Annotated in this window: 31 protein-coding genes and 5 pseudogenes (2 of these 36 cut by a window edge); 14 read left to right on the top strand and 22 right to left on the bottom strand. The window is 69.2% G+C overall.

Going from position 1 to position 57,671, the window contains the following annotated elements; all coding sequences use genetic code 11:
• Both ACFYXV_RS32300 and ACFYXV_RS32295 read left to right on the top strand, forming a co-directional pair.
• Positions 1–81, top strand: partial view of an RNA polymerase sigma-70 factor gene (locus tag ACFYXV_RS32300; RefSeq protein WP_389384840.1) — the final stretch only. Its footprint begins 864 nt before the window's first position; only the last 81 of its 945 coding nucleotides appear in the window; the start codon falls outside the window, past its left edge; the stop codon is at positions 79–81.
• Positions 82–172: 91 nt separating this feature from the next.
• On the top strand, positions 173–1,336 hold the full coding sequence (locus ACFYXV_RS32295; RefSeq protein WP_389384833.1) for an NAD(P)/FAD-dependent oxidoreductase: 1,164 nt from the start codon (positions 173–175) through the stop codon (positions 1,334–1,336).
• 141 nt (positions 1,337–1,477) lie between these two features.
• On the opposite strand, the gene ACFYXV_RS32290 is transcribed toward ACFYXV_RS32295, so the two are convergent.
• The 9 genes and pseudogenes from ACFYXV_RS32290 to ACFYXV_RS32250 form a co-directional block, all read right to left on the bottom strand.
• On the bottom strand, positions 1,478–2,152 hold the full coding sequence (locus ACFYXV_RS32290; protein ID WP_389384832.1) for a hypothetical protein: 675 nt from the start codon (positions 2,150–2,152) through the stop codon (positions 1,478–1,480).
• Positions 2,153–2,317: 165 nt separating this feature from the next.
• A complete protein-coding gene (locus tag ACFYXV_RS32285) occupies positions 2,318–3,763 on the bottom strand; it encodes an FAD-dependent monooxygenase (protein WP_389384831.1) in 1,446 nt (481 codons plus the stop codon).
• Positions 3,760–4,962, bottom strand: coding sequence for an MAB_1171c family putative transporter (locus tag ACFYXV_RS32280; RefSeq protein ID WP_389384830.1), 1,203 nt, complete (start codon positions 4,960–4,962; stop codon positions 3,760–3,762). Before ACFYXV_RS32280 ends, ACFYXV_RS32285 begins: the two co-directional genes overlap by 4 nt.
• Positions 4,963–4,993: 31 nt before the next feature.
• Entirely contained in the window at positions 4,994–6,235 is a 1,242-nt protein-coding gene (locus ACFYXV_RS32275; RefSeq protein WP_389384829.1) for an MAB_1171c family putative transporter, read from the bottom strand.
• Positions 6,235–6,777 carry a toxin-antitoxin system, toxin component gene (locus ACFYXV_RS32270; protein ID WP_389384828.1) on the bottom strand — a complete coding sequence of 181 codons (543 nt, stop codon included), beginning with the start codon at positions 6,775–6,777 and terminating at the stop codon, positions 6,235–6,237. Before ACFYXV_RS32270 ends, ACFYXV_RS32275 begins: the two co-directional genes overlap by 1 nt.
• 137 nt (positions 6,778–6,914) lie before the next feature.
• A complete protein-coding gene (locus ACFYXV_RS32265) occupies positions 6,915–7,565 on the bottom strand; it encodes a helix-turn-helix transcriptional regulator (RefSeq protein WP_389384827.1) in 651 nt (216 codons plus the stop codon).
• A gap of 698 nt (positions 7,566–8,263) precedes the next feature.
• Positions 8,264–8,740 (bottom strand): hypothetical protein, encoded by a 477-nt coding sequence (locus tag ACFYXV_RS32260; protein ID WP_389384826.1) that lies wholly within the window; start codon positions 8,738–8,740, stop codon positions 8,264–8,266.
• A 354-nt stretch (positions 8,741–9,094) separates the two neighbouring features.
• Positions 9,095–10,195: pseudogene (locus tag ACFYXV_RS32255) on the bottom strand (RHS repeat domain-containing protein); the annotation flags it as partial.
• Between the two features lie 215 nt (positions 10,196–10,410).
• Entirely contained in the window at positions 10,411–14,715 is a 4,305-nt protein-coding gene (locus tag ACFYXV_RS32250) for a ricin-type beta-trefoil lectin domain protein (RefSeq protein WP_389384825.1), read from the bottom strand.
• Between the two features lie 701 nt (positions 14,716–15,416).
• On the opposite strand from ACFYXV_RS32250, the gene ACFYXV_RS32245 reads away from it, so the two are divergent.
• Positions 15,417–22,325 carry a polymorphic toxin-type HINT domain-containing protein gene (locus ACFYXV_RS32245; RefSeq protein WP_389384824.1) on the top strand — a complete coding sequence of 2,303 codons (6,909 nt, stop codon included), beginning with the start codon at positions 15,417–15,419 and terminating at the stop codon, positions 22,323–22,325.
• Position 22,326: 1 nt separating this feature from the next.
• Positions 22,327–22,722 (top strand): hypothetical protein, encoded by a 396-nt coding sequence (locus ACFYXV_RS32240; protein ID WP_389384823.1) that lies wholly within the window; start codon positions 22,327–22,329, stop codon positions 22,720–22,722.
• Between the two features lie 615 nt (positions 22,723–23,337).
• Here the strand turns inward: ACFYXV_RS32240 and ACFYXV_RS32235 are convergent.
• The 4 genes from ACFYXV_RS32235 to ACFYXV_RS32220 are packed head-to-tail and all read right to left on the bottom strand — an operon-like array spanning position 23,338 to position 29,262.
• Entirely contained in the window at positions 23,338–23,607 is a 270-nt protein-coding gene (locus ACFYXV_RS32235) for a hypothetical protein (RefSeq protein WP_389384822.1), read from the bottom strand.
• Positions 23,604–28,262 carry a putative T7SS-secreted protein gene (locus tag ACFYXV_RS32230; RefSeq protein ID WP_389384821.1) on the bottom strand — a complete coding sequence of 1,553 codons (4,659 nt, stop codon included), beginning with the start codon at positions 28,260–28,262 and terminating at the stop codon, positions 23,604–23,606. Before ACFYXV_RS32230 ends, ACFYXV_RS32235 begins: the two co-directional genes overlap by 4 nt.
• A 5-nt stretch (positions 28,263–28,267) precedes the next feature.
• Positions 28,268–28,837, bottom strand: coding sequence for a hypothetical protein (locus ACFYXV_RS32225; protein ID WP_389384820.1), 570 nt, complete (start codon positions 28,835–28,837; stop codon positions 28,268–28,270).
• A complete protein-coding gene (locus tag ACFYXV_RS32220) occupies positions 28,837–29,262 on the bottom strand; it encodes a hypothetical protein (protein ID WP_389384819.1) in 426 nt (141 codons plus the stop codon). The genes ACFYXV_RS32225 and ACFYXV_RS32220 overlap by 1 nt, the downstream gene beginning before the upstream one ends.
• A 453-nt stretch (positions 29,263–29,715) precedes the next feature.
• Between ACFYXV_RS32220 and ACFYXV_RS32215 the strand changes: the two genes are divergently transcribed.
• From ACFYXV_RS32215 to ACFYXV_RS32205, 3 genes are all read left to right on the top strand, one after another.
• A complete protein-coding gene (locus ACFYXV_RS32215) occupies positions 29,716–30,153 on the top strand; it encodes a hypothetical protein (RefSeq protein ID WP_389384818.1) in 438 nt (145 codons plus the stop codon).
• Between the two features lie 445 nt (positions 30,154–30,598).
• Positions 30,599–33,229 (top strand): LuxR C-terminal-related transcriptional regulator, encoded by a 2,631-nt coding sequence (locus tag ACFYXV_RS32210; protein ID WP_389384817.1) that lies wholly within the window; start codon positions 30,599–30,601, stop codon positions 33,227–33,229.
• A gap of 671 nt (positions 33,230–33,900) precedes the next feature.
• Positions 33,901–34,239, top strand: a complete 339-nt coding sequence (locus tag ACFYXV_RS32205; RefSeq protein WP_389384816.1) for a beta/gamma crystallin domain-containing protein — start codon at positions 33,901–33,903, stop codon at positions 34,237–34,239.
• A gap of 201 nt (positions 34,240–34,440) precedes the next feature.
• Here ACFYXV_RS32205 and ACFYXV_RS32200 read toward each other — a convergent pair.
• A pseudogene (locus ACFYXV_RS32200) lies at positions 34,441–34,599 on the bottom strand (IS3 family transposase); the annotation flags it as partial.
• Between the two features lie 244 nt (positions 34,600–34,843).
• On the opposite strand from ACFYXV_RS32200, the gene ACFYXV_RS32195 reads away from it, so the two are divergent.
• The 3 genes from ACFYXV_RS32195 (at position 34,844) to ACFYXV_RS32185 (ending at position 39,277) form a co-directional block, all read left to right on the top strand.
• Positions 34,844–36,361, top strand: a complete 1,518-nt coding sequence (locus ACFYXV_RS32195) for an ABC transporter substrate-binding protein (protein WP_385466183.1) — start codon at positions 34,844–34,846, stop codon at positions 36,359–36,361.
• Positions 36,362–36,481: 120 nt separating this feature from the next.
• Positions 36,482–36,616 carry a hypothetical protein gene (locus tag ACFYXV_RS32190; RefSeq protein ID WP_389384815.1) on the top strand — a complete coding sequence of 45 codons (135 nt, stop codon included), beginning with the start codon at positions 36,482–36,484 and terminating at the stop codon, positions 36,614–36,616.
• Positions 36,617–38,680: 2,064 nt separating this feature from the next.
• Positions 38,681–39,277 carry a sigma-70 family RNA polymerase sigma factor gene (locus ACFYXV_RS32185; RefSeq protein ID WP_385466105.1) on the top strand — a complete coding sequence of 199 codons (597 nt, stop codon included), beginning with the start codon at positions 38,681–38,683 and terminating at the stop codon, positions 39,275–39,277.
• A gap of 105 nt (positions 39,278–39,382) precedes the next feature.
• Here ACFYXV_RS32185 and ACFYXV_RS32180 read toward each other — a convergent pair.
• Positions 39,383–39,658: pseudogene (locus ACFYXV_RS32180) on the bottom strand (transposase family protein); the annotation flags it as partial.
• 322 nt (positions 39,659–39,980) lie between these two features.
• Between ACFYXV_RS32180 and ACFYXV_RS32175 the strand changes: the two are divergent.
• The 3 genes from ACFYXV_RS32175 (at position 39,981) to ACFYXV_RS32165 (ending at position 43,136) form a co-directional block, all read left to right on the top strand.
• Positions 39,981–41,105, top strand: coding sequence for a hypothetical protein (locus tag ACFYXV_RS32175; RefSeq protein WP_389384814.1), 1,125 nt, complete (start codon positions 39,981–39,983; stop codon positions 41,103–41,105).
• Positions 41,106–41,487: 382 nt separating this feature from the next.
• Entirely contained in the window at positions 41,488–42,399 is a 912-nt protein-coding gene (locus ACFYXV_RS32170) for a D-alanyl-D-alanine carboxypeptidase family protein (protein ID WP_389384839.1), read from the top strand.
• A gap of 98 nt (positions 42,400–42,497) precedes the next feature.
• Positions 42,498–43,136, top strand: a complete 639-nt coding sequence (locus tag ACFYXV_RS32165; RefSeq protein ID WP_389384813.1) for a DUF6461 domain-containing protein — start codon at positions 42,498–42,500, stop codon at positions 43,134–43,136.
• An 81-nt stretch (positions 43,137–43,217) separates the two neighbouring features.
• Here the strand turns inward: ACFYXV_RS32165 and ACFYXV_RS32160 are convergent, their stop codons facing one another.
• The 4 genes from ACFYXV_RS32160 to ACFYXV_RS32145 all read right to left on the bottom strand — a co-directional run bounded on the left by ACFYXV_RS32160 (position 43,218) and on the right by ACFYXV_RS32145 (position 47,267).
• A complete protein-coding gene (locus ACFYXV_RS32160) occupies positions 43,218–44,066 on the bottom strand; it encodes a carbohydrate ABC transporter permease (protein ID WP_385466114.1) in 849 nt (282 codons plus the stop codon).
• On the bottom strand, positions 44,057–45,097 hold the full coding sequence (locus tag ACFYXV_RS32155) for a carbohydrate ABC transporter permease (RefSeq protein ID WP_389384812.1): 1,041 nt from the start codon (positions 45,095–45,097) through the stop codon (positions 44,057–44,059). Before ACFYXV_RS32155 ends, ACFYXV_RS32160 begins: the two co-directional genes overlap by 10 nt.
• The gene (locus ACFYXV_RS32150; protein WP_389384811.1) at positions 45,094–46,422 is read right to left on the bottom strand and encodes an ABC transporter substrate-binding protein; all 1,329 of its coding nucleotides are present in this window, start codon (positions 46,420–46,422) and stop codon (positions 45,094–45,096) included. The genes ACFYXV_RS32155 and ACFYXV_RS32150 overlap by 4 nt, the downstream gene beginning before the upstream one ends.
• Before the next feature lie 509 nt (positions 46,423–46,931).
• Positions 46,932–47,267 (bottom strand): beta/gamma crystallin domain-containing protein, encoded by a 336-nt coding sequence (locus ACFYXV_RS32145; RefSeq protein WP_385466123.1) that lies wholly within the window; start codon positions 47,265–47,267, stop codon positions 46,932–46,934.
• An 870-nt stretch (positions 47,268–48,137) separates the two neighbouring features.
• On the opposite strand from ACFYXV_RS32145, the gene ACFYXV_RS32140 reads away from it, so the two are divergent.
• Complete coding sequence (locus tag ACFYXV_RS32140; RefSeq protein WP_389384810.1) at positions 48,138–51,005, top strand: AAA family ATPase; 2,868 nt, start codon at positions 48,138–48,140, stop codon at positions 51,003–51,005.
• A 1-nt stretch (position 51,006) separates the two neighbouring features.
• Here ACFYXV_RS32140 and ACFYXV_RS32135 read toward each other — a convergent pair.
• The 3 genes and pseudogenes from ACFYXV_RS32135 to ACFYXV_RS32125 form a co-directional block, all read right to left on the bottom strand.
• Positions 51,007–51,162 (bottom strand): annotated as a pseudogene (locus ACFYXV_RS32135) (family 1 glycosylhydrolase); the annotation flags it as partial.
• Positions 51,150–51,338: pseudogene (locus ACFYXV_RS32130) on the bottom strand (beta-glucosidase); the annotation flags it as partial. The pseudogenes ACFYXV_RS32130 and ACFYXV_RS32135, both read right to left, overlap by 13 nt.
• A 22-nt stretch (positions 51,339–51,360) precedes the next feature.
• Positions 51,361–57,671, bottom strand: partial view of a lonely Cys domain-containing protein gene (locus ACFYXV_RS32125; RefSeq protein WP_389384809.1) — the 3' portion only. The gene runs 31,735 nt beyond the window's last position; the window shows 6,311 of its 38,046 coding nt (coding positions 31,736–38,046); its start codon lies beyond the right edge, outside the window — the gene reads right to left on this strand; it ends in the stop codon at positions 51,361–51,363.

Raw genomic sequence — 57,671 nt, 5'->3', positions numbered from 1 at the left:
GTCAACCCCGACAAACTCGAACGCATCACGCGCCAGTGGGCGGCCGCCGGCCCCCATCAGCCCCTCACGGAGATCTGGTGACCCGAATGTGATCCACGTCACGGCCGATCCCTGTCAGGGATCGTGCGGCTGTCCGGTTCAGGAGGTGAACCCAACCGGACAGGAGCCCGTCATGAAGCACCGAATCGTCGTCCTGGGAGCCGGATACGCCGGAGCCGTCACCGCCGGCCGCCTCGCCAGGCGGCTGCACCGCGACGATGTCGAGATCACCCTGGTCAACGGCGACCCCGACTTCGTCGAACGCATACGGCTGCACCAGCTCGCCAGCGGCCAGGACCTGCCGCGCCGCCCGCTGCGCGAGGTGTACGAGGGCACCGGCGTGCAGGTCCGGCCCGCATGGGTCACCGAAGTCGACGCCGACCGCAAGACCGTCGGCCTCAGCGGCGAGAACGGCGTCGAGAGCCTCGCCTACGACACGCTCGTCTACGCCCTGGGAAGCACCAACGCCGACCACGGCGTCCCCGGCGTCGCCGAGCACGCCCACGACGTCGCCGGCAAGCAGGGCGCACTGCGGCTGCGCGCACGCCTGAACGAACTGGAGCCGGGCGAGGCCGTCCTGGTCGTCGGCGGCGGCCTGACCGGCATCGAAGCGGCCACCGAGATCGCCGAGGCACACCCCCACCTCAAGGTCGCCATCGCCGCCCGCGAGGGCGTGGGCGGCTGGCTCAGTGACAAGGCACAGCGCCACCTGGGCACCGTCCTCGACCGGCTCGGCATCACGGTTCACGACGGGGCGGACATCGAGCGCGTCGAAGCGAACCGGGTCCTGACCGATGCGGCCGGGGAGATCCCGGCGCAGGTCACCGTGTGGACCGCCGGGTTCACCGTGCACCCCATCGCGGCCGCCACCACCCTCAAGGTGTCGGACACCGGCCGGATCATCGTCGACGGCACCATGCGCTCGGTCTCGCACCCCGACGTGTACGCCGTCGGCGACGCCGCGCTCGCCGACGGCGCGGGCGGCAAGGCGCTGCGGATGTCCTGCGCCACCGCCACCCCGATGGCATGGCAGGCGGCCGACGCCCTCGCCGCGCGCCTGACCGGCCGAAAGGTCCCCGAGAAGCCGATCGGGTACGCCGCCCAGTGCATCAGCCTCGGACGCCGCGACGGAATCCTCCAGCGGGTCACCCACGAGGACGAGATGACGCCCACGGTCATCACGGGCCGGGCCGGCGCCCGCATCAAGGAGTTCATCTGCGCGTCCACGGCATGGGGCCTGGCCCACCCGACGATGCTCCTCCCCACCCGCCGCCACCGCATCGCCCCGGCGACGTGACGCTCCTCATTCCGGAACGGCTGGGTGAGTGGCCGACAACGCGCCTGCCCGGACGTTCGCCGCCAGCTGCGCGAGGCCGGGCTGTCGGTTCCGTTCCGACTCTTCGTCCCGCTCACCTCGGCGTCCGCCCGCCACTCCCGCTCACCGTCGTACGGGCGTGACCGCCTGCCCGTCCGAAGCCGCAGGGACCGCGTCGCCTCGCCCGGCGCCCGCCGGATCCTTGACCAGCAGCGCGATGTACGTGACGTCGAGGGCGAAGCAGAGCACGCCGAGCCCGAGGACGAGCGGGGAGTACTCCACCACCCCGAAGAGGACGGCTCCGGCGAGCGTGCCGACGCACTTGGCGACCGCGATGACCAGGGACTGCCCGCGCGGGCCGCGCCGGCTCGCGTAGAGGGCGATGAACAGCCCGGACATCAGCAGGTTCTGCAGGAACGCCGAGTAGTGGCCCCCGTCCTGCGGGCCGAATTCCGCGACGAAGAGCCACTGGACGACGAAAGCGCTCGCGAAGAGGAGCACGCTCCACACGGCGAACAGCCGCGGGGTGACGAATCCGGGCAGCTCGGCCCGGCCGTGGCGCAGGTACGTGTACACGATGACGACGTCGGCGACGGTCCACACCGCGTTGATGACGGCCTGGGCCGTGTCCGCCGATCCGCTGAACCCCTGGACGGAGTACGTCGCTTCCCACGCGAAGTTCAGCGCCAGGGCCCCGGCGGGTATCGCGTACGTCCGATCCCGCAGCCCCACCCGTATCGCCTCGACGTACACGACTGTCCACGCCAGCCCGCCGACCAGAGCCAACAACTGTTCCATGCCATCCCCCACATTCCGCACGATCAGAGCCTCCGCACCCTAAACGATCACCTCCGAGCCCGGCTGCGCGCAGTAGGGCCGTTGCCGCCCGGATGCGGTGCGGGACCCCCAGCCGCACTGCCGCAGAAACGGCTCCGGCGGGGACCGACGCACGGTGCGGCGCCGTCACGTGGCGGGCTCGGCCGGGGTTGGTTGCGGGGAGCGCAGCGGGGGTCGGGCCAGGACCTCGCGTTCGCGCGGGGTCAGTTCCGGGCCGTCGAGCAGCGGTTTGCGGGGGCCGAGGGCGGCGGCCAGGAGGACGGCGGGATGGCCCAGGACGTGTGCGGGTCTGCGCATGGCCATGACGTCGGTGAGCTTCCTGACGATCAGGGCATTGCCGATGGCGGCGCGGTTGAGGCGGTGTACGTAGCGGGCCGTCAGCCGGTCCGCCGGCGTGGGCTTCCTGCCGATGGCACCCGGGTAGAACCGGTCCTGGCCGACCGCGAGCATCCAGGCGGCCCCAGCGGGACGGGCGATGGCGCGCTGCGCCTTCGACGCGAATCCCGGCGAGAGGACGGACGTACGCCGGGCCTGGTCCCGCAGGGCGAGGGCGCCCAGGGCCGCGGCGGACATGCCGTGTCCGTAAACGGGGTTGAGGCTGGTGGCCGCGTCGCCCACGGCGATGAACCCGTCCGGCAGCGGGGCCTGCTCGAAGTGGCGGCGCCTGTTGGCGGTACGGGTGAAGACCGCCACCTCGCCGGCCGGCTCGGCCCGGGCGAGGAATTCGGCCACGAGGGGGTGGCGGGCCCGGCGGGCGAATTCCTCGAAGAGGTCCTCTTCGGATGAGGGCTCGCCGCCGCGGGTCCCCGAGAGGCTGACGTGCCACTGGCCGTTCTCGATGGAGATGATCGTGGCGACGATTCCGGGGCGGCCCTGGCGCGTGTCGGCGGGTATGTGGATGACCGGCCAGTCGGTCCCGGCCCCTTCGGGTGCCCAGTACTTGCGGCTGGCGTAGCGGACGCCCGCGTCGACGACGGTTTCGCGCACCTGCGGGCCGCCGATGTCGCGGAGCCACTGGGCGCTCTTCGAGTTGCGGCCCGTCGCGTCGACGACGAGGTCCGCGGCGATGAGGCGCCGCTCGCCCTCGGCGTCGCGCACGGCGACGCCGAGCACGTGGGCCGCGTCGCCTTCCAGGCCGCAGACCCTGGTCCCGGTCTGCACCCTGACGTTGGGCAGCCGCAGGACCCGTTCGCGTACGGCCCAGTCGATCAGGTTGCGGCTGGCGCCGATCAGGTAGTGGGTGTCGGCCCAGGAGCGGCGGAACCAGCCGGCCGCGGAGAAGGACACCATGCCGTTGGGGATCGGGACGCGGTGGGCGCCGGCGGCCAGCCAGTCACCGGTGACACCCGGCAGCAGCTCCTCCATCGCATCCGCCCCTCCCGCCCAGAGCATGTGGGCGTGGGCCGCCTGGGGGAGCCGGGCCCGGGGTGCGGGCGCATCGGGCAGTGCCGCGTCGTGCTCCAGGATCAGGACCTCGTGCGCGAAGGGGGCGAGGGCGGCGGCGGCGAGGGTGCCGGCCAGGCCGCCTCCCAGGACGACCGCACGGGCGCGGGACGGGGGGAGCTCTGTCATAGGGCGCTGCTTTCTAGGATGGCGGACTGCCGGAAGGAGCGGACGGTGCCCGATTTGGCCAGCGCGAGTGACATCCGTACGAGCCCCTGTGGGCTGTTCGGCGATGTCAGGACCATGTCCACGGTGCGCGGGACTGAGCGAGGCGCTGCGTTCTGGGCCTTTTCCCAGGCCACGACGGCGCTCGCCAGGGCGGCGGCGTCTGCCACGGCCTCGGCCTCGTCAGGTGCCCGGCCGGCATCCAGTTCCGTACGCAGCGCCTGTTCGCGCACACCGGCGTGGAGGTACGGATTGACCGCGAGGATCCCGTCGTGGATGTCGGACTCGCGCTGGGTCAGCCGGATCTCGATGGGCGTCCACGATCCGGCCGACAGGTCGATGCTGTGCCGGGTCGCCGTCCGGAGTTCCTGGTGGAGCGGGCGGAGCAGGCGGTAGCGGCGCCACATCCGCCACCGGCTGGTGACGTGCTGCGAGATGAGGGGCAGGACGAAGCCGGTCGCGATCAGCAGCGCGGAGACCGAGGCGAGGGTGGGGGCGAGCTGCACGCTGAGGACGCTCCAGTCGCGGCCGGCCCAGCGGGCTCCGATCGCCGTCAGTTTGGCGACGTCGTAGAGCAGGTTGAGTACGTAGCCGGCAGCGATGAGCGCGAGCCCCGCGCGCAGACCGCCGTGCACCTCGCGGGCCCATCTGCGGCACAGGACCGTCATGGTGACGGCAGCTGTGGTGTGGGCCGCGATGTAGAGGAGGATCATCTCCCTGATGTACGGCGTGGTCGCGTAGTAGGTGTCCAGGTCGCGCAGGCGTTCTTCGGGGGCGTCGCCCAGGACGAAGAGGGTGTTGATGGCCGCGATCACGGCGAGCGTGGCCAGGGTGCACAGACGGGAGCGCCGACGCGCCCTCGCGGCCTCCTCGGGTGTGCTGCTCCAGTGCAGGATGAGGACGATGTTGGCCCCGGAGAAGGCCGTGAGCAGGGAGAAGACGAGCGGTGCGGCGGCGTTGGGGACGCCGGTGATCCGGTTGACGGCGATGAGGGTCGGGATGGCGGTGCACCCGAAGACCGCGGTGGCCAGTGCCAGGAGGACGCACACGGACCGCAGGAGCTCGTCGCGCGGGTTGCGGCACAGTGCGGGCAGCTTCAGGACGGTGGCCAGCAGCAGCACGGCCCCGGGCAGGTAGAACCCCAGCCCGTTGGAGTCGTTCACCGCGGGCCCCGCTGGGCGGCCGGGGGCTGGGTCATGGGTGGGTCTTCCTCAGGAGCGGTTCAGGGGTGGTGGGCGGGGCGGCCGACGGCTGGTGGGTCCGGACGCGGGCTGGTTCGCGGTTCGTCCGGCGGGAGAGCGCGGTGTAGTGCGCGGCGACCCGGGCCATGCCTTCGGCTCCGGTGGCGATGACCGGGCCGAGGGCTTCGAGCCCGGCGGCCTGGGCCGACTCGTCGAGGAGGTCAGGTCGGTCGGGGCGGTCCCGGCTCGCCTCGATGGCGTCGGCGATCATCGTGGCCGCCGCGAGCGCGGACGCGGCCTCCGGGTCCTCGCCCGCCTGCCGGGCCTCCGCTCGGGCCGCGGCCAGGACGTACGGGTCGCAGTACGGGGCCAGCGCGAACAGCCGGTCGTACACATCGCATTCGCGGTTGCTCAGGCGCGCGCCGAGGGCGAGCAAGGGCAGCCGCGGTGAGCCCGCATCGGGCGCCAGCGGGCCCAGATCACGGTGGAGCGGTCCGAGCTGCCGGTAGAGCCGCCATGTCTGCCAGTGCGCTGCCAGCCGTTCGCCCTGGGGGAGCAGGAACCCCAGGGTGGTGAGCAGGGCGCCGACGCTCGCCGCCGGCGGTGCGATGTACGAGCTGAGGGGGTCGAGGTCACCGCCGGCCCACCGGGCCACGACGGCCGTCCCCTTGGTCAGGCCGAACACCACGTTGAGCACGAACCCGGCCACGAGGGTGCGCAGGCCCGCCTTCACCCAGCCGCCGACCTCCCGCGACCACCGCCAGCACAGGAAGGGGAGGACGGCGCCCACCAGGATGTGCCACCCGAGGTAGACGATGATCATCTCGCGGATGAACGGGGTGTTCGCGTAGTGGGTGTCGAAGTCGCGCAGCCGCTCCACCGGGGCGTCGCCGAGGGCGAAGAGGAGGGGAATGAGGCACGTGACCACGGCGCACGCGGCCAGCCAGCGCCGTGCCCGCCTGCGCGCGGTCCGGCCCGTGCCCTCACGCCAGTAGACGAGGAGGGCGATGCAGGAGGCGTTGAAGGCGCTGAGGATGACGTACACCAGTGGCGCGGAGACGTTGGCGACGCCCGTGCCGTGGTTGAGCGCCCTGATCGTGGGCGGGGCGGCGAAGACATAGCCGGCGCAGGCCGTGAAGATCAGTCCTGCCATGGCCGTCACCATGGGATTCCGCCGCCGCAGGAGAGCAGGCGCCTTCGACAGCAGGGCGAGGAAGAGGGCCCCTGCCGGTATGTAGTAGTCCAGATCCCGCATCAGTCGTCCGCGGCGCCGAGCGAGGCCTGGATCCTCGCGGGAGTGCCTTCCAGGACACGCTGCTCGGGATCGTGCTCCACGTGGCGCCGCAGCCGCCGTCCCATGAGCCTGCCGAACCTCTCGGCCTCGGCCTCCTCGTCCGACACCGCGTGGCTGCGCGCGGCGACGTGCCGTACGGCGGCCTCCAGCTCGGCGTCGGCCATGTCGCCGCTGACGAACCGCGTGGCGACGCGGGCGACCCGGTCGTCCAGGGCGTGTTCGCCGCAGTGTCCTTGCAGCATGTGCCAGATCTCGTGGCCGAGGATGACGAGGGAGTGGAAGTCGCTCGTGCTCTTCACGACGGCGATCACGTCGTCGTTCTGCCGGTCCGCCCACAGGCCCGAGACGGGCCCGACGCCGGCCGGGAAGTTGCGCCGCACGATCCGTACGGGGCGGCCGCGGCGCTGGGTGAGGTACGCGGCCGGCCTGCGGAACAGCCGGTCCACATCGGAGGGGACGGGATCACCGAGGCCGGCTTCCAACTCCGCGTACAGCTCTGCCATCTGCTGATCCAGCCGCTGTCGGCGCCGCCTGCCCGCCATGGTCCTCCCGCCTCTCCACTCGCCGGGGGCCACGCCCCCGGCACCACCCGCCATCCCCGGTCGCCATCGGCCCTCGCTCGCGCCGTCCGCCCTCCGCGTCAGTCCACCTGCCGGTCGCCCTGCCGGTCGCCCTGCCGGTCGCCCTGCCGGTCGCCCTGCCGGTCGCCCTGCCGGTCACCCTGTTGGTCGTCGAGGATGACCTCAAGCAGCGCCTGCATCTTGGCCAAGGTCTCGGGAGCCCCGCGGAAAGCCACCTTCCGGAGCTCGTACCGCTCCTTCAGCGCCTTGAGCCCGGCGAGCTGCTGGGCCTGCACCGTCTCCAGCTTCTCCCTGAAGGCCCGGTCCAGGGCCTGTGACGGGGTCGCGGTCAGGAATCCGCGCGGTACCCGGAAGAAGTCCTCGATGCGCGCCGCATGCTCCAGCTTCGGCACGGCGCGGCCCTTGAGCAGCTCGCCCACCCACTGGGGCGTCACGCCCGCGCCTTCGGCGATCTCCGTCTGCGTGTAGGGCGCTCCGTCGCGGCGCAGCCGGGTCCGGCGCAGGAACTTCAGCCGCTCGACCACCTGTTCAAGGAAGTCGATCTCGGCCATCGGCCTGCGGCTGAGCCCGGCCCGGACGATGCCGACCGGCAGGCCGGTGTCCCACGAGATGGCCTCCGCGTCCAGGACCCTGTCCCAGTCGAGTTCCGCTTCCTCGATCAGCCCCTCCAGCAGCGACAGGCTGTGGAGGTGGGGAGTGGGGACGGTCACGGATGCTCCCGGCGGCTTGGCGGCATGTTCCCGTGCGGTGGTGCACGGCAGCAGGGCGCTGTGCGCGTGCCCCGCTACTAGAGCAGACCAAGGATTGCTTGCACAAGTGAAAGGATCATTGAGACCGGGCAGGAGCGGGGGAGCCCGCGGTGCGGCCAGATGGCCTGTTCAGCCGTACGGCACAGTGGTTTTGGCCACCTGGCGAAAGGAACCAGCCGCAGGCGAGTGAAACTATCCTTTCGTGACGTGAAACCATCGTTGACATCCGTGCGGTGCGAGCATCAGGATTCTCGACGTCAGGAAGATCAACACTCCGGGCGGCGGGCCGGTCGGCCGGAGCCGGATGCCTGACACCTGCGGCCTGCCGGCCATCTCGGGCTGTGCGGAGGCGGCTTGCGGCCGCAGAGGTCGGACAGGGGGCCCGGGCCGGGGGGCGGGCCCCCTCCCACCTGACGCGCCATCCGCCACGACGCGCACTCGGAGGTACCCACGATGCTCGCTCCGGTGCCGTGAGGGCGCTGACCGGGGCAGCTGACACCGAGGGGAACGCTGACCGCAGGCCGGAGACGGAGCAGGAGCGCGAGCCCTGCCAACCGCCGGACCCCGACCCCGTCGGAAACCCCGTCGAAAACCCCGTCGTAGTGCTGACTGAGATCCGTGCTCATGACGACATCAGTCCAATTGACCCCGCCGCGTGGCTACCACTTCGCGAAGGGCGTACGGAGCGCGACCTCGGGAGCGGCCCGCCGCAGGGCTTCCCCGAAGTCACGGGCCAGATCGGTGAGGAGTTCCAGTGCTCCCGCACGTGACAGGACCTCCCGGTCGGGATCCGGACGCCATGCCGTGCCCGAGGTGCATCGGATCTCCGTCGCGTCCCCCGCGGGCGCGAAGGTCAAGCGGCGCTCGATCCCCTGCCCGTACAGGTCGATCTCGGCGGGGCGGCCCGAGCGCAGAGCGTCGATCGCCGCGGGGAGCTGCTCGATCACCGAGGAAAGGTCGTACGAGATGTTGACCGGCCACTCCTCCTGGCCGAACCCGGAGACGACGAACCGTGCATCGGTGTCGGAAAGCAGCTGGCACGCGTCCATGGCCAGCGACTCGTAGTCGTCGGAGAGTTCGACGTCCAGCAGATCGGCCGGCAGTTCCGCCGAAGGGGGCGTGAGAGACATCCGCATGCGTTATCCACCGTCATTTCATTTCACTATGGGGAATGCTGTTTTGTACGTTCCGTCGGGTTTCGGGACCATGCGGACGTGCGTCGGTTCCACGATCGACCCGTCAGGTTTGATGACCTGACCCATTCCCGGCGGAATCGGTACTTCGCGCACGCCCCCGTTGGGGTCGTGGTGCTGCTTCAAGAATTCCACGGCCTTGGAATTGTCCAGCCACTGTCCCTGGTCGTTCCCGGTGGAGCGGGCGCGGTCCGTGAGGCTCTGCGTGTTCTTCGTTCCCTCTCCGTGCTCGCTGAAGGTGTGACCGAACGTCGGGCGGCTCTTCTCGTTCCAGTTCAGGTCCTCGGTCTTCTTCTTGCACGGCTTGAGTCCGAGCGGATCGGACCAGGTGTGCGGATTGGAGACGTAGGACCGGGGAGTGGGCGCGGGCGCCAGACCCAGGGGATCCGGTGTCAGGTACTGGGCGACCTCCGGGTCGTAGTGCCGGAAGTAGTTGTAGTGCAGCCCGGTTTCCGGATCGAAGTACTGCCCCGGGAACCTGAGGGGGGTGTAGGCGGTACTGGTGGCCGCCCAGGTCGTGGTGCCCCACAACGTGCTGCGCATGCGCCATGCGAGGTTGCCCGCATCGTCGATCAACTCGCTCGGTGTCCCGATCAGGTCGGTGACGATGGAGAAGAACCGCTCGGCGACGAGTTCCCGTGGCGCGTCCGGTCCGAGGATGCGCTCCGTCTGGGTGAGCGGATGCAGTCCGTCGTGGTCCCAGGTGAGCGCGACCGGATGGGGCAGGGCCTCGCCGGTGGACGTCTGTTCGCACAGCAGCGTGTCGTCCCAGACGAAGGACACCTGCTCGACGGGGGTGGGCTCGCCGGCAGCCAGGCGCTCCTTGGACACGCGCCGGCCGAGCGCGTCGTACCGGTAGCGCCAGACGGAACCGTCGGGAGTCGTGACGGAGGTCAGACGGTCTTCGGCATCCCACCGGTAGTGCCAGGTGTCCGGCTTCCGGGACAGCCGGGACTTCTGCCGCAGGACGATCCGGCCCTGTGCATCGCGTTCGTAGCGGACGTTCCCCGCGCGGGTGATCCGGGTGCCGTCGTAGGACCGGGAACCCGCTGCCTCCTGTTCCGCGTGGGTGGCCGGCCATGACGCTTCGGTCTGGTTGCCCACCGCGTCGTAGGAGTAGCGCTCGGCCCAGTCTTCGGCACGAACCGCCGTGACGCGGCCGGCCGCGTCGAGGTCGAAGCTGCGGCGTCCGGCGAGTGCGTCGTCCACGCCGAGCAGATTGCCGTCCGCCCTGTAGGCGTAGGCGCGACGCTGGAGCGAGCGTCCACGGCTGATGACGCGCTGCTCGGTCATGCGACCCATCGCGTCGTATCCGTGATGCAGCGTGAACGATTCCCCGATACGGCGCGTCACCTCATGGCCGGCGGCGTCCCGTTCGAAGGACATCGTGCGGCCCGAGGGCCCGCCGCGGACTCGGCATCGGTGCTTGCGCTTTCGAGGTGTACCACCTACGCCTTATGTCGTGGTGATGGGCCTGCTTGCCGACGAGTCGACTGAACTGCACCCGATGACCACCTGACGAGCAGACACGGCCTTGCCTGCGCGGCATGGCGGCAGCGGCCGCCCTCCCGGCTTCGGGAGGGCGGCCGCTGTATCAGTTCCGGTGGTCCTCTCTACGCAGCGGGGGCGGGGAGTGGCGCAGTGCCGAGGGTGGGGATGGTCCAGCGCTGGGCGGGGCTGCTGTTGCAGTCGAACAGCCAGAGGGGGGTTCCGGGACGGGTGTCGAGGTTGCCGAGGTCGAGGCAGCGGCCGGAGACCGGGTTGTAGATGCCGTTGTCGGCTCGGGGAAGGAACCTCTGGCCCGGGGCGCTGCTGTCGCAGACCTGGAGTTCGATGAGCGTCGTATTCGCCGTGCCTGCGTTCACCGCCCCGAGGCACATGCCGTTGGTGCGGATGGTTCCGTCGCCCCGGATCTGGAACTTCTGTGCGTCGCTGCCATTGCAGGCGGCGATCTGAATCTTGTTCCCGGGGTTGGCGCGGTTGAAGTCGTTGTCGACGCAGTTGGTGGCCGAAGCGGACAGCGCGATGGGGCCGGCGGCGCCAGGGGCGGTGGGGGCGACGGCATAGGGGTGGACGGCGAAGTCGCTGATACCGCCGTCGAGGAGGTCCCGACTGATTCCGTCGGCCTTGAACCGGCCGAGGACGAGGGGCCCGCTGGGTGCAGGGCTCGTAGAGGCCCGGTGTGTTCCGGTGGCGGCGAGTACGCCGTTGACGTAGAGGCTCATGAGGCCGGTGTCCGCGTTGTAGACGGCGGTCAGGCGGGTCCACGTACTCGGGGTGAACCGGGCTGTTTCATTGGCGGTGTTGGTGTAGTCGAAGGGCCATCCGTCCGTGTCGGCGTTGGCCAGGGCGAAGCGCCAGTTCGAGGAGTCGTCGGCGTACAGGATGAAGGAGCTGGTCCGATTGCCGTCCTGGCCGGCGACGACCTTCCCCTGTGTGCCCGCGCTGACCCAGGTGCTGATGGTGAAGCTCTTCCTGGTGTCGACGGCCGGTCGGGCGGTGGTGATGGTCGACGCCGATTCCGAGCCGTGGAACCTCGCGTACGTGGTGGTGCGTCCGCCGATCGTGTCGGAGAGGTAGCTGACGCCGACCGTCGTGGCGTCGTTCTTGCCGACGGTATCGGGGGTGGTGGTGCCGGTCGGCTGGGATGGCCCGGTCAGCGGCCACTGGCCCGTGGGGATGTTGAGGTTGCCCAGCGCTACGGCGGCTGTGCTGATTCCACTGGCCATCGGGTAGGAGGCGCCCGTGCCCCCGGTCATGGTGCCGGCGCCGTTGAAGGCAACGAGCTGCTGATTGGTGTCGACGGCCCACAGGTCGGGGATGCCGTCCCCGTTCAGGTCACCGTCGGAGCCGACACGGGGGTAGGTCTTGGGTTCCACCTTGCCGGAGATCAGGCCGGCGGCCGGGTCGGTGAAGCCGGTGAGGTCGGGTGCCTGCGCCGTGCCCTTGACGGAGAAGGCGTGCAGCGACCCGTCGGTCTTGGAACGGGCCCACAAGGTGGGGAAGTCGGTGCCCTGGGCTCGGCCGGGGGTGATCAGGTCGTATCCGTCCCACCGGGTGTCGTTGGCAGAGAGGAGGATGGCCGGGGACTCGAGCTCATCAGGTCCGACGGCGAGGGTCAGCCACAGCCGTCCGTTCTCCACGAAGAGCAGGGAGGTCTGCGGCAGGGCGTTCGGCTTGGTGCTGGTGTCACCGGTGACGGAGCCGAACGCGGCTATCTGCGTGACGTTGGACCAGTCTTGACCGTAGCCGACAGCCGCGCAGTCGAGAGCGGCGCGCGTCGGTGTGGCACAGTCGCTCGGCTTGACCATGGGAACGGCCGCCTGGGCGTCGAACCGGCCGGGGTTCCTGTCGTCGTTGCGGTACAGGTGGAGCGACGGAGAAGAAGGCGCGTGCGCGAACAGGTCGTCCACTGTCTGGGAGCCGGTGCTGCCGCGGTGGCTGATCTGGATGGTGTTCCAGCCGTTGTTGCCGGGGGCCGAATTGATGCTCGCCTTGGGGGCCGCGGCCGGGTCCGCGCCGCCGCCGATCACCCGCAACACGCCCGTGCTGTCGGACAGGAGGACGTCTGCCTTCCGGTCGCCGGTGACGTCACCGAAGATCGGCTTCGGGCTGTTCGGGTTGGCCGGAACGTAGTAGCTGTAGACGACGGGCTGGGACAGGTTGCCCGCGTTGTCCTGGGTCTGCACGTACAGGTGGTTGGTGCCCCAGCTCTGGGGAGTGACCTTGATCTCGGCCTTGCCCTCGGTGAACTTGGCCGTGTCCGTGTCGGTGCACTTCCAGTTTCCGGCCAGGGCCCTGACGGGGTCGGTGGTCCAGCGCGCGCAGGCCAGGCCCGAGGAGCGGCGGCCGCCCGCCGGTGCGGGGTCGGTGCCGGTCACGGTGAAGGTGCCTTCGTCGCCCGTCTGCTTGGGGTGGGCACCGATGGTGCCGGAGGCGGGGAAGTCCGTGGAACTGACCGCGGCGGTGGGCGGCGTGCGGTCCACGCGCAGGAAGCACCACTCGGTGGCCGCGCTCGTCAGCGTGCCGTCCGTGGTGCGCGCCGCCCAGCCGTACTGGTGCCCGTCGATCAAGCCGCCGATGCCCACCGTCGCGTCACCGTAGTCGCCGTTCCAGCCGGTCTGCGCGTACTCGGTCTTGCCGGTGTCGTCGTCCCAGTACTGGAAGGTCGTCTGGAGCTGGCGCTTGGTGGCCGAGTAGGTGGAGGTGGTGAGGGTGACGTTGCTGTTGGCGCCGACCCAGCCCGGGTTGTCCCACGCGTTCGCCGTGCCGGGCGTGCGGCAGTCGGCGTACGAAGCCGAGCTCGCGAACCCGGGGGTCGGACGGGTGCGCGGCCACCAGACGGTCGGCGTGATGTCGTACTCGACGACGATGTGCGGGGTGTTCTCGTACCGCTGCCGGTAGTACTTGTTGTACTCGTCGTCGGGGGCGAGTCCGAGGGTGATGGTGGGCCACTGGTACCGGACGGCGTTCTTCACCAGGTCCGTGACGGTGAAGTCGATCTGGCCGGTGCCCGACATGGTGGTGTGCCCGACCTGGCCGCAGCCCTGCATCGTGGAGCCGGTGGCGCACGGCTGCCGGTTCCAGCTGGTCGGGTTGCCGATGGCGTTGGTGGAGTACAGGCCCATCGGGGTGGGGGTGCTCGGGCTGGACGAGGAGATCACGGTCGCGGAGAACGTCGCGTTGATGATTTCGGCGTTGTATAGCCGCGAGTCGACACCGATCTGGAAGTAGGCGCGGGTGCGGCCGATTCCGGTGCACGGCGGGTTGCCGATGTTGTAGCCGCAGTAGCCGGTGGCCGGCTTGTCCTGGCCGTACTCGGTGCCGTTGAACTCGTTGGTGTCCGGATAGGCCTCCTGGACCTGGGCCCAGGCCTGGTTGGTGTTGTCCAGGACCGGGTTGACGCCCGGGTCGATGTACCAGGGGCCGGTGCCCTTGCCCAGCAGCTCGGCATCGGGGACTAGCTCGATCCCCTTCGCGTCGGCCGTCGTCCGGACCGGCTTCACGGCGGCGCCCGTGCCCGGGCCGTCCGCGCTGGAGGCTGTGGCGGCGCCGGGGGCGGAGGGCGGTTCATCCGGGGACGGGGCGGACTGCGGGGCGGCGGCCTTGGCCGACTTGCTCTGCTGCTGGGCGCCCGCGGGCGCGCTCGCGGCGGCCGAGTCCCACATGAAGGAGGTCGGGCCGGTGAAGCGGCTCCGGCCGTCGGCGTCCTTGATGTCGAGGTTGCCGGCGGCGTCACCGGCGACGGTCAGCCCCTCGGCTTCGATGTCCAGCCGCAGCTTCCTGACCGCCGGGTTCGCGGCGGCCTGCGCGGTGCGCACGATCAGGACCTGGCTCCAGCCGCCCTGCCGGTCGGCGCTCAGGCGCAGGTCCACGTCCGCAAGGACGTTGCGGTAGAGGGCGCTGTCCCCGTCGAGCGCGGGCTTGGGAAGGGGGAACGGTGCCTTGAAGGCCAGCTTCCGGCCGTCGGCCGTGGCCATGGAGACCATGGGGCCGGCGCCGCCGCCGGAGAAGCTGAGCTTCGAGGAGACCGCGGCCGGTACGACCGCGCCGTCGGCGGCGGTGTGGAGCGTGGCATCGAGCGGACGCCACTGCCCGTCCGCTCCCTTGAGGCGCTCCGGTACGGCGCTGGCGTCGGTGGTCAGCGTGCCGCCCGGATTGGCGAACGTCTGCGAGCCCGCGGTGGTCAGGTCGGTGATGGCCACCCGCTTGCCACTGCTCTTGGCTTCGGCGAGGGCCTTGGTGATGGCCGATTCCTGGGCGCTCGGCGCCGGTTTGGCCGTAGGAGCGGGCCAGGCGTTCTGCCCTGGCCCGTGGCCGCGGTCGCTGTCGGCTGCGGCTGCGGGCGGAGCAGCGATCAGGCCGGCCCCGAGCGAGAGCACGGCCACCCCGGCGACGGGCAGCATCGAGACGTGCAAGGCCCGCCGCCTGCGGCCCCCCGGCCTTGGTCTCCGCAACGCTGAAAATGACGATCTCACGTGATGGCCCCCCTGAGCTGTGAGATGGACAGAAGTCAGCGGCACCATGTCTTCACGTCTGCAATCCTGTCAACAAGTTTCTGAACTCCAGGTGCCCGATTTGAGTCGGGAACGCCCAAGGTGCGCCGTGCGTGACATGAGTCACTCGTGGGGAATGTGATACTCCGCTGATAAATCGAACGCGCCTTTCGTAAGGTGCGCTTGTTCTGGACCCTGCCGGTCCAGAGTTCGTGCTTTCCGTGTCCTGTGGGGGGATTTGGTTGTCTCGTAGAAATGGTTCCGCCGCGCGCTCGCGCACCAGACGATCGCGCGTCGCGGTCGTTGCCGCGCTCTCGGTCCTCTTCTCCGGCCTGGGCCTTCCGGTCGTGGAGGCCGCGGACAAACCGCCAAAGGTGTGGGCGCCGCCCAATACGCCGCTGCCGGATGCCAAACCCGTCAAGGGGGCAAACGCGAAGGCTCCGGCCAAACAGGCGCCGGCTGGCCGGAAATGGGCCCCGGATTCGAACGCCAAGGTTCCATCGGGCTCGGCTAGCGTCACCTTAGGGATCAAGGAAACGGCCCGCGGCGCCACCGGCCCCGGAGCCGTTCAGGCCGGTAAGCTCCCTGTCTGGATTGCGCCTGTAAATGGCGTGAATCGGTCGGTGAATTTGTCATCTCTCGCCGTCGTGGGCTCGGACGCCAATTCCAGCCCCGACAGCGCACTGCGCGTCGAGGTGAAGGACGCCGCCAAGACCCGTGCCGCCGGAGTCAACGGCGCGCTCGTCGCCCTCAGCGGCGCCCCAGGGGCGAGCCCCTCGGGGAAGGTGGAAGTCGGCCTCGACGTCTCTGCATGGGCGAAGGTCGCCGGAGCCAACTGGGGTGACCGCGCCCGACTGGTGCAGCTGCCCACCTGTGCCCTGATCACCCCCGGCGCCCCCGGCTGCACGACCCGTACGCCCCTCGCCTCGCACCGTGATGCCGCAGGGCGGCTGGTCGCGGAGGTCGACGCGCCCAAGAGCCCCGCGGCCCTCGCCCTCGCCCCCGCGCCGAAGACGCGGCCCGGCCCGGCGGCCAAGCCGGCAGCGCCGCAAGCCCCGCAGATGCTCGCCGCTCAGGACGTCGCGATCGCGCTGGAGCCCGGACCGAAGGGTGCCAGCGGCGACTACAGCGCCACCCCGCTGCTGCCTTCGGCCTCCTGGCAGGCCGGGGCGAACGCCGCGAACTTCACCTACGGCTACACCGTCGAGGTCCCCAACGGCATCGCCGGCGCCGGCCCGGGCATCTCGCTCGGTTACGACTCCTCCTCCGTCGACGGCCGCACCGCCTCGACGAACGCCCAGGCGGGTCTGTTCGGCGAGGGCTGGGAGTGGAGCCCGGGATCGATCTCGCGCTCGTACAAGGGGTGCAAGGACGCGGGCATCACGGACTCGGGCGACGAGTGCTGGGCCGGCGACATCCTGTCCCTGAACCTGGCGGGCCACTCCGGCCAGATCGTCCGCGACGACACCAGCTGCGTGTACCGCCTCCAGGGCGACGACGGCACGAAGGTCGAGCGTCTGACCGGCCAGCGGAACTCCGCCTGGAAGGGCGAGGGCTTCAAGGTCACCACGACCGACGGCACCCAGTACTACTTCGGCTCCAACCGCCTGCCCGGCGGCGACGGCACCGACCCGGAGGCCAAGTCCGTCTCCACGGTCCCCGTCTACTTCAACAGCGGAGCGGACAAGTGCCTCGGGTCCGAGACCCCGGCCAACGGGACGTGGCAGCAGCTGGGCTGGCAGTGGAACCTCGACTACGTCGTGGACCCGCACCAGAACCTGGTCTCCTACCGCTACGAGCAGGAGGACAACTACTACGGGCGCGGCGGCGGCCAGAACAACGGCACCGGCACCTCCACCAAGTACCAGCGGAGCAGCTACCCGACCTGGATCGGCTACGGCCAGCGCCTGCCCGAACAGATCACGGCCAAGGGCACGGCCAAGCCCGCCGCCCAGGTGTGGCTGCGGGGCGCCGAGCGCTGCTTCCCCGGCGGCGCCATCACCTGTGACCCGGCGCAGCGAACCAAGGACAACGCGAAGTCCTGGCCCGACACCCCCGTCGATCAGGAGTGCGCGGCCACCGGACAGTGCCTGAACCTGTCGCCCACCTACTTCTCCACCAAGCGGATCAAGCAGATCGACACCGAGGTCCTGGCCGGCACGGAATACCGCCCTGTCGACTCCTACCTCCTGAACCAGTCGTTCCCGCCCCCGGGCGACGGCACCTCGCCGACGCTCTGGCTCGATTCGATCGTGCGCAAGGCGTCCAACGGGCAGGCCGAGAAGGAATTGCCCGCGGTGTCCTTCGAGTGGCTGCAGATGATCCCCAACCGCGTCGACGGCGTCGTACGACGCCCGGACGGTACGGACGCCTCGGCCCCGCGCTACTACCGCCCCCGCATCCAGAAGATCACCACCGAGACCGGTGGGCTGATCAACGTGGCCTACAAGGCCCCGGAGTGTTCCCGGGTCAAGGGCACCATGCCGTCCTCCGAGGACGGCAACACGATGGCTTGCATGCCGGTCAAGTGGTACCTGCCCAAGCAGTCGTACCCGGACCCGGTCAACGACTGGTTCAACAAGATCGTCGTCCAGTCCGTCACCCAGCAGGACATGGTCGCCGGCCAGGTCACCACCGTGACCGACTACGAGTACGGCGGCGGCATCGCCTGGCACCGCAACGACTCCGAGTTCACCGACCCCAAGACCCGCACCTGGGACCAGTTCCGCGGCTACGCCACGGTCACCACGCGCACGGGCAACGGCAACGCGGCCGAGGCCCCACGCACCAAGAGCGTGGCCACCTACCTGCGCGGCATGGACGGCGACGTCCTCGCCAACGGCACCAAGCGCAGCGTCAGCGTCCCGGACACCCAGGGCGGCACGATCAAGGACGAGGAGGTCCTGTCCGGGCGGGTCCGCCAGACGCAGACGTACGACCGTGACGGCGACGGCGGAGCCGTCGTGGCCGACGAGGTCACCACCCCCTGGCTCGGCAAGAAGGTCACCGCGACCCGCGCCCAGTCCGGCGGCCTGCCCGCCATCACCGCCCAGGCGCAGAACACGGCCAAGGTCACCGGCCGCGCCAAACTGTCGGACGGAACCTGGCGCGTCAGCGAGCGCACCTCCGAGTACGACGACACCCTTCTCTCCCGCCCGACCAAGGTCGACGACAAGAGCGACCTGGCCCGCCCCGAACAGCGCCTGTGCACCACATTCGACTACGCCACCGGCCCCGGCGGCGCCCTCACCCAGCTGGCCTCCCGCACCCTGGTCCTCTCGGGCGACTGCGGGCAGCCCCCCACGGCCGCGAACACCGTCGGCGACACCCTCGCCTCCTTCGACGGGCTGCCCGCCGGGCAGAGCGCCACCACGGGGGACCAGACCGGCACCTCGGTCCTGGAGAAGTACGACGCGGCCGGCAAGCCGGTGTACCGCCTCAACTCCACCTCGACGTACGACGCGTACGGGCGCGCCACCAGCAACACCAACAAGACCCGCAAGGACGCCGCCCACCCCGACGGCGCCGTGACCACCACGGAGTACAAGCCGGCCACCGGCTCCGTACCGACCGAGGTCACCCACACCAGCCCGCTCGGCTGGAAGACGGTCACCACCCTCGACGCCGGCCGCTCGCTGCCGCTGAAGACCACGGACGAGAACCAGCACGTCGCCGAACGCGAGTACGACGCTTTCGGCCGCGTCACCTCCATCTGGCAACCCGGCCAGGAACGGGCGAAGGGCGCCCTGCCCGTGCGCAAGTTCTCGTACGCGATGAACGGCACGAACGCGCCGTCCACCGTCCTGAGCCAGGCGCTCATGGGCGTCGGGCAGAACTACTCAGCCAGCTACACGATCTACGACGGTCTCGGCCGCGTGCGTCAGACGCAGGCGAGCACCGTCTCCGGCGCTGACGGCCGCCTCATCACCGACTCCTTGTTCGACTCGCACGGTCGCCAGGTCAAGACCAGCAGTCAGTACTACAACGACGAGGCCGGCCCATCGGGCGCGCTGTTCCTGCCCAACGGAGGCGTCAACCCCGACAGCAAGATCCCTGCCCAGACCATCTCCGTCTTCGACGGTCTGGGCCGTCCCACGGCCTCCGTCTTCCAGTCGTACGGCGTGGAACAGTGGCGCTCCAAGACCGAGTACCCCGGTGTTGACGAGACCCGCACCATCCCACCCAACGGCGGCTACGCCACCGCGACCATCACCAACGGCACCACCTCGCTCCTGCGCCAGTACAAGGCCAACACCCCCACGGGCGCGTACGACGAGACGACCTACGAGACCAACGCGCAGGGCAAGGAACTCCGGCGCAAGGACCCCGCGAACAACGAGTGGACCTTCGCCTACGACCTGCTCGGCCGAACGGTGAAGACCACCGACCCGGACGCCGGGACCAGCACCACCGTCTACGACGACGACAAGAACCTCACCACCGTCACCGACGGCAGGAACAAGAGCGCCACCACCGTCACCGACCTCCTCGGCCGCACCATCGCGACCTACGAGGGCAAGGCCGTCGACCCCGCCAAACAGGTCGGCGCCTTCACATACGACACCAAGGCCTTGGGCAAGCCCTCCACGAGCACCCGCTACATCGGCGGAGCCGGCGGCACGGCGTACGTCTCCGAGGTCACGGGGTACGACGGCGGCTATCGCCCCCTCGGCACCAAGACCACGATCCCGGCGGCCGAGAAGGGCCTGGCCGGCGTCTACGAGGCCAAGAACACCTACAACGCCTACGGGCAGCTCACCAAGACGGCTTTGCCCGGCATCCCCAACGCAGGGCTCGCCTCCGAGACCCTGACCGTGGGCTCGGACGCCTCCGGCAACTTCTCCTCGCTCGGCAGCAACATCGACGGGCTTCGCACCACTTACGTCCCGCGCATGTTCTTCGACCCCTACGGGCAGGCGGTGCGGACCACGGTCGGCGAGGCGGGCACGCAGCTCGTCTCCACCGTCGACTACGACGTCGCGACCGGACGGCAGATCCGCTCCACGCTCGACAAGCAGACCGCGGCCACCGCCAGCGTCGACGTCGTCGACTACACCTACAACCAGGTCGGGCAGGTGACCTCGATCGGCAGCACGCAGGACGGGGCCACCCGTGACCTGCAGTGCTTCACCCACGACTACCTGGGTCGGCTGACGCAGGCCTGGACCGACACCGGTACGCAGACCACGGCCCCGCAGCCGAACGTCCGCGGCCTCGGAGGCTGCACCAACACCAACGGTCCGGCCGTCGACGGCGCCGGCAAGCCCAGCGTGGGCGGCCCGGCCCCGTACTGGCAGCAGTACGAGTACGACCTCCTCGGCAACCGTACGAAGCTGGTCAGGAAGGACGCCGGCGGCAACGCGGCCAAGGACACCACGGTCACCCAGACCTTCGGCGGCCGCCAGAACACCCCCTCCTCCGACCCGAAGACGGGCGGCGGCACGGGCGGCCCACACGCTGTGGTGACCACCACCGAAACCGGCCCGTCCGGCACGAAGGTCACGTCGTACACGTACGACGCGGGTGGCAACACCGCCTCGATCACCAGCACCCCCGGCACCAAGAAGCTGACCTGGAACGACCAGGGCAAGCTCGACAAGATCACCGGTACCGGTGAGAGCGCAGGCACCAGCTACCTCTACGACACGGGCGGCAACCAGCTCATCCGCCGCGACCCGGGCACCACCACGCTCAACCTCGGCACCGACCAGATCACCCTGGACACCGCCACCGGCAAGGTCTCCAACGTCCGCACGTACGCGGCCCCGGGCGGCCTGTCCATCACCCGCACCACCACCGCCGGAGCCTCCAAGCTCACCTACCAGAGCTCCGACCACCACGGTACGGGCGGCGTGCAGTTCAACGCCACGGACCTGGCCCAGGTCCGCCGCTCCTCGGACCCGTTCGGCAACGACCGAGGCACACAGCCTGCCCCGGGCAGCTGGGCCGGCGACAAGGGCTTCATCGGCGGCACCAAGGAAAAGTCGACAGGCTTCACCCTCCTCGGCGCCCGCGAATACGACCCGACGACGGGCCGCTTCCTCAGTCCCGACCCGCTTATCGACGCCACCAACCCACAGCAGTGGAACGCCTACGCGTACTCCAACAACAGCCCCGTCAACGCATCGGATCCCAGTGGACTGATGCCGATCACGTGCTCCGACGACTGCTCGCCCGAGATGAAGTGGGCAGATGAACACATGTCTCCCATCTCGTGGGGTGACGACGGGCCCGACAGCAGCGACCTGGACGCGGCCAACGCCAAGGTCACCCAGACCAAGAAGAAGCGCGACCAGCTCATCGGCCAGGTCGTCGACCTCATCGGCGACCTGATCGGCTACAACGACGCCCGGGACTGCTTCACCAAGGGCGACGTGATGGCCTGCATCAACACCGCCCTCAACTTCGTCCCCTGGGGCAAGATCGCCAAGGCGATCAAGGTGGGCATCAAGGCCTTCAAGATTTACAAGGAGGTCAACAAGGCCTACGACGCCGTCCACGCGGCCGAACGCGGCGCGGCCCAAGCCGCCGAGTCCTTCAGCAAGGCCAAGAAGGCCTTCAAGGAAGCCAAGGACGCCGAGGCCAAGGCAGCCCAGTCGGCATCGGAGAAAGCCGGCAAGGAAACCGCCACCGACAGCGCAGGCACGGAGAGCAAAGCCGCCAAGGAAGGCTCCGACGCAGAAGCGAGCGCGAGCTCAAGCGAGTCCCGCAGCAGCAGCGGCCCGGAGTCGGGCGGCTCGTGCAAGACGAACAGCTTCCCGACCGGCACCAGCGTCCAGATGGCCGACGGTACGACGAAGGAGATCCAGGACGTCCGGGTCGGCGACTCGGTCCTCGCCACCGACCCGCAGACCGGTGAGACCCGTCCCCAGCAGGTGACGGCCACCATCACCACCCCGGACGACAAGGACTTCACCGACCTCACCCTCACCGACGACTCCAACCCCCGCGCCCCGCCCGTCCAGCTCACCTCCACTCTCCACCACCCGCACTGGAACGAGACCCGCCACCAGTGGGTCGACGCGGGCGAATTCATCCAGGGCGACCAACTCCGCCGCCCCGACGGCACCACGCTCACAGTCGAGTCCAAGCGCAACTACCGGTACGCCTTCACCACGCACAACCTCACGGTCAACGACTTCCACACGTACTATGTGCTGGCTGGAGCCACGCCGGTCCTCGTTCACAATTGCGGTCCCGGTGGCCCGGAGTTTGGCCAACCGTGTACCTGCAGTTCCGATCAGAGCTTTGCGAGGCTCGGAACCAGCAAGGAAAGCACCGGGCGGCTTTCCACCCAAGCGCAAAAGGCGGAAGAGAACCCGAAGTCATTCGGGCACGGACTGTCGGTGCGTGCAGTTGGCGGTCCGATTGAAGGTGCATCCGTAGCAACCAAGGAACAAATAGAGGCGGCAGGTTTCTCACTCATCTTCACCCCCACTCGGAATCTCCCTATGCATCACACACTGATAATTCCGAAACCGGTAGACTCGACAGTTCAAAGAGGATTCAATGCCGTGTTTGGGCGGAGGTAAGGTGAGCGAGAGCTCGGTAGAGAAGCTTGACCACCTGCAGGTTCTGGTCATCTTCGACTGGCGAGATGGGCCAATCGAAGGGATCGCGAGACCCAGGGATGGAAACACCTGCTGGCACTTCAAGCTGTTCGCGGAGCGGCTGGAAACTGAGACTCTCGACGACCGACTATTCGCTCTCTGGGCGATTCCGGATCCAGATAGCGCAATCCTGCGTGAAGAGTTCGGGCGGGACGATCAAGGCGGCTATGTTTGGCCGGTATCTGGCGGACTCGGCTCAATCAAGGCGCAAAATGTCGTCGATAATCTCCTGTCTTCCAGGCCGGAATCGCCGAATCTGATCATTCGAACTCCGGATCTTGTTGATGTATTCGGCGTGTGGAATGTGACGCTGGATTGAGCAATAGCTGCGAAACGTGAGAGGCTCCACCGGGTGCGTTCCCGGTGGAGCCTCTCGTGTGTGTTGGGGCGGCTGACGGCAGTAGTTGACGGCAACGTCAGCGGATGTGGGCTGCACGAAGTGGTGACTCGTCGCGGTCATCGTGCTGGCCGGTGGTCTCGTTGGAGACCTGGAGGGCGTGGCTGAGGAGGTCAAGGCGTTGCGCTGGGGGCGGAGTCTGACGTGGGCGTAGACCGTGGCGGTGAGGTCGATGTGGGCGTGGCCGAGGATTTCCTACCCGTGATCACTCGTTCAGCTCAACGAGACGCTCGGCGTGGAGAAACGACGACTACAACGGTCACGCAGCGCTACATGTCCGTCGGCCGTAGCTATACGAGAACAGGGCCGTCATCGCCGCCCACCTGTTCCTGACCGAACAGCGGAGGACCCCAAAAGCCCCTGCCAGGGCATGACCCTCTACCAGGCCCTGGGCCTCCTTCAACGCCTCATCGCCACCTGGACCGGCACCTGCCCCACCTGCCAGCAAACCGTCCCCCGGCAGCCCCACGACACCAGCTAGCAAAGCACTACTGGTGGTTCCAGAGCCCCGAAGCGGACCTTCCGCGGCTGCTTCGGTTAGGCTTCGCCGCGCAGCCGTCGGGCGATGTCGATGTCGTCCTGCAATGCGCTGAACCTGGGGTACGGCTCGCGGGTGGCGTCCAGGACGCACACGTGGAGCTTTTCGCCGGTGCCTGGTTGAGCCACGTCGGCATTCCACCAGGACGGATGCTTCACCTGGTCGATGAATCCGTATACCCCCTCATGTCCGTCCACCTCGACTTTCGAGCCCACAGGTGCCACTGCGACGACCGTCACGTCGAGTTCCTGATGATTGCGGAATGTCACTCCGACCCTCCAAAGATTTTGACCCAGCTGCGGTCCAGGACCAGCTCGTTGAACCGGTCGAGCTTCTCTACGGGTATCGCGAACTCCAGCCGTACGGCGCCCTTCGGTCCGTTCCTGTCGTGGACCTTCACATGGTCGCCGAACTCTTCGAGAAAACTCGGATGCATCTCATATTTGACCATTCCCTTGGCGAAGTTTACTCCGGTCGGGCCGGCGTATTCGGCCGCCACCGCCCGTTCGCCGAAGTAGATCTTGCCGTCCGAAATGATGCCACCGCCGATGTCCACTCCCGGCTGGTGGTTGGCGGGATTCGGACCGTGGTCCAGTTCGTACTGAGCGTGGGCTCCCTTCGGTGTGCGGTAAATCGGTATGTAGTCCGGGGCGAGACCCAGGTAGTCCGTCCACGCATGCGGGTTTGCCACGTACGTGAAGGGGTTCGGTGCAGGGGCGAGGCCGAGCGGGTCGGAGGTGAGGTAGCGGGCGGTCTCGGGGTCGTAGTGACGGAAGTAGTTGTAGTGCAGGCCCGTCTCCGGGTCGGCGTACTGGCCTGGGAAGCGGAGTGGGGTGTACGCGGTACTGTCCGCCGCCCACGTGGTGAGCCCCCACAGCGTCGAGCGGGTGTGCCATGCGACGTTGCCGGACTCGTCGACCAGCTCGGTGGGAGCTCCGACCAAATCGGTGACGACGGCGAAGAATCGGGAATCCACCTCTTCCCGCGATGCGCCGAGGATGCGTTCCGTCTGGGCGATGGGACGGATGTCCTCGTGGTCCCAGGTGATGGCCACGACGTGTGGCTGCTCGGTCGAGCTACTGGTCTGCTCGCACAGTGTGTTCCCGTCCCAGGTGAAATCGATCCGTTCGGCGACGTTCTCGCCGTCCTGCGCCAGACGGAGCTTGGCCGTGCGGCGCCCGAGAGGGTCGTAGAGGTAGCGCCACAGGGTGCCATCGGGGGTGGTCGTGGAGACGAGGCGGTCTTCGGCATCCCAGGCGTAACGCCATACCTCCGGTTTCCGGGAGGGCCTGGTCTTGCGGCGGACGGTGACGCGGCCGAGCGGGTCGTGCTCGTAGCGCACGGCGCCGGCGCGGATGAGGCGGTTCCGGTCGTAGGCCCGCTCTCCGGTCGCCTCGCTTCCGGGATGATCGGCGGGCCATGCGGCGAAGGTCTGGTTCCCTGCCTGGTCGTAGGCGTAGGTCTCGGTCCAGCCGGCTGCACGGACCGAGGTGACGCGCCCTGTGGCGTCGAGCTGGTACTCGTGTCGTCCGTCGGAAGCGTCGTCGACGGTGGTGAGGTGGCCGTCCGCACGATAGCCGTAGTCGCGGTGACGTACGCCGACGCCTGCCGGGCCCGTGACGGTCTGGGCCGTGAGACGCCCGGCAGGATCGAAGACGTGGCTCAGGACGAGGGAACCGCCGATACGGCGCGTCATCTCACGACCTGCTGCGTCATACGCGAAATCGAACGAGCGACCGGAAGCCGTCATCGCCGTGCGGCGGCCGACAGCGTCGCAACTCCAGGTCGCCGTCGCGCCGGTCGGGGTGGTGCGGCCGGTTCGGCGTCCCAGGTCGTCATAGGTGTACGCCAGCGTCCGCCCGTCGACCGTTTCCGAGAGGAGCCTGCCCTCGCGGTCGCGCAGCATGGTGACCGTCATGCCGTCGGATCCCCGGGCCTCGGCCAGCTGGTCCGTGAGGTCGTAGGCGTACGTCGTGACGCTGCCGGCGGCGTCCTTGCGGACGATCTGGTCCAGTGCGTTGCGTTCGAAGGTGGTGGTCTGACCGAGTGCGTTCGTGCGCGAGGCGAGAGTGCCCGTGGGCTCGTACGTGTACCTGATGGAGCGGTCGTCGAAATCCGTCTCGGACGTGAGGCGTCCCGCGGGGTCGTAGTTGTAGCTCCAGGTCAGACCTTCCGGGTTGATGACCTCCGTAAGACGCAGATCGGCGTCGTGCCGGAAGGTGTGACGGACGCCGTCAGGGCCGGTGCGAGCCGTGAGGACATCGAACTCGGTGTATTCGAAATGGGTGATCCCGCCGAGCCGGTTGGTGTGGCTGGTGCAGTTTCCCTCGCCGTCCCAGGTCCAGCTCTCGGCTGCGCCATCCGCGTGGACGCGGCGGGCGAGCCGGCCCTCGACCGTCCACTCCAGGTGAGTGGTGGCTTCCGTCGGGTCAGTGATGGCGGTGGGGCGGCCGAAGGCGTCCCGCGCGAAATGCGTTGTGGCGCCGAGGGCGTCCGTGACCTCGATGGGGAGGCCGGCGCGGTCGCAGCGGATGGTGGTCGTATGGCCCAGGGGATCGGTCACGTAAGCGGGGCCGCCCGCCTCGTCGTAGCCGAAGCGGATGGTCCTGCCCATCGAGTCGGTGGTCGAGATGCGGTTGCCTCGCTCGTCATAGGCGTACCGCACTATTTGGCCGTCGGCCCTTTTGACCTGGACGGGGAGGCCGAGTTCGTTGTGGCGGGCAGTGGTTCCCAGCCCGTCGGGGCGTATCACGCTGACCAGATTGCCGTCGTCGTAGCCGTAGGTGGTGGTGCGGCCCAGAGCATCGGTCTGCGCGACAAGACGGTTGTGGCGGTCGCGCTCGAAGCGTGTGGTGTGGCCGAGCGGATCGACGTCGGCCACGATCCTGTACCGGTCGTCGACGAGATACCGGCGCGTGTGCCCCTCACCCGTGATGGTTTCGGTCACGCGGTGGCCCGTCGCCTCGTCGACGGCGTCGTAAGAGAGCCGCAGGACCATGTGCCCCTCGCCGCTGCCCTCCGCGATACAGCGGTTCCGCTCGTCGTACTCGTACGTGTAGGACCGGTCGTTGGTGTCGGTCCACGACCTGATGCGGGCACGGTCGTCATAGGTGAAGCGCAGGGGCAGACCGGAAGAGTTGACGACCTCTGTCAGGTTTCCATCGGCGTAGCCGTAGGCGAGGAGGCGCGGGCCGCCTCCGAGGTGGAGGGCGGTGATGCGGCCGTCGGCCGTGTCGAAGCGGAGGCGGTAACCGGCGGAGTGGGCGATGCCGAGCGGGGTGCCGTGTTCGTCGTACTCGAAGGTGATGAGATTGCCGTTGCGGTCCTCGAGCTGGGCGATCGGGGCGATCCCGTCGCCGTCCGGGTCGCCGGCGGGCGGGCTGAAGCGGCGGACGTGCCCGGTGCCCGGGTCAGTGAGGGTCCAGTCGCCGTCCGGGGTGCGCTCCAGGAGGTGGCGGGGAGCGGATGCGGACAGCGGTGCGACAGCGACGCCGGGGGCAGTATGCGGGTACGCCACGAGCAAGCCGTCTTCGGTGACGAGGACGGCACCCTCGGCGTCGACCTCCAGGTGCTGGTCGATCGTCGACGTCCACGTGGGGCCGAACCAGCGCCCTCCCGTGTACCCCGATTCGGCGCGCCGGACGAAGGCCAGCGGCAGAGTGCCGGGCAGCACGATGTCGGTCTGCGGCAGGAACATCCGGCCGGTGGCCAGGTCGACCGGGTCGGTGTTGTCGTACCGCTTGGCGACATCGGGCGTCTCGCTGACGTGCGGACCGTTCGCGGTATGGCTCGCGCGGGCGGGTCCCTTGATGTCGTCGAGGTGTTTGGCGGCGGTTCCGAGCTTCTTGAGGGAGCCGAGGCCCTTGGAGCCGATGAGCTCGGGTATCAGCTTCCCGACGCCTTCGGAGGGGTCCTTCATGAATTCGTCGAGCATCTGCTTGCCGGCGCCCCAGGGGTCGTTGGCCATGGTGACCAGGCCGGCGGCAGTCGAGTTCAGGTTGGTGAGGTATTCGGCGGGGTGGGTCAGGTTGTATGGGTCCAGCGGGTTGAGCGCGCGGGCGAAGTTGGCGATGCCGGCGGTGCCTTTGACGACGCCGCCGGCCAGGTGGGTCTTGGCGAGGTCGAGGTAGTCGAGTCCGTCGCCGAGCTGCTTGGTGTATGAGGGTTTGGGCGGGGCGGCGTCGCGGGCGGCGCGGACGGCCGTGGCGGTGGTGTCGGCGACCTCGTTGCGCTGCTTGCGGGCGTTGTCGAGCTTGTCCTGGGCGGCCGAGGCGAGCGCTTTGCCGGGGTCGACGAAGTCCTTGGCGTCGACGGGCCGGGGCGGCAGCGGGTCCTGCTTCGCTTCCACCGCGTCCTTGTAGGCGGTGACCTTCTTGTTGTGGGCGGTGCGGGCGTCGGTGGACACCTTCTGGGCGTGCTCGTACTCCTCCAGGGCCTCCTTCGCCTTGGTCTGCGCCCACTCGACCGTCTCGGCGAAGCGTCCCATGGCGTCGGCGGCCTTGCCGAAGGCGTCGGCGGCCTTGAACCAGCGCGGGGGCTCCTTGGCCACCTTGTCGCGGAAGGTGTTCGCCGTCTCGCCCTTGAGGCCCTCGGGCTGGGTCATGGCCTTCAGGCCGTTGCCGACCGATTCGAAGGCCGTCTTGAAGTCGTTCAGGTGGGAGACCTGGGCCCGGATCTTGGAGACGCTGCCGTAGACGAGCTTCTTCGGGTCGTCGCTCTGGCCGAGTTCCAGCTCGGAGACGTCGGCGCCGAGCTGGTTGGCGGCCGAGCGGGACTTGTCGCGGATCCAGTCCCCGGCGTCGTCGAGTCCGACCTCCTCCGCCAGGTCGGCCGTTTTGTCGCCGGCCCACTCGATGGCGTCGCCGACCTTCTCGATTCCGTGCTCGACCTTGTCCTCGATCGAGTCCGGTATGAAGTCGCCCAAGCCCATCAGTTACTGCCCCCGTTGCCCTTCGTCTGCTCCAGCAGGTCCTTCAGCGACCCGATCCTGCCGGTGGAGGTCACCGTGTCCTTCGTGTCCGACCAGGTCTTCTTGATGTCCTCGGCGCCCTTCTCGAAGGACTCCTGGCTGTAGTCGGGCTTGTAGACGTCCGCGCTGAAGATGTCGCCCCAGGACTTCTGCTCGATCTCGTCCTCACTGGCGTGCGGATTGCCGTAAGCAGCGTTCGCCACGACCTTGAACGCGCCCTGGACGTACTGGTCCTCTTCCCAGACCGTCCCCGCCGCGATGCCCAGGTTCCCCGAGAGGGTGGAGGCGTCCTGGATCAGGGAGCGCACGCCCCACTCCCAGCGCTCGCAGAAGTCCTCGAAGTCCTTCGACAGCGTCCCGTGCCCGGTCTCCATCGCCGTCATCGACAGGTTTTCGAATCCCGCTCCCTGCGAGGCGCCGGCCGCGTCCCCCGACTCGCGCAGCTCCGATATCGCCGCCCGCAGCCCCTTCTGGACCAGGGAGACCGCCTGCGGGGAGACTTCGAGGTCACCGTCACCGTCGCCGGCCATCAGGCCACCCCCGCCGCGGACCCGGTCTCCGGCTCGATGTCCACGGCACAGCTGTCGGGAACGATCCCGGCGACCGGCGGAAACATCATCGACCCCTCAGGGTCTGCCACGTTGACGGCGACACCCGCCGGGCCGTCGACCTCGGGAACGACCGCGTCGGCCAGGCGCGCGCCCAGGATCGCCAGATACGGCCACTCCCGGTCGGCTTCCCCGCGTGCTTCGGCGAACCGGGCCATGGCCCCCTCGTCGGTGAACGCGTAGAACCAGCGGATCCCGCCCGAGAGCGCCGACATCAACCCGCCCTCGCCGTCCCCCGAACCACCGGAACGCGGCACCAGCAGGACAGCCCGCCGGAACTCACCCACCAGACGCCCCGGATCCCCGGCACCCGCCCGGAAGGCGGCAATCTCCGCGGTCAGTTCCATGGTTCTGTCCCCCTTAAGGGCGATTGACACCCGGATGGAACACTACCTTGGGCACCGAAATACCTGGCTGAGGCCGCCCATCCAGCCGGGACGTCTGCCGTGTTCGCCAGATGCGATGGAAGCGCTGGCCAAGCCCCTGAGCCGAATCCAGGGTGACGGCTGAATGAACCTGCTCCCCGCCCCCGTGGGGATGACCCCAACTCGTCCACATCGCCCATGCCCTGCGCCGTGCCGCAAATCCCCACGGCGGAGTCCGAGCGGTGGGCGCGTACGTCTGGCGTGAGGCCGGCAGTGCGGCCCTGGCCTCGAAGGGGGCCGGAGGCTTTCCGTGCCGGCTGGACAAGGTCCGGGCGGAGCGGTTGCAGCCGAGTTGGATGCCGGACAGTTCGCGGACCTGCTGACCATCGTCAAGCTCCCGCCCTACGCACCCGGCCTCAACCCCGTCGAGGCCGAGTGGCGGAGGTCGTGGCCGTCGAGGAGAGCGAGTACGCCCTCGTTCTCCTGCACTGCGACGACCCCGAGGAAGGCACCCGCCGGAACCTGGCCCGTGAGGTGACCGTCACCGGCACCTCCGCGGTCTACCAGCGCCACCTCCACGAGCAGACCAACCGGCTCGTCGCCGACGGTCGCTTCCCGATGTCGATGTCGTCCGGTACCGCACCTTGCCGCACCGGCGGAGCACCCGAGTACTCCAGTACGCGGGAGCTGCACCGGCGCGGCGATGCACGGTACCTGGGGGCCCTCACAGCCGGCGCGACGTCGATGGTGTCGGCGGTGGTGGTCCCGGTCTGGGGGAGCCGCTGCCGTAGCCGGACGGCTCGGCCCGTGAACCGCCGGTCCTTGCGCGCTCCTCGTCCCGTCGTTCGACCGAAGGGAGGACAGGGGTGGTGACCGGGCGGTGGCACCGTGGCGCAATGACGGTTATCGCACGATTCCGCGGACCCCGGTGCGTCACCCGGAACCGCGCCGGAGGCGGCGGCCGGTGCCACCGGTCCGCCGCCGCACGGGTCTGCCTTCCCGCCTGCGGTGGAGTGGATCCTGCTCGTCCGGTCGGGGCCGTCTCGCCGCATGTTTGCGGCGGTCCCCCCGTGCGACCGCCGGGCAGCTCCCGACCGTCGCGCAGTTTCCGGTCGCCTCCCGCTCCGTCCACGGCCACCACCGCTGTCGGTGGCTCACGGGGCGTGCCCCGCGACCGGCTCTGCCCCCGCGGAGCGCGGACGGGAACCAATCGAGGAAGGCACCCGAGCACGCCGGGTATCTGTCCGCCTCCGCCTCCGCCTCCGCCTCCACTTCCGATCCGCCCGGCCCGCCGGGCCGCCGCCCCCGGACGGTACGCATGAGCGGCGAACCGGCGGTGCGCTTCGCCCTGCCCCGGACCCGTCCCCTGATCGGCCGGCTCGCCGAGATCGAGGCGTTCGACCGGGCGCTGGCCGACCCCCGCGTACGGGGAGTGGTCATCCAGGGCGCCTCCGGGAGCGGCACGTCGCGGCTGGCCGACCACCTGGTGCGCCTGGCATCGGAGCGGCGCCACCCGACCGTGCGGATCGTCCTGGGCCGGACCGCCCCCGGGGTCGGGGAGGGTCTCTCCTCCCGGGTCGGGGCCGGCCGACCTGCGGCGGACTCGGGACGGGGACCGGGCCGTGCGGCGGCGCGGCTGCGGACCGTACTGCTGGTCGACGAGCTCCAGCACCTCCTGCCCTCGGACGCCGGCCCGCTCCGGGACCATCTCTCGCGGGCCGGCCTGTTCCTCCTCGCCACCGTCCGCGAGGGCGAGGGCATGCCCCCGTTCGCGGCGGAGCTCGCGCGCCGGGACGACGTCCTGCACCTGCACCTGCCCCCGCTCGACACGGATGGCACGTCCCTGCTGCTCCGCGGGCTGCTGGGCGCGGACGTCGACAGCGGCACGCTGCGGCTGCTGGACAGCCTCGCCCGGGGCAACGTCCGCATCCTCACCGAGCTGGTGGAGGGCCTGCACCACGCCGGGCACCTGCGGTACGACGGCCATCTGTGGCAGGCGACCGGGCCGGTGGTCCTCACGCCCAGGCTGGCCGTGCTGCTGGAGGACCTGCTCGACCGGGTGGGCCCACGGGCACGGGTGGTCCTGGAACTCCTGTCCCTCGCCACCACCGTCTCGCTCGCCGACCTTGCCGACCTTGCCGACCGTGCCGACTCTGCCGACTCCGTCGGCCCTGCCGGCCCCGCCGGGACCGGTTCCGCCGTCCTCGCAATGCTGGAGGACCGGGGGCTGATCGAGGTACGGCTGCACGGCCGCCGGGCCGACGCCCGGCTGGCGCACCCCCTGTTCGCGGACGTCTTGCGGCGGAGCATTCCGCTGCAGCGGCGCCGGGAGATCCTGCGCGGCCAGGCCGAACGCATCCGGCGCCACGGGGCCCGCCGCAGCGGCGACCTCCTGGCGGCCGCCAGGCTGCGGGCCGTCGCGGGTGACGCCGAGCCCGCCCTGCTCATGGAAGCGGCCGAGGCGGCACACCGGGGCAACGACCACACAGCCGTCCTCAAGCTGCTGGACGCCCTGCCGCCCACACTCGCCACATCAGCCACCGAACTGCTGCGAGCCCAGGCCCTGTACCACCGCGGGGACTGGAAGGAGGTGGACGCCCGGCTGCGTGTGTCGAACCGGTCCGAGGACACCGGGATGGACGCCCCGCCCGTGGTTGCCCGCATCATCAATCTGTTTTGGACGGGGGCTCCGATCAGCGAGATCCTCCGGCTGGCCCGGCAGACACGCCCCGCGCTCTCCTCCGGCACCGGGCGGCGGGCCCTGGACGAGGCGACGGCGGGAGTACTGCTGATGTCGGGGCACCCGACCTTCGGACTCGCCTTGCTGGAACGGCTCTCGGCCCTTCCCAGCACACCGCACTCCCGGCTCATCGCCGACACCATGCGGCTACTGGCGCTCATCGCGGACGGCCGGGCCGAGGACGCCCTGGAGGAGACCGGGCGCCTTCGCGAGCAGCTGCTCCGGAGCACCACGCCGTACATCTTCCACCCCTCGGTCCTCGGGGTGCTCGACGTGGCCGCGCTGACCGAACTCGGCGACCTTGAGCGGGCTGAGGCGGAGGCCCGCGAGCAGGCCGCGAACGGGATGTCCGAGCCCCTGCGCGACATCTGGCTTGCGTTCCGCCGGGGACGCTGCGCGTGGATCGCGGGCCGGGCCGCCGACGCCCGGCTCCACTACGCCGACACCATCGCCATCAGCAAGCGGATCGGGTTCACGCGCATCTTGCCCCTGGCCTACTCCGGCCTGGCCGCGGCCCTGGCCGTACTGGGTGACCGGCCCGCCGCAGCACGGGCAGTGGCCACCGCCCGCAGCCATCCACAGCTCGGCCTCATGGCCGGCGAGGACCTGCTCGGGGAAGCCTGGCTGCACGCCGCCGAAGGCCGCATCACCGAAGCCCGCACCGTCCTGGAAACCGCCTGCCGCGCCGCCCGCGCGGCCGGACAGCACTCCTCCCACATGCTGCTCCTCACCGACCTCCTCCGGCTCGGCGCGCACGAGCACGCCGGAGCGCTGCGCACACTCGCCGACGGGCTCCAGGGGCCGCTTGCCCGGGCCCGCGCGCTGTACGCGCGTGCGGTGGAAGGCCAGGACCCCGAGCTCCTGGTGGTCGCCGCCCGTGCGCTGGCCGACCTCGGCGCGCACGCGGTGGCGGCCGACGCCGCGTCCCTGGCCGCCCGGCAGGCCGAGCTGTTCGCGGCCCGGGAGCGGGAGCACCTCCAGGGGGCGCACAGCCCGCACCTGCTTCCCGGGCCGACGCCCGGCTCCGAACTGACCACCCGCGAGCACGAGATCGCCCTGCGCGCGGCCCACCGGATGACCAGCAGGGAGATCGCGCGCGAGCTGGTGCTCTCGGTCAGGACCGTCGACAACACGCTGCAGCGGATCTACCGCAAGCTCGGGGTGGCCAACCGCCGGGAACTGGCCGAGGCTCTGGCGCGGCCGACTTAGTACTGCCAGCTGCGGATCGTGCCCTGAGCCGGCTGTTGTTGTCAGGGCATGGTGGGGACAGTTGAGGCTCAGGTGTGGGCTGCGGAGTTGGATGCGGAGTTGGATGCGGTGTTCGCCCGGGTGGCGGGCCGGTTCGGCCGGGCGGATCTGCGTTGGCGGATGAGGGACCAACTGCGGGGTCGACTGGCGCCGGCGGCCCGGAAAAGCGGCCGGCAGCTGGCCGAGTGCGCAGGTCACCGCACTCCCGACGGGTTTCAGAGGCTGTTGAATTCGAGTGTGCGGGACGCGGACGCACTGCGTGACGACGTCCGGGAGTACGTCGCCGGCAAGCCGAGCGAGGCCGTGAACTCGCACTGACCGACGCTCTTGACGGCAGGCGAACAAGGTTGCGGCAAGGCCCCGACAAGCGGCACGGCCGACAATCCCTTTGGAGAGCATCCCGCAGCAACCTTCCCCTCAGCTCGCGACGGGGCACGCCGTTTGCGGCGCCACCCCTTCAGTGACAGAGAGAGCCACCGTTGTTCTTCGTTCCTCGATCGGCCGATAGAGCCCTGTGAGGCCCACGAATGAGGGAGTGTCACGAGCAGTATCGAGGACCTGAGCTCTCGCATCTCCACAACTGCACTTTCGCAAGACGCACTTCTGTGTACCCATTGTCTGAAGGAGACTAAATGAACCGCGCGTTCAAGCGGATCGGACTCACCGTCGCCGCGACGGCTGCCCTGTCCATACTCGTCCCGGTGAGTTCGGCTTCCGCGCTCGGTCGTACGGACTGCGGCAGCCGCACCGACTTCCTCAAGGTCACGAACTACGGAGGTTCAGGAGTGCTCTGCTTCGCCAACGCGGGTTCCAGGAACGTCCTGATCTACCAGGTGGACAAGATAGAAGCGGGGAACAACCGGGTCCAGGTAACGCTGGGCGGCCGGAATTACACCATCGAGAAGAACCAGGCGCTCGTGGACGTCGGGGGCGCCGTCGACAGCACACTGACGTACATCAAGATTTACTAACTGAGCCTCTTTCGCCTGTGCCCTGTGAGGGTGAAAGGCAGTTCATTGGGTTCTAGGTGAAACGGCGAAGCCTCCGGTGCCGATGTGATGATCAAGATCACCGCATCGGCGACGGAGGCTTCGGTGGTCTCGGATTCCGCCACATTCGAATCCAGAAACCGTCGCTGATCTGGGCGAAGGCGGCGGTGGAGTAATGCGGGCCTCGGTCCGCATGGACGACCACCCCGGCACCCGACGCGAACCGATGTCGATCACGCAGGCCGGATAGAGCCACGTGCCGCCGACCTGGACGTACGTGATGTCACCGCACCACTTCTCGTCCAGTGCAACGGCGGTGAAGTCGCATCGGACCAGCTCCGGTGCGAGTCGTCGTCGCCGCGATCAACCGCACGATGACCTCGTGCTGGTCACTTTCGAACCAGGGTGATCCCGGGGGTGACTTCTCACGTGGTCAAGGGTGCTGGACCAGTGTTCGCTGTTGTTGCCGACCTGATCCGGCTGTTCGGGGACAGCTCCCCACGTAGCAGGTCGAGAGCATGAGGAACGTTCTGTGGAATTTCGTACTAGGGTGGCGAGAACCCTGATCGTCGGGGGACTGGCAGCGATGCTATCGACGGCTTGCAGTTCCCAGGGACCCAACAGCAGGTTGATCGTCGGGATGTCCGACGACATCCTCGCCACGGATCCGGCCTCAGGATACGACCCGGGGTCCTGGCTGCTGTTCAACAACGTCTTCCAGTCCCTGCTGAGCTTCCCGCCCGGATCGTCCACTCCCGTGCCGGAAGCTGCTAAGGAGTGCAAGTTCTCCGATGGCAGCGAAACATACACCTGCACCCTGCGTAGCGGGCTGAAATTCAGCAACGGAAACAGCCTCACCTCGGCTGATGTCAAGTACTCCTTCGATCGGACCATCAGAATCAACGACCCGGCGGGTCCAGCGTCGCTGCTCTCCACGATCTCGTCGATCAGCACCCCGAACGACAAGACCGTCGTGTTCCACCTCAAGGTGCCGGACGCGACGTTCCCCAGCAAGATTGCCTCGGGGGGCGGTTCCATAGTGGACCGTCGAGTCTACCCCGAAGACAGCCTGCTCGAAGGCGGCAAAGCGGTAGGTTCGGGTCCGTACAGGCTGAACTCCATCGATAAGCGGAAGGCGATTTTCTCGGTCTACTCGGACTATCAGGGAACCGCCAGGGTAAAGAACTCAGGCGTGACCTTGGAGCTCTTCCGGGGCAACCAGCAGGCCCTTCAGTCAGCTCTGGAAATCGGCGATGTCGATATCGCCTACCGCGGCCTCAGTGCTAAAGCGATAGCCGGTTTGAGCGCCTCGCCCACAGCAGAGAAGGGCCGCCTGATGGTAGTTCAGGGAACCAGTGCCGAAGTCCAGCACATGGTCTTCAACGTTCATGACCCGGTCGTCGCCAAGCTCGCCGTCCGGAAGGCCATCGCCTACCTCGTCGACCGTAACTCCCTCGTCGTCGATGCCTACCAGTCCACGGCAGAACCTCTCTACTCGGTCATTCCGGCCGGTATCACCGGTCACGGCACCTCATTCTTCAACATCTACGGGGACAGACCGGCTCCGGAAAAGGCGAGGGCAGAACTAAGGAACGCCGGTATAGCGGACAAGGTGAAACTCACCCTCTGGTCCACGCCGAGCCGGTACGGGCCCGCTACCGACGAAGCATTCCGTACCATCGCCGACCAGTTGAACCAGAGCGGGCTCTTCGACGCCCACATGAAGTCTGTCCCCTTTGATGAGTACGAGAAGGGCGTCGCCGAAGGCAAGTACGGCATCTACGTCAAGGGCTGGGTGCCGGACTATCCAGATCCGGACAATTTCACCCACCCGTTCTTCGGTGGCAGTAACGTCCTGTCGAACAACTACGACAACGAGGAGATCGTCGACCGGATCATCCCGCAGACCTCGTCCATGACCGATCGCGCGAGCACTCGGCAGGAGTACATGAAACTGCAGGACATCGTGGCGCAAGAGCTGCCGATTTTGCCGCTCTGGCAGGGCAAGCAATACGCTGTCGCCCGCGAGAACGTCCGAGGTCTACACAACTGCCTCGATGCCTCGACCGTCTTCAGGTTCTGGGAACTCAGCACTGCTTACTGACTTCGGGGGTCTGTACGGTCAACGGTGGATCTTCGAACAGGAAGTGACACCTGATGGCAGACGTGACCGTGTCGGCGGAGGCCATGGGGGAGGTGCAGCCCGTCCGGGCCGGCGATGGACGTGCCTGATGACCAGCTGACCGGTCAGCTGGAGGACCGGGCCGGCGCCGACGGGATCGGGCTGACGGGCCAGGGCGGTCTGCTGCAGCAGCTGACGAAGAGGATTCCCCCGAGCCGGCTCTGGAAGGCGGGATGACCGGCCACCCCGGGCATGACAGGCATGAGAAGGCCAGATCGGGCAGCACTCGCAACGGGACCCGGCCGGACAGGCCGCTCTACGTGGTCCTTGGCGGTCACCGTCTAGGGCACTCGCGAGATCCTGGGCCTGTGGGTCGGCGACGGAGGCCTGACGGCCACGGCGCGGACCAGGTCCACGCGCGTCTCACCGAGGCCCTGCGGGACGTCCCCCTCACCGCACGCATGACATTGGACTGGGGCCAGGGCGCCGAAATGGCCTGCCACGACCGCCTCGCCCTGCTGTTCCGCGACGGCGTCTTCGTCGCCCACCGCGGCAGCCCCCGGCAACGCGGCACCGACGAGAACACGAACGGCCTGCTCCGCCAGTCCGCGTCCCAGCCCGCCTCGCCAAGCAGTTGCTGCAGCCCGATCGGCAGCCGGTCACCGGCCCGCTCCGCCAGCGTCCAGCCGCTCTTCCGCTCCGGCGGAGAGATCAGCCCCCTCATGTACGCAAGCGCCCGCCCCGCGGCTCCGGCCTGCCGAAACGCGACGCGAACCGGGCGTGCAACCCCGCCAGCGCCCCGTCCCACTCCTCAACCAACCCCACCCCGAGCTCAGCCATACACCAACTCAGCCACACACAAATGTGATCGCAGTGCCAGTTCTCATCACGGGCCTGGCCGGCCAGGACCTCCCGGCAGGCGCCGATCGTGTCATGGCCGCTGTCAGGATGTGTCGGCACTGCCAGATGGTGCGGGTCCGGCCGGCGAGACGGGGGCACACCCGGCGGACCTGCCTGGGTACCCACTGAACTCTTCCCTGCCTCTACTCGTAGACACCAGCGGGGAGGGCGTTACGCCCCACGGACCGCGTCGGGCCTCACGACGCCGGACCCCGTGTTCCCGGTCGGCTCTGGAATCCCCCGCTGGAGCCCGACCGCCCCCGGCGAGACCCCGCCGTGGCAACGGCGCCAGGGCGGGGTCTCGCCACTCCTCACTCGGGAAACGCCGCCGGGGAAACCCTCCTACGACTGGGTTCACGATTGAGGTCGGGACGGGCTGGCCTGGTGGATCGGGTGGTGGGTGATCAGCAGGCTGTGCGGTGGACGGGCAGCAGTTCGGCGGCTGCCCCGTGCAGGGTCGGCCTGCGGGCGGCGCGGTCGGAGACCAGGTCGGCGATGGCGGCGTGGGTCTCCGGGTAGTACTCGCGGCGTCCGCCACTTCTTCCCTTCGCCGATGACGTGCTTCGTCGGCCAATCCCCGGTAGCCCTCGTCGTGCACCTCGGTGCCGTCGCGCCGCACACCGGTCCGCTGCGGGACGGAGAAGCCACGCCGGGCCAGCAATGGGCGGATCTCATGGATCGCGCAGGTGACGGTGGGCCGGGCCACTCCGTACGGTTCGTCAGCGCGGATTCGCGCTGAGCTGTCCACGGACCGGCCAGCTCCTCGATCAAATCGCCGGGATACCCGACCCGAGACCGCAGAAGGCGTGATGGGACAGGCCGCACGGGCCCAGGATCGCTTCAGCACGCGAAGCTCCCGGCAGACACGGGTGATCTTGGTCGGATGGCCCGTCTGCCAGGAGCTTCGTCGTTACGTACAGCCCTCGACCCCCAACAGCCCTGCACCACCGGCAGGTTGGAAACGGCTCACTGCCGCAGGAGACCGTTGGTGTTCTCGTTCGTGCCGCGCTCATTCCATCGCCCCGCATCCGGTCAGCGCGGGGCCATTCTTGACCGATTGCTTGTGCCGGTAGCCGGTAGCCGGTAGCCGGTAGCCGGCTGCCGGCAGCAGTCGAGTCGCTCCTCGTCCACCCAGAGAACCCCCGGGGCGACGGCGGCACCCTGCCGCCAATCCTCGTTCGTCCTCTTCGGCAAACAGATCGCCGACGGAATCATGCACGACGCTGTCAAGGGCTGACGGCACGCTGGCGTGTGTACGCGGCGCCCCCGCCATACGTCATCCGCGATCGTGCCCTGTGGCATACGTGAAATGAACGATGTTCCCGGCAACCCGCCGGACGAGAGTGGTCCGCGCCGAGACACGAGGGCGGCCGACCGCCCGCGACACACAGGGGGCCACTGATGACCACCACCGTTCTGACTCGACCTGACACCGGTCGCAAGCGCCAGGTTCCGCCCAGCGCGAAGACGGCCGATACGGCAACGACCGCCACCGCGGCGCAGCTGGAGGAGATCGAGGCACTACACGGCCTGGAGTTGTACCGATACTGTGTGTCCCTTACTCGCGGTAACCTGGTGTGCGCAGAGGAGATCAAGCAAGAGACCCTGATCCGCGCCTGGAAGAACCCGAAGGCCATGAGACAGCCCGAGTACGCCACCTTTCGGCCATGGCTGTTCACAGTGGCCCGGCGCATCTCGATCGACCTGGAGCGTGCCCGCCGCGCCCGGCCCCAGGAATGCGACCAGGAAGTCCTGACCCTGCTCCCGGCCCCGGAGTGCGGGTACGAGCGGGTTCTTGACGTAGACATCGTGCGGATGGCCATCCGCAACCTTCCCGAGGCCCAGCGCGATGTAGTCATCTGCCTGCACTTCAAGTCGATGTCCTCCGCCGAGACCGCCAAAGCACTCGGCATCCCGAAAGGAACCGTGAAGTCCCGCGCCTTCTACGCCCTCAAGGCGCTGGAGCGTACGCTCACCAGACTGGGCTACCAGGTCTAGACGAGTCATCCCGGTCTGCCCGCTTGCGCCGAGGTGGTCGACGACCTCGGCCGGGCTGCGGAGCCGGACGCCAGGCGCGATGGTGCAGCGTCTTCCGGAGAGCAGGGGCCGCACCTTGCCGATCGCACGCGTGATGGTGGGACGGCCGACACCGAACCAGCAGGCCGGCACATCGTGGGTGGCACCGTGGCGAAGGTGGACGAGCGCGGCCAGCAGCCGATCGACGAAGGCCCAGCCTTCCCTCCCCAGGGCTTCACCCTGGGGAGGGGCGTCCGGGTTGTTTCGGCGAAGTTGCGGATGGTTGCCTTCCGCGCAGGCATGCTCGGACGAGCATGCCTGCGGTCTCGCGCGATGACCGGATGGGGTGGTCGCCGGATCCATCCGCGACAAGGAATTTGCAAGGGTTCGGCAAGGCCCTTCCCGTTTACTCCCTGCCTGTAGGCCGCCGGGAACCTTCAGCGAAGCGCGTAGGTGCTCAGCAGGTAGGTGCTCAGCAGAAGGGGTGGGCCGCGAGTTGCCGTGACGCCCCGACGACTTGCTGCCGCTTCTGCGAACGCATCCGTGGTGGCCTCACGTTCTCGATCTATCTACGAGCGGAGTGGAAACGAAGGTGGGACGAGCAGGAGACCGGGACGGCGGAGCCCGAGCGGTCGCCGCGCCGAGCGGGGAGAGCGAGCCCGAAGTCCGTCCGGAAGCAGGTCGGGTGGAACGGGCGCTGCGGGGTGGCGGAGTGGTCGCCCCGGATGCTGCCGCTGCCGGGGCGACCTCGCAGGAGCAGGCTCGGTCCGGCACCGGCACCGACACCGGCGCCGTGTCGTCCGCCCGCTCCGCCATGTCTGTGGCGACCACCATCACGGGCCCCGTGGGTGCGCTGGGCGAGCGGAGCGAAGCCACCGCGGAATCCCCGGCCGAGGCTCAGGAGGAGGCCGGAGCCTCGGCGCCGATGGAGAGCGCTGGGAGCGAAGGCGGGCAGGAGAGCCGTGTCGCGGCGGGAACCCGTGGTCGTACGCACGCTGCGGCGGCGGCCACTGGCGCGGACGCCGATGGCAACGGCCCGCGGCCTCCGATCGGCCGCCCGCCGAAGGCGCTGCTGGCTGGTGCCGCCATCGCCGGTGCGATCCTGGTCTCCATACCTCTGCTGGTCATGGCCCTCGGTAACGACGACCGGAGAAGGACGTCGAAGACGGATGCCGACCTCGCGGCGGGCGCGATCACGCTGGAGGACTCGGGACAGAAGGGGAGCGGGGGCGGTGCTCCCTACGTCATGGAAACCCCGGCCTCGGCCGCTCCCACCACACCGACGGCAAACGACAAGCAGCCCCTCGATCCGCAGGCGGAGAAGACCGCAGGAGCGGACAGCTCGCCGTCGCAGCCCGATCCGCCGTCGGCGGCCAATGGCCCGCGGCCGAAAGCAGCCGCGCCGGCCCCACGGAACAACGCTGCCGGGACCTATCCGATCAACCGGATGCTGCACCAGGGGGAAGGCATCACCATCACTCTCAGTCTCGTCCGGGTCGATTCGGACGGTGTGGCCACAGCTGAGGTCGTGTATCAGAACCGATTGCCGATAGTGCAGTTGCTCACCTGTACGAGCGAAGTCCAGGCCCCCGGCATCGACACGCTGACGAGCTCCAGCAGTGGAACGACCATCCGGGCAACCCGCTCCTACTGCTCGGACCACCCGGGCGCCGGCCTCATCCTGCCACCGAGCGGGAGCATCAAGAGCTATGCCGTCTTCCCCGGCATCCGGAGCCAGGAGGGCCCGTTCACCTTTGGGTGGCAGAAGGGAACGGAAGTCTCGGGAACGGTGGAGGGCGTCGTTCTCTGACCGGGGGCCGCGTTTCACCCGAGCTGAGCCTGGACGAGCTGGTCAACCCCAACCTTGCATGGTGTGCCGGGATTCCGGCGGCCGACGCGTCGAAGGCCTTCTTCCCGGCCGGGGTGAGCCGCAGTTTCGGCGGCGCGCCTTGCCGCAACCTTGTCGCGCTCCTGCTGATACCCGTCTCCCCGGTTGGTGGATCCGACGGGTCGGCCCTCGGATGAACCGTGCCGCGCGCACACGCGTAGAGCGTGGAGACCACGGGAGCGACCAGAACGGACCATGAGCAGTGACAACGCCGCCGACATGCGAGAACGCCGCCGGGCGAGCACCCGGCCGAGCACCCGGCCGAGCACCCGGCCGAGCACCCGGGCGGGCCTGGACGGTCCGGATCACCCGCAGACGCGCCGCCGTCGCGGCAGCGGGCGCCCTGCTCGCATTGCTCCCCATCAGCACGAGTGTCTATGCGACACCCCCGCCGGAGGTGTCCGCCAAGGGAGCCTTCCTACTGGACGCCGACAGCGGGGCCGGGCTGTTCGGCAAGGCCGCGGACACCCGGCGCCAGATGGCTTCCACCACGAAGATCATGACGGTGGCCCTGGTGCTCGACACACCGGGGATCGACCTCGAGCGCCCCATAGCCGTCCAGCAGTCCTACCGGGACTACGTCGAAAGCAACCACGCCAGCAGCGCTGACCTGCAGACGGGCGACCAGCTGACCGTACGGCAGCTGCTCTACGCCACCCTCCTGCCCTCGGGGTGCGATGCGGCGCTGGCCCTCGCGGACACCTTCGGCCGCGGCGCCACCGAGGCCGAGCGCAGCGCGTCGTTCATCGACATGATGAACCGGAAGGCGTCAGCCCTGGGACTGGCGAACACGAGATTCGACTCCTTCGACGGCATCTCCAGCCACGGCGAGACCGTCACCACTCCCAGGGACCTGGCGGAGCTGGCCCGGTACGCCTTGACCTTCCCGGCCTTCCGTGAGGTCGTGAACACTCCCAAGGCGATCGAGATTGCCATTGCAGCCAACGGCAACTCCCGTACGTACACCTGGACCAACAGCAACCTCATGCTCGCCGCCTACGACGGCACCATCGGCGTCAAGACCGGCACCAACACTCCGGCCGGCCCCTGCCTCGTATTCGCTGCCACGCGTGGCAGCAGGACGGTCGTCGGAGTGGTCCTGAGCGACTCGGAGCGCTACCTGGACGCAGGCAGACTCCTCGACTACGCGTTCAACTCCCGCACAGCGGAGTCGAAGCAGTTCCTCGATCGGATCCGAAGTGACGCGGCCAGGTGAACCCTCGGCGATCGACGCCCGTAGTGGGGGACGCTCGTGGGCTCCCCCGGCCGACTTGTCCCCGTGGGGCCCGAAGCCCTGAATGGAGGAGTCAGGCGATGAACAATGCGGGCTACAGCCGGGACTGGGTGAAGGAGTCCGGACTCGATCTCGGTCTCGGCCACTGCATCACGATCGTACGGCACATGGCGCCGAGGGCTGCCTTGCACCGTCTGGGCATTGCGGACGGGGACATCAGCATGGCCACGTGGGCCGAGTTGACGGACCGTGTCTACGCCAGGGGGATCCAGACCGAGGAGGTGGCCATGGCCGCGTTCGGCATCGGTGAGTGCACCGTCGTGATCGAGGACCTCGGATACCGCGGAAGCCGCTCGGAATGGCACCTGCCGCTGTCCGTGGGCACCGAGGTCGTCAACGTCCACGACCATCCCGTCAACGGGCGGCAGGTGCTGCGTGTGCTCCGCGACGGAGCATGCGTCGCCTTCCTCGACAGCGACGCTCCCGAAGGCCTGGACGACTGCGACTGCGACTGCGACTGCGACGGTGACGTGTGCGAAGCCCTGTCCCGGCTGCTGCTCCCGGCGCTCCAGCCGATGGAGGACGGCGGCGAACAGCCCGCGGACCTCGATGACGGCTGGATCGACTTCCTGCAGGTCGCCTGTGACTACTTCGGACTTCGCCCGACCCCCGGGGACGTCAGCGGACCTGCCCTGGGCGCTCCGTACCGGATGTGGTGAGCCAGTCCGAGGTCGGTCCGGAAGACGGTCGGGTGGAACGGGCGGTGCGGGGTGGCGGAGCGTTCACCCCGGGTGCTGCCGTCAGCCCTTGACGGCGCCTTGCATGATTCCGCCGACGATCTGTTTGCCGAAGAGGGTGAACGCGAGGAGCAGCGGCAGGGTGCCGAGCAACGCCCCGGCCATGATGACGGACTGGTCGGGCACGTAGCCGCGCCCGAGGCCGGTCAGGGCGACCTGAACGGTCGGCGTGTCCTGGGTCAGCACGATGATCGGCCAGAGGAAGTCGTTCCAGGCCTGGACGAACGTCAGCATGGCCAGGACGGCCATGGCCGGCCGCGCGGCCGGGAACACCACGTGCCGGAGCATGCGCAGGCTGTTCGCGCCGTCCACCCTGGCCGCATCGATGAGTTCCGTGGGCAAGGCCTCGATGAGGTATTGCCGCATGAAAAAGACGCCGAAGGCGCTGACCAGGGTCGGGAGGATGACCGCCTGGAGCTGGTTGGTCCACTCCAGTCCCGCCACCACCATGAACAGGGGCACGACGCTGAGCTGAGGTGGCACCATCATGGTGGCGATGGTCAGCATGAGCAGCACGTTCTTGAGCCGGAAGCGCAGTTTGGCGAACGCGAAGCCGGCGATCGTGGAGAAGAGCACGGTGCTGACGGTGACCGTGCCCGCGACGACCGTGGTGTTGAGCAGGGCCGTCCCCATGTTGGCGTCGGACCAGGCGATTCCCATGTTGGTGGGCAGCTCGCTGCCGAACCAGAAGGGCGGCGGTGTCTGTGACAGCCGGGTGTCGGTGCGCGAGGCGGCCATGGCCGTCCATATCAGGGGGAACAGGGAGACCACGGTGATGAGGATCAGCACGGTGTAGGCGATCCTGCCACCCCTGGTTCGCCTCCTCCTGGCGATGCCGCCGTTCACAGCCATGCCGTCGTCTCCCCGCGGTTCCTGCGTGCTGCGCGAGCCATGGCGAGGCCGAGCGGGATGATCACGAGCAGCAGGAGGAACATGCTCCACGCGATGGCCGCCGCGCGGCCGAGCTGGAAGTTGAACCAGCCTTGTTCGTACATGTAGAGGCCCAGGGTCTGGAACTGGTGAGAGGCGCCGCCCTTCTGCCCGCCGGCCCCGCCGAAGAGCAGCGGCTCGCCGAAGAGCTGCGTGGCGCCGATGGACGAGACGATCACTGTGAAGAGGATCGTGGGGCGTATCGCGGGGACGGTGACGTGGAAGAACTGCCGCAGCCGTGAGGCCCCGTCCAGCGCCGCCGCCTCGTACAACTCGTGGGGCACGGTCTGCATGGCTGCGAGGTAGAGCAGGGCGTTGTAGCCCGTCCACCGCCAGATCACGATGGATGCGATCGCGACCTGTGAGCTCCAGGTGCCGTTCTGCCAGTCGACGGCCTTGATTCCGGCCAGGCCCAAGGCCCAGTTGACCATGCCGTAGTCGCGCCCGAAGAGCAGGACGAAGACGAGCGTCGCGGCCGCCACCGAGGTGGCGTACGGGGTGAGGATCACGACCCGGAAGAACGTCGAGCCGCGCAGCCGGTAGTTGAGCAGATGCGCGAGCGCCAGTGCGGTGAGCAACTGCGGAACGGTTGAGAGCAGCCCCAGGGTGAAGGTGTTGCGCAGCGCGTTCCAGAAGAATTCGTCCCGCAGCAGGCGGGTGTAGTTGTGCAGCCCCGTCCACTCCATGGCGGTCGGGTCGTGCAGCGACACCTGGTGCAGGGACGCCCAACCCGTGTAAAGCATCGGGAAGAGGCCGAAGGCGGTGAAGAAGAGGAAGAAGGGCGCGACGAAGGCATAGGGGCTCCAGCGCACGTCGCGTCGGCTGCGCCGGCTGCTCCGGGCCGCCCCGCGCTCGGCCCGGAGCCGTTCGCGGTCGGCGGCGCCTTCCCGCTGGGCGGGCGGCGCGGACGGCGGGGTCGGCGGGGACGAAGTGGTCGCCGGGGACACCGTCACCGGTCCAGCGCGTTGTCGATGTCTTTGACGGCCGCGGCCCAGCCCTCGGCCGGGGTCTTGCCCTGCTGCTCGACCCCGAGGATGCCGATGTCGGCGATGGTGTTCTGGATGAGCTGGTCCTTCTCACCCACCACCAGGGTCGGAATGTCCTTGGCGGCCTCGGCGAAGATCGTTCCGATCGGAGCGTCGGCGAAGTACTCAAGCTTGGCCCCGGCGACCGAGGGCATGTCATAGACCGTCCGTGCACTGGGGAAGCTGGCCTGCTTCTGGAAGAGCTTGGCCTGCTGTTCGGGCGCGGTGAGCCAGGTGGCGAGCTTGACGGCCTCCGCTTTGTTCTTGGAGGACTCGGGGACGCTGAGGAATGAGCCTCCCCAGTTGGCGGGCTCGGGGGCGCGGGCTATGTCCCACAGGCCCTCGGTCTTCTTGCCGGCCTTTTCCTTGATGTAGCCGAGCATCCAGGCGGGGCAGGAGACGGTGGCGAACCTGCCGTTGGCGTAGGCCTGGTCCCAGGTCTTGTCGAACTGCTTGAGCTTGGCCGTCATCTTCCCGTCGATGGCGTCCATGGCCAGTTGCCATGCTTCCTTGACGGGGGGACTGTCCTTGTAGATGAGCTTGCCGGACGTGTCGTAGTAGCGCTCCACATTGGCGGAGACGGCGGCGTTGTACACCCCTGCGGCGCTGTCCATGAAGGTGGTGCCCACGGGCGCCTTGGCCGTGTAGGTCCTGCCGACCTCGATGTACTTCCGCCAGTCACCCGCCCACAGGTTCCCGACGGCTTCGCGGTCGGTCGGCAGCCCGGCCTTTTCGAACAGGTCCTTGCGGTAACAGATGGCTATCGGCCCGATATCGGTGCCGAGGCCGATCGTCCTTCCGTTCTTCGTGGTGGCCTGCGCCCACTTCCACGGAAGGAAGCTGTTCTTGTCGACACCTTCGGCCTTGCCCAGGTCGACGAATTCGTCCGCGTGCAGATTCGCTATCTCGGCGACGTTGCCGACCTCGACGGCCTGGATGTCCTGCAGACCGCTCCCTGTACCGAGGTGGGTGAGCAACTGCGGGTAGTACTGGTCGAGTCGCTCGATCGACGTCTCCTTGATGGTCACGCCAGGGTGGAGCTTTTCGTACTCTTTGTAGAGTCCCGCCTGCTTGTAGCCGAAGACTCCGAAGACTCCGATGGTGATGGTGGTCTTTCCGCCGCGGCCCGAGCCGTCGGAGGTGGCGGTGGATTCCTTGCTGTCCGTCGCGCATCCCGCCAGCAAGCCGGCCCCGAGCGCGACCGAGGCCGTGAACAGGAGCGCTCGGCGGGGCGGGCGGGGCGTTGGGCGCATGGGATCTCCGTAGGTTGTTGGATGGCCCGGGAGGGTCGGGTGTGGCTGATGGGTTCTTGGCTGCAGTGGCTTCGCGGGAGTGGCCGTCCGGCCCTCCGGGGCGCCCTGGCTGCTGATCGAGATGTGCGCGCCCCATGCGGTCGCTGATCCGGCCGCCATCGAGGTGCCCGCCCGGTTGCCGGTCGGCCTCGCGCTCGCAAGTCCCGTCCCGGCGACCACGTCTGAAGGGGGCTCTCGGACTCGCAGCCACCGCTGCGGCCCGCAGCAAGAACACGTACCTTGCTGCCCGCTGCAAACGCATCGCCGTCCGACGCGGCAAGAAGCGCGCCATGGTCGCCGTCGGCCGCACCATTCTGATCGGTCACCTGCCCGAAGCGCTGCTTCGGGCAGGTGACCGGGCATGCGCAACTCTCCTACTGGCCCGTGCTGAGGCGCGCCGCAGTCCTTCGTGCAAGCCTGGCCGGCTCACCGTGTATCGCGTGCGGCGTGCCTGCGCAACGGGGCGGGAATCAGAAGATCGTGATCTTCGTGATCGTCATGTCGCTGCCGTCGATGTTCCTGAGGACGACACCCTTCTGGAGGTGGTGGACCGTCTTGTTGTTGATCACCACGTCGACGCGGTAGTTCCCCGGGTCCACCGAGTCCACCTGGTAGATCTTCACGTCCTGCGAGCCCGCGTTGGCGAAGCAGAGCTGCTTGTTGCCGTAGTTCGTGATCTTGACGACGTCAGTTCGGCCCCCGCAATCGGTCCGGCCGATGGCCGATGCCGAGCTCATGGGAATGACCGCGCTCAGAACGGCCGCGGAGGCGATGGTGAACGCTATTTTCTTGAACGACTTGTTCAACGGAAAGGCTCCTGTGTGTGGTCAATATGCGCCCCTATCCCAGCGAAACTGAAGCCGACCCTCACGTTCATGACGGTCGGCGTTTCCCCCGGTGCCCTCAGCCGACAGGAAACCCGCACATCTGCCGGAGGAGAAGGATCCCGCTGCCTGGGCACCCTCGCTGGAACAGGGCTTGAACAGGCTAGGGGGCAGATCGTGCAGAACAGAGACCAAGAACTACTTGAGTAGTGTTCCGATGGTGCGGCTGGAGGGCCGGATGCCCGAAGCCCTTGCGGCCGTCGCGAGTCCTCCGCGCACCGCCACACCTCCTTGACCCAGCCGGGCATGCCCTCGTCGTCCCGTTCCATCGCCCGTCGGGCCGGGGCCTGGCAGGACCGGCCGTTGCACACCAGCAGTTCCCGCGCGCCCTGGGTGGTGCAGGTACGGTGGAGACGTCGGCCGATCACGGTCTTGACGCTGTACGGAGCGGACGCTGACCCGCAGGTCCTCGGCGGTCATGCCGCCCCATTGCGGATTCCGCAAACCCCGGTGACACCGCACGAGCGACGAGCCGTCTGCCCCTGTGACAGCACAAGTTCGTCCGATATCCGGCGACCCCCCCGGTTGGTTCGCGCGGGAGGTGTGATGCACTGGGCGGATGGTGCTCCCGCTCTTCGGACCGGTGGACCGTACCGGCAGGCGAGGCCTGGAGCCGGCGTAGGACGGGTGTCCTACTGCGATGTGCGGGCCGTCTTAAGGCCGTCGCACGTGGGAAATTTTGCGCCAGTCCGTCCCGGGGGGCGGGCTGGCTTATGGGCGGGACAGAGACCACATGACGGATTTGCGAAACACCACAGGTGGTTCCCGGAGAACGGTGGGAGGGGGGAGTCGGTGACCCCCCTGTTTCCCCTGGTGGGCCGAGAAAGGGAGCTTGCGGCACTGCGGGAGGCCACCGAACAGCTGCGGGACGGCACCGGCGCGGTGATCCTCGTCGAGGGCGAACCGGGCATCGGCAAGTCGTCGCTGCTCGCCGCGGTGACCACGGCTGCCCGGGACGAGGGAGTGGCGGTGCTGCAGGGCATCGCGGACCAGGCCGCCTACCCGCTCCAGCTGCGTCTGCTCTACGACTGCCTGCGGATAACGCCGCACACCGGCGACCCGCGTCGCGCGGAGATCGCCCGCCTCTCGCGCACGGAGTGGACCGATGTCCTGTTGGGCAACGTGCATGCCGCGGTGCCCGACATGCTCCTCACGCTGATCGAGGAGGAATGCGCGAAGGCGCCGACCATGATCGTCCTCGATGACGTGCAGTGGGCCGACGAGATGTCGCTCGACGTGTGCCGGCGCCTGGCCTCGACCGCGGCGCAGCTGCCGCTGCTCCTCGTCCTGGCGTGTAGACCCATTCCCCGGAGCTGGGGCATGAGGCAGCTGCTCGCCGGGCTGCGCGGCCTCGGTGCGCCGACGATCATGATGGGGCCGCTCGGTCCGGAAGCGGTACACGACCTGCTGTCCGATGTGGCGGGCGCACCCCCGAGCCCGGCCCTGACCGACCTCGCCGGGCAGGCGGGCGGCAACCCGCTCTACCTGCGGGAGCTGGTCGAGTCCCTGATACGGGAGGGCGCGGTGGAGGTCGGCGAGCGCGCCGAGCTCCGGGAGAAGTCACTGAGCACCGTCCGGCGGTCGCTGGCCGCGGCCCTCGACAGCCGGCTGAGCTTCGTCGGGGCCCCTACGCTCGACATGCTGAGGATGGCCGCACTGCTCGGCAGGGAATTCTCGGTCACCGAGGTCGCGGCCGTTCTGGGAAAGTCCGCCCTCGACCTCGCCGAGAGCCTTCAGGAAGCCGTCGCCGCCGGAATCCTTGTCGACGCCGACCAGCAGATTGCGTTCCGGCACCCATTGATCCGCCAGGCCCTGTACGACGGGATGCCGAGCGCCCTCCGGCTCGCCCTGCACCACGACGCCGCCCGCGCGCTGAACGGCATCGGAGGGATCGAGCCGCAACGCGTCGCGCAGCAGCTGCTGGAGTCGGGGCGTGCCGGCGACCACTGGACCCGGCGATGGCTCGTCGACACGGCTTCCCTGCTGGCCGGCCGGGCACCGTACATCGCCGCGGAATTGCTCCATCGCGAACTGGAACACGGCGTGGCGGACAAGGGCGACCGGGCCGTGCTCAGCGTCGCCCTCGCCCAGATCCTCATCAGCACCGGACAGCACGAGAGGGCGGCGCTGTGGGCCCGGCAGGCCCTGGTGGTCTCCGGGGACCCGGCCGACCGCGGCCTGATGTACTGGCTACTGGCCCGGGCGCTGTTCAGCGGCGGCGACAACCGGGCAGGCCTTGCGACGCTGGAAGAAGCGCTGGAGCAAACCGAGGTGCCGGAGGCCTGGCGTGCCCGGCTGCTCGGCTCCCTGGCGATGTACCAGAGGGCCGAGACGGGGGAGCTGGAGACCGCCGAGGCCACAGCACGCCGGGCTCTGGAGACCGGCCGCGGCGCCGGGGACACCGTCGCTGTCGCCTACGCGCTGACCAACCTGTGGTCCACCCACTCCGTACAGCGGCGCCACCTCTCCGCGCTCGGCTGCGTGGACGAGGCGCTCCAGACACTGGAGAACGACGAGAGCCAGGCGGACCTGCGCGCCTACGCGCTGCATTCTCGGATCTTCACCCTGCAGAACCTCAGCCGGTGGTCGGACGCCGAGGACGCCCTTCGTCAGGTACGCCGCCTCCTCTTCGAAGCCGACCGGACCGAGGACTCCGTGTCCAGCGTCACCGCGGCCGTCCTCATGTACTGGCGGGGACGGTGGGATGACACGCTGGCGGAACTGGACTCCATCGATCACAGCATCTCCGCGATGACCTACCGGGGTCTGCGTGAACGCGGTCCGGTATGGCTGTGGCACGGCGTGTCCGCGCTCGTCGCCGTCCGCCGGGATGACCGCGCCACCGCGGCCGTGCACCTGGGCGCAGGCCTGAGCCGGACACCTGTGACGGTCGCCGACCGGGAGAACACCGACTTCCTGTTCGTCGCGCAGGCGCTCGCCGCCGAGCAGGACGGGGAGCCGCACCGTGCGCTGGAACACCTGGGCGGCCTGCTCGACCGGCAGCCCAGTGAGATGACGCTGACCCACCAGTGGCTGCCGGTGCTGCTCAGAATCGCGCTGGCCGTGAACGACACCTGCGCCGCCCGGGCCGCGCTCGAAGCGTGCCGCTCCGAGGCCGCTGCCGAGCAGGTACCGGCCCGTGCGCGGGCCGCCGCCGATTGGTGCGCGGGACTTCATGAGGGTGACGCCGTACCCCTGCGGTCGGCCGTGGAGCACTACCGGACCGTGGGCGTTCCCGTGGAGCAGGCAGGTGCCCTGGAGGACTTGGCCGTCGTCCTCGCCGGGCAGGGCGAGGCGGCCGAGGCCAAGTCCGCCGTGAGCGAGGCCGTCGAACTCTACGGCCGGTTCGGCGCGATCTGGGACATCCGCCGGGCCGAAGCGCGGCTGCGCCCGTACGGGATCCGCTGCGGTGTGCGCGGCTCGCGGCCCAAGCGGCCCAAGCACGGCTGGGAAGCACTGACGCCGGCGGAACTCAAGGTGGCCCACCTGGTCGCGGCCGGCGCTTCCACGTCCGACATCGCACAGGGCATGTACCTCACCCGCCGTACGGTGCAGACGCACATCTCACGCATTCTCGCCAAGCTCGGCATGCGCAGCCGGGTGGAGATCGCCCGCGAGGCGTTCCACCACGGCTTCAGGGCCGTCCCGGGCGAACGGTGACGTCCAGCAGGGACCACAGGAAGTAGCCCCGCACGTCGGCGCCGTTCTCGGTGATGTGCAGCGGCAGCCCGGGTAGCTCACGGCCGTAGCGCATCAGCAGGTCGTACAACCCGGTCGGGTCGACGGTCCAGCCCATTGCGGTCCGGTGATCCACTGTTCCACCCGGTCGCCCGGTGCCTCCCCGACCGACTGGGCGGATCGGCGAACCGGTAGGCCGTGTCGCGTTCCGGCCTGCCGCCCGCGTCCGCCGGGCTGGATCCGCGGCCGGGAGACCGAGAGGCGGTACGCATCCAGGCCGAGCTCCACCGTCAACGCGACATCGTCCCGGCAGCGGTCTCGCCCCGGGCCCGGACCCTCACCAGGTGATGACAACCGTGCGGCGGCCCCCCTCACCGTCCGCGGACGGCGTACCGCCGCTGCCGGGCGAGCCGATCCTGATGACGAGCAGGTCGAAGTCGAACTCCGCCTCGGCCCGCTCCGCGTCCGCGAGCCAGGCGTCGTAGAAGGCGCGCAGTTTCTCGCGCAGCAGCCGCTGCACTTCGGCGGCCCGCTGCCGGGCCATGACGGACGTGCTGCCGGAGCCGGTGATCGTCACTTCGGGCAGCGGGAGGCCCGCCCGGTGCGCGGTCAGGATCTCCTGGAAGATCACACGGGCCGTGCGGCGGGTTTCCAGGCGGGTCCGCAGCGTGAGGCTCTTCGAGCCCGCGGCGAATCCGATCACGGAATGGCCCGGCTCGTCGGGTGCCGAGGCCGCCGGGGGCAGCTTGAGGTAGTCGGTCAGGTCCTGTCGCGCGCCCTGCATGTGTGCGTTGACCCGCAGGGGTGGTGCGTTCCGGCCGGCAGTGCCCTGGGGGCCGAAGGTGAGGGTGATGTCCGTCGCGGAGAGCCGCGGGGCGCTCGGAACCGCGTGCCATGCGGCCAGGTGAGCCGTGAGCCGCTCGGTGAGATGGAGGTAGGCCTGCTGCTGAGGAGTGGCCACCCGCGCCCCCGGGTCGCCGGCGCTGCCGCCGCTCAGCTCCAACAGCGGCAGGGGCAGGCCTTCGCGGGCCCGCCATACGGCGACCCTGGCGACGGTCCGGGCGAGCCGGTCGAGGCGTTTCCTGTCCGCCTCGTCGAGGAGGCCGCCGGGGGGTTCGCCCTCGAACGACATGGTGTGGTCCTCGTGGCCGGCGAGGAGCACCATGGTCAGCGGGTTGGGTACCACCTCGGATCGCTTGGTGTGCATGTCCCCGCCGGGCGTGCGGCCGTCGTAGTAACGGAAGAACCAGCCGTCGCCGTTGCGCCGCAGGCTGTCCCCGGAGATGGCGGCCAGGAGCTGCCTGGCCTCCCGGCCGGCCATGTCGAGGTGTTGTTCGAGGTCGGGTCTGGCCTCTCCGGGTGCGGCGGTCAGTTCCGAGTTCAGCCGTGTGATGGTCCTGATGCATTCGAAGAACGCCACTTCAGGGCTGTTCGGGGCCAGTTCACCCCGCTCGACCTTGCCCCGGAGCCGGGCGGATGTCTCGTGGATGATCGGGGTGTAGTACTCGATGTTCCGCAACACGGTGTTGTTCACGACGGTCCGGGCATGTTCGCGGTTGGGGGCGTTCTCCAGAGTGACGATGCTGCCCCCGTCGGAGCTGAAGGCCACGGCGCCGGCGAAGTGATAGCCGAAGCCCTGGGCGATCTCGGTGGTCTGCCGCTTGCCGTCCTCGTTGCGGAACGGCACGCCCTGTACGACGAATCCCTCACCGATGTGCCGCGGCTGCGCGTATTTGTTGATGCCCAGCGCGGCGTTCTGGCCCTCCGCGAGGAGGCCCCGCTCGTAGGCGGCGTACTCCCGGCCGGGCGCCGGGGAGTCTTCGACGAACAGGCCCAGGCCCCGGTGCATCAGTTGTCTGGCCTGGTCGGCGGTGAGGACCGTGCCGTCCTGTTCCGCCGTGGCCAGTTCCTCGGCGAGGTGGGTGACTCCGGAGACTTCGGTCCCGCTGTCGGTTTCGATGGCGGCCAGGTGCGTGTTGCCCTGGGGCGTGCGCAGCACCACGTGGGACTGGCCGCCGCCGAGGACTTGCTTGGAGAAGTCGCGGCAGATGTCGACGGGCGGGGAGGAGAATTCGGGGGTGACCCGGACGAGGTCGCGGGTGACGCCGTTCGTGGTGACGCGGAGGTACGTGTCCGGGTGGGCCCGGAGCGTCACCTTGCTGCCTATGAGCTTCAACTCCTCGGAGGAGGCGGTGAAGTTCTCCATGGTGGTGAAGAACTCGCGCCCCGTTCCCGGTACGGCGATGGTGCCGTCCGGCGATACGGACATCGGGGCCGCCGGGTCCGGGTCTGCCCTGCGGATGGGGATGAAGGCAGGGAAGGCTTCCGGGTCCCCGTCCTGGCGTGCGTCGTAGAGCTCGGGTTCGTGGAGCCCCACGAACGGCCGGTCGTCACCCTGGAGCCCCTCGGGAGCCACCAGCCGGTGGGCCGGGGCTGCCGGCCGGCTGATGGACCGGGTCAGCCTGCCGGGCGTTCCGTCGCTCTGGGGGCCCAGGACCAGGAGGTCGGGGCCGCCTGCGGGGTTCGAGCGTGTCCCGATGTCACCGCTGTAGCTGTACGCCGAAAGGCCCGTCCTGTCGGCGAACCTCTGCGGGACGCCCTCGGCAGCGAGCCGCGAGGTGAGGAAGACGACGGGTGTGTCCGGGTGACCGGCGAGGTCGGGGTCCAGCTCCGTCAGTCTCTCCAGGAGATAGCCCTCGGCCACCCAGTCCTGCTCCTCCGGGTCGTAGGACTCGTCCGGGCGGGCCGGCAGGGTCATCTGGACGCGGCCGTCGGCGGCCGTTCTCGTCAACACCAGTACCGGCGGGCGCTCCGAGCCGGCCCAGGGTGCGGCGAAGATGGTCTCCTGCACGGCCCCGTCCGCGTGGCGGCCGAGCTTGACCAGCATGTGGGAGTCGAAGCCCTGGGGGGCGGGCCGGTCGCTCCAGTCCCACTGCACGCCGTGGGCGCCGGATTCCTGGGTCGCGGACTCGGCGGCACCGTCGCCGGACGTGCTTTCGTCGTCGGGCTCCGCTACCAGCCACCCTGCGTCGCGGAGTTGGTTCAGTCCTCCCAGGAGGTCGTCGAGGTCGATCGCGTTGAAGTTGTCCGCGCGACGCGCCTGGAGGCTGGGGGCGCCCTCGGTGTCGTCGTCGGACTCGTCCGGGTCGGCACCCGGTGCGAGCCCGGCGGCTCCGTCGTCGGACGTGCTCTCCTGCGGCGTGCTCTCGTCGTCGGCCCCCGCTCCCAGCAGTCCCTTGTTGCGGAGTTGGTTGAGCCCGTCCAGGAGGTCGGCGAGCTCGTTCATGTCGAAGTCGGCCTCGGTGTCGTCGTCGGGTTCGTCCGGGTCGGAGGCCGGTGCGTACTGCACGGCACCGTCGCCGGACGTGCCGGAGCCCGGCGGGGTGGTGGCCCCGGTTGAGTCGGCGGTGCGGTTGCGGTGGGCCGCCAGCGTCTGGAGGTCCTCGGTGCTGAGCCCGAGATCCCGTACCGGGAGGGATCCGTTCATCAGTACGGCTTGCGTGCGGACGGCGGGGGCGAGCACGAGTCCTGCCGCGTCCAGCTCCGCCAGCGGAATCTGCTCGTCGGCGGCCGGTACGTAGGTTCCCTCGAGCGCGTCGTCCACTGCGCGGGTGTCGGTGTCGGCGCCGGTGTCGAGGTCGCCGAACTCCGAGGCGGTCTCGCTGTCGCTGTCGGCGGTGTAGGTGTTCTCCGGGAGGGCCGACGGTGTGGCTGTGGCTGTGGCTGTGGCTGTGGCTGTGGCTGTGGCTGTGGTGGTGGGGTGTGGGGTGGGTTCGGGGCGGTGGCCGGGGTGTCGCCAGACCGTCGTGTCCCATGCGGCGTGCGTTCCGTCGGGCCGGGGGTGCATGACGACGCGGCTGATGCCGGTGTTGGGGTCCTGTTCGGTGCTGAGGGGGCCGTTGTAGCTGTAGACGCGGTGGCCGGTGAGGTCGGCGAGCATGTGCGGGAGCCCGCCGGGGTCCTGGTGGGGCGAGATGATGGCGATGGACCGCTTCTGCCTGCGCGTGTGCGTGGTCGGGTCGAGGGTGACCATGAGGTGGAAGAGCTGTTCGTAGGAGACCTCGTACGAGGTTTTCCCGCCGGGCATGGTGACGGTGAGAGCGCCGGTGTCCGTCCGGTTGACCAACAGCGCCAGGGGGGGCTCGGGCGTCTGCGACGGCGACGACCCCGGAGCGGGTGCCCACGGCGGCCGGGATTCCCTGCGAACGGCGGTGCCGTCCGGCTGGATGGTTTCGGTGATGAGTTCGGCGGTGTCCAGTCCCTCGATGGCGTCGTGGCCGCTCCAGTTCCACTGCACGGCGAGTTCGTCGGTCCGGCGGCCACGGGAGGTGTCCCAGAAGCCCTGCTGCCAGAGGTGGAGGGCAGCGAGGAGGTGGCGGCTGGGCGCGTCGAGGCGCTGTTCGAATGCCTTGGCCAGCAGGGCGCGCAGCTGTGCGCGGTGGACGACCGGCTGCCACAGCACGCCGGAGGGCATGTGCATGACCTCGCGTCCCCAGGTGCCGATGTTGTCGGCCCAGGGGCTGTTCAGGAGTTGTTCGGCGTCGGCGAGGGCCCATAGCGCGCGGGTCTCGACCGGGGCGCCGGCTGGGCGGGGGAACCTGCCGCGGGCCGAGACGAGCAGACTCTCGCCCCGGGCGGCGTGCTCGTTCATGACCTTGGACAGGGCGCTTGAGATGTCGCGGAGCGAGCGCTTGTGCTGGAGGGCGGTCCGGGCGCGTTCGAGGGCGGCGACGTAGTGGGACTGGTCGGGGTTCGGAGTGTCGTGCCTGGCGAGGTGGTCCCACATTTCCATGCGGAACTCAGGTGAGAGGGAAGTGAGTTCCGAGTCGCCGGCCCGGAGGGTTTCCAGTGCACCGATGCCTGCGAGGAGGTCGCGGAAACGGTCCGGGTTCGCCTGTGCGATGTCGTGGCCGAAGGTGAGGCGCAGGGCGCGGACGAGGCGGAGGGCGGTTTCGCGGGTGGCGGGGGGTACGTCGGTGTCGGGGCCGGGGTGGAGGCCGGCCTGGACGGCGAGTGCGCCGAGCTCCTCGGGCGCGGGCTCGGGCAGGAACCGGACCCGGCGGCCGAGCTCACCGCCCGGCTTGGACCACAGGGCCGGAGGCTCCGTCGTCGCCAGGCCGGCCTTGAAGGTGGTGGCGGTGACGGCACGGAGGCTGGTGTTGGCGACGTGCTGGCCGAGGGGGAGCGTGCGCAGGGGATCGTCGACCGGCGGCGGCGCGGCCACGTGGGTGTGGACGGGCTCGGGATTGTCGGAGGGGGTGGCGCCGTAGCAGAGCTGGAGCCAGATCTCGACGGCGTCGGGGAGCTGGGCGAACTCGGGCACGGTGCCGATGTATCGGCCGGCTTCCTCGGCGTTCAGCCACACGGGCTGGTTCTGTCCGCTCAGCCGGAGCCGGAGGAAGCCGGGAAGGCCGTGGGCCCTGAACACCGCGAGCGCCGATTTGGGGAGCGCGAGGTTCTCCTCCTTGAGGAGCAGCTGCAACGAACCCTCCACCTGCACCAGGTGCCGTTGGACGGTGAAGTCGCGGAACCCCCGGAGGCCGGATTCGCGCCTGCGATCGGCCTCGTTCAGGACGGAGACGTCGCCCTTGGCGTTGCCGACGAGCATGTCCTCGACGTGGCTCCGGGAGAAGGCGCGGCCGTCGGTGGTGGTGAATACGTCGTTGGCCCGGTCGGGGACGTGGCCGGCGGGCGGGTCGAAGCGGACCCAGCTGCCGGCGGGCTTGGTGCGGTTGACGGGGTCGTGGTCGAAGAGCCCGATGGTGGTGGTGGGGCCCTTCGCGGGGACGGTGACGGTGTGCAGGTGTCCGTCGAGGACGGGTGCCCAGAGGCTGGTGTCCTGGACAGTTGCGTTGATGGCGCGCAGCAGGCTGCGGGCGCCGGAGGCGAGGTTCGGGACGGGCAGGACGATGGGCATGCCGGAGGGCCGGTCGGGGTCTTCGGCGATGGTCTTGGCGACGTCGATGTCGCGCAGGACGCTGCCGTCGGGTCCGACGGCGCGGCCCTGTGCGTCGATGCGCAGGTCGACCACCCAGGCGTCTTCGCCCCACGGCGCGCGCACGCGCGTGACGAACTCCGGCTCGGCGCGGTCCGGGTGGACCGTGTATGCGGAGGTATGTGCGGTGGCGATCGGGCCGAATCCGTCCGCCGGCCGGCCTGACCAACTGCGTCCGGTGACGTCGCCGAAGGGGTCCTCGAGGAGGAGCGCGTCGTTCAGCAGGTTCGGGAGGACGACTGCGGGTTCGGGTGCGGGCTCGTGCGTTGCCGGGACGGAGCTCTGCGCCGCGGGCAACCCGACGGATGCCGTGGTGGCCGAGGTGGGCGGGAGCGGGGGAGAGGAGGACGTGCCGCTGTCGGGGTCGGCGTCGATGCGGCTCAGGACGTCGCCGCTATGGGTGGTGATGCGGAAGTCTTCGGGGTCGCCGAGGTCCGAGGTGGTGTCGTTGCCGTCGTGGTCGGGCACGTCGTTTCGACCGGGCTCCGTGAACAGTCCCCACGTGGCACCGCGGTCGTGGTATTGCCGTACGAGTTCCTGCGCCGCCTCCCCTGACGGAGGCGCCTGCTCGCGGCCGGCCAGACGGTCGACCAGCGCGGACAGCTCCGCGGCCTTGTCGGCGTCCCGGGCCGGGATGGCTTCCTCGGCCTCCG

The organism is Streptomyces sp. NPDC002181 (genome assembly GCF_042890485.1).
Taxonomy (GTDB): Bacteria; Actinomycetota; Actinomycetes; order Streptomycetales; family Streptomycetaceae; genus Streptomyces.
This window is presented reverse-complemented; position numbering and strand designations above follow the sequence as displayed.

Excerpts from the sequence above, each read along its gene's own strand:
- ACFYXV_RS32270 (WP_389384828.1), bottom strand. The coding sequence starts at position 6,777 with ATGGCAGAGCTGTACGCGGAGTTGGAAGCCGGCCTCGGTGATCCCGTC.
- ACFYXV_RS32260 (WP_389384826.1), bottom strand. The coding sequence starts at position 8,740 with ATGCGGATGTCTCTCACGCCCCCTTCGGCGGAACTGCCGGCCGATCTG.
- ACFYXV_RS32205 (WP_389384816.1), top strand. The coding sequence starts at position 33,901 with ATGAACCGCGCGTTCAAGCGGATCGGACTCACCGTCGCCGCGACGGCT.
- ACFYXV_RS32165 (WP_389384813.1), top strand. The coding sequence starts at position 42,498 with ATGAACAATGCGGGCTACAGCCGGGACTGGGTGAAGGAGTCCGGACTC.
- ACFYXV_RS32295 (WP_389384833.1), top strand. The coding sequence starts at position 173 with ATGAAGCACCGAATCGTCGTCCTGGGAGCCGGATACGCCGGAGCCGTC.
- ACFYXV_RS32160 (WP_385466114.1), bottom strand. The coding sequence starts at position 44,066 with ATGGCTGTGAACGGCGGCATCGCCAGGAGGAGGCGAACCAGGGGTGGC.
- ACFYXV_RS32195 (WP_385466183.1), top strand. The coding sequence starts at position 34,844 with ATGCTATCGACGGCTTGCAGTTCCCAGGGACCCAACAGCAGGTTGATC.
- ACFYXV_RS32220 (WP_389384819.1), bottom strand. The coding sequence starts at position 29,262 with ATGGAACTGACCGCGGAGATTGCCGCCTTCCGGGCGGGTGCCGGGGAT.
- ACFYXV_RS32150 (WP_389384811.1), bottom strand. The coding sequence starts at position 46,422 with ATGCGCCCAACGCCCCGCCCGCCCCGCCGAGCGCTCCTGTTCACGGCC.
- ACFYXV_RS32285 (WP_389384831.1), bottom strand. The coding sequence starts at position 3,763 with ATGACAGAGCTCCCCCCGTCCCGCGCCCGTGCGGTCGTCCTGGGAGGC.
- ACFYXV_RS32225 (WP_389384820.1), bottom strand. The coding sequence starts at position 28,837 with ATGGCCGGCGACGGTGACGGTGACCTCGAAGTCTCCCCGCAGGCGGTC.
- ACFYXV_RS32275 (WP_389384829.1), bottom strand. The coding sequence starts at position 6,235 with ATGCGGGATCTGGACTACTACATACCGGCAGGGGCCCTCTTCCTCGCC.
- ACFYXV_RS32290 (WP_389384832.1), bottom strand. The coding sequence starts at position 2,152 with ATGGAACAGTTGTTGGCTCTGGTCGGCGGGCTGGCGTGGACAGTCGTG.
- ACFYXV_RS32185 (WP_385466105.1), top strand. The coding sequence starts at position 38,681 with ATGACCACCACCGTTCTGACTCGACCTGACACCGGTCGCAAGCGCCAG.
- ACFYXV_RS32210 (WP_389384817.1), top strand. The coding sequence starts at position 30,599 with ATGAGCGGCGAACCGGCGGTGCGCTTCGCCCTGCCCCGGACCCGTCCC.